Origin of the sequence: Methanoregula sp. (genome assembly GCF_050010295.1) — an archaeon.
Classification (GTDB): domain Archaea; phylum Halobacteriota; class Methanomicrobia; order Methanomicrobiales; family Methanospirillaceae; genus Methanoregula.
In genome coordinates this window covers 1-56,615 of sequence record NZ_JBEKLH010000011.1, presented here as the reverse complement: position 1 = coordinate 56,615, position 56,615 = coordinate 1, and the positions used below count along the sequence as shown (strand labels likewise).

Below are 56,615 nucleotides of genomic sequence, written 5' to 3'. Positions count from 1 at the left end.
CCGGTGATATCGAGTGCTTCCCGGACCGAAGAGTGCAGGCATTCGAGCGCCGGCGGGCTCACGGCGGGGGCCCCCTTCTTGTACCGGGGGGTATCCCGCGAGAACCTGCCAACCCCCTCGCCGAATACGAGATGGACCCCGTGGGAATACGGGACTGCTTCGGCAACGAATTCTATCCCAGCAGTAACATCCGAAGGGTAATCCCCGCCGAATTTCCTGCCGGATGCCCGCCCGCCGTGTGCGTCTGCCGGGACATCGACAACGAGGCCGCACGGGATCCGGACCGGGACTGATTTCACGTCCCCGGACCGGGAAAGGACTGCGGCCTTGGACACGCCGGCAGCGGTCGTGCCGGTCGTAAAACCCCGGACAAGGACGGTGCCGGACGAGGTCAGGACTGCGAGGCCTTGTTTCACCAGCGTGAGCCTGCCGGGTGACCGGCACTTCCTCACCCAGGCTTCCGGGTATTCAAAGCCGCTGACCGGGTCCAGCATCTCCGTTACCCTCGATGAAGATGGTGACGCACTCGTTGATCGCTGCGACGGCAACCGGCGTACCCCCCCGCGTCCCCTCGGTCGAGATGGACGGGATATCGATGGTGCGGAGGAGTTCCTTGGACTCGGCCGCGTTGACAAAACCCACCGGAACCCCGATGACCACCGCAGGCCTGACACCTTCCCGGATCATCGCGCAGAGCGTGATGAGGGCCGAAGGCGCGTTGCCGATGACGATTATCGAGCCGTCCACCTGTCTCCGGAGGGCGATGAACCCGGCCGAACTCCGGGTGATCCCCCGTTCCGACGCGATCTCCGCCCCGGAGTCCAGGGCGCAGAGTACGGGGCAGGCGTGCCCCTTCTTCTGGATGCCCGCCTGGACCATCCGGATATCGGTGATGATCGGTGCACTGCGCCGGAGTGCCCCGAGCGCAGCGGGGACCGGGTCGTGCCGGAACCGCATCAGCTCCGCCATGCCGAAATCGCCCACTGCCACGGAACACCGCTGCTTCACGCGGTCCTCGTCAGTCGTATTGCCGATAACTCCCCGGGCAAGGGTGCGTGACTTTTTTGAGATCTCGTACGCTTCCTTCGTCTCTGCGCCGGGATCAATATACGTATTTGCGGTGGTATCCCCGTGGCGTGATAATTCCTTTGACATTCTCTCCCCTCCTCCAGATCCTGCTCTCGCTTCCTCCGATGATGACGGTGCTGTGCATATCAACGGTCCCCTCACACTTCTCTGCCTCGCCGAGCGTGGTGATAATTATCTCCTCGCCGTCCCGGAGCGCGTTTTTGACGATCGCTACGGGCGTTGAGGCGGCGAGGTATTTCCGGGCATGACTGACCGCGAGTGCGAAGTTGTGCGGCCGCCCCCGGCTCTTCGGGTTATAGAGCACTACCGGGATGCCGACAGAAAAGACCGCGTCGAGCCTCTGCTCGATCACCTCCAGCGGCGTGAGGAGGTCCGAGAGGCTGATCACGGCAAAATCCCCCGAGAGCGGAGACCCGACCCGGGAGGCTGCGGCATTCGCCGCCGTCACCCCCGGGATGACCTCGACATCGACTGCAGCACCGCTGTTCTCAAGCACCTCGAGCACGATGCTCGCCATGCCATAGACCCCGGCATCGCCCCCGGAGACGATGGCAACAGCATGGGAGCGGGCGAGGTCGATGGCCTGCTGTGCCCGTTCCACCTCCTTGCCCATCGAGCTCCGGATCACGTTCTTGCCTGCCAGCAGCGGCCCGAGCGGCTCCAGGTACGAGGCATTGCCGATCACGTACTCGGCGGCGGCAATCGCCTTGAGAGCCCTCGCGGTCATGTATTCCCGCCGTCCCGGGCCAAGCCCTACGATGGTGAGGCCGCCGCGGGGTTCTTCAGCGTGCGATGGCAACCGTAACTCTCCCGTATACGTTCTTTCCCATGACGAGTTCCTTCTTCCTTGCAATGGCCAGTGCGCAGGGTTCGGCCACACCCTGCAGCCCGATCCGCGTGGCCCGGGATTTCGAGACCCCCCGCTGTGCGTTTATTGTTTCATCGTCAAGGAATATTAAATTGCCAGAGAGGGCCGAGATCCCCTCCGCAAGACCCGTCTCGCCCAGCTTCTTTTCCGTGGTGGCAAAGACGAGCACCTCGGTTTTGGAAATCCCCGAATCCAAAAGGGCTGCCCGGACCGCGTCCACCACTTCCCCGGAGGTTATTCCTTTCCTGCACCCGATACCTACCGTGTATTCGCCTTTCCTCAGAAGGACCGATACACCGGGGGCGGCGATGACAATCCCGGGCCCGCTGACGGCATGGACCGGGACATCGGCATCGAGCAGGGCCGCATTCACCGCCCGGGTCGAGTCCCGGTTGAGGACGGAGAACCCGCCCCGCTCCGCGATACCTTCGACAGAATCGCGCCCGGTCGCCTCGGTCGCCGTTGTGATCACCGGGCAGAGCCCGAGCCCGGACAATTCCCTTGCAAGGCTGTTGGCGCCGTGGTGGCCCCCCAGCAGGGGGACCGCATACCGCATATCCGGGCTGACGACAACAACGGCCGGGTCGTTCCACTTGTCCGTGAGGAGCGGGGCGATCCTGCGCACGACAATCCCCATGGACATGACCGCAACGATCCGCCGTACCTCCGGGAACAGTTCAGGAAAGATCTCCGGGGTATACTCCCGCACTTCCGCACCGAGGAATACGCCAATCCGTTCTGCTTCCTTCCGGAAGCGGGGGAGTGCGATGACCACGGTGTCAGTCATGAGTAGAGGTGAGAGCGGGCATACCCGGATTCTGTTCCCCGGACCGCCCGCCCCACGATGAGGAGTGCGGAACGGGTGATGCCGGCGTCCCGTGCTTTCTCTGCAATATCGGCAACCGTTCCGCTGATGATCGTCTGGTCAGGCCAGGATGCATGGTAGACGACGACTGCCGGCATATCGCGGGGGCAGCTCAGTTTCGCCGTGATCTCCGCGAAATGTCCGCTGCCCAGGAAGAACGCCATCGTGGCCGGGAACTGCGAGAGGGCGGCGATGGAGTCCGTTTCAAGGGTTTTTCCCGCAGGGCGCGTGATGATCAGCGTATCCGAGACGCCTTTTGGCGTGAACTCAGTACCGAGCGCCGCAGCAGCGGCAAAGACCGAGGAGACCCCCGGGACGATCCTGACCGCCAGGTCCCTGCGTTCCAGTTCCGCGATCTGCTCGACGATCGAGCCGTAGAGGGCAGGGTCGCCGGAGTGGAGGCGGACAACGGTCTTTCCCTGCATCGCCCGCTCCGCCATGAGGGAGACGATGGCATCGAGCTGCATGCCCCAGCTGTCCACCTTTTCCGCTGCCGGGCTTGCAGCGACAAGGGCCGGGTTGACAAGGGAACCCGCGTAGACAAGGAGATCGGCCCTGTCGAGCAGTGCCTTGCCCCGGACCGTGATGAGTTCGGGGTCGCCCGGGCCTGCCCCGACGAACCAGATGACATTCCAGTCGTCATTTCCGGGCATACATCACGCTCATGTAATCGCTTTCCGCCGGGAGGTCCTCGTTCCGGTAGATCTTCATGTCCGGGAAATACATCCGTTCCACGAGCACGAAATCGCGGTAGCCCTCGGCCCGGAGCCCGGCCGCCATCTCCTGCGGCCTGCGCACTTTCAATACGACCCGTGAACCGGCGTCGGTACCGTCCGAGACGGAGAACCCGGAGTTGACCGAAACCCCGGCAGCGGCAGCGAACGCTGTGATGGAACTGATGCCCGGTTCGGTCCTGAAGCCGATACCGGGGTGCTTCTCCGCGATCACGGCACAGAGGCGCGAGAAGGTGGAGAAGAAGTTCGGGTCCCCGAGAATGCCGAAGACGGCAAGACCCGATAAAGCCACGGGAGCGATCTTCTCCGCATTCTCCTCGAGGCACGTCCGTATCCGCCCCTCATCCTCCGTCATCGGGAAGGTGAGGAGGACGGCCTCGCGGTACGGGGCGACGAGGTCGGCGGCGATCCTGCCCGGTACGAAGACAACGTCCGCTTCCTTCAGGAGACGAACGGCCCGGAGGGTGAGGAGCTCGGGATTTCCCGGCCCGAGACCGAGGCCTACGAGCATGCAGCACCCCGTCCGACGATCACGTACACGGGATCCAGGGGTTTGAACATGATGCTGCCGGCAATCCCGTGCGAGCGGGCGACCTGCACCTGAACGGCTTCAACGAATATTCCCAGCTCCTGCAGTTTCGACACCGCTTCCGCGAGCGTGCTCACGAGGACGGCGTTGATGACAATCGCCCCCCTCACCTTTTTGGCAAGCAGCGGAAGGATCTTCGGAAGCCGCCGGGTACCGCCGACAAAGGCACAGTCATAGACCGTGTCCTGTCCAAGAAACGCCACGGCATCATTGCAGAAAAATTCGATATTGTTCACACCTGCCCTGTCCGCAGTATGCCGTGCCGTGGCCACCGCTTCCGGTCGCAAGTCGAGAGAGAAAACCTTTCCCGCACGCTGGGCGAGCGCAACCGAGACCTTGCCGGTCCCGCACCCGATCTCGAGGACCGTCTCTTTGCCGATCAGGCCCAGCTTGAAGAGAGCAACTGCCATGACCTCGTCTTGGGTCGGGCCGCCGGCAAGTTTCGGTTCGGACATCTTCTCAAATTTTGTTGCGTTAAGGTATTAATGCTTGTTTTACTGGCGGTGGACGGGTACCAGGGATTATGGGGATGGCCGGTTTATTCATATCTCCCGGCTAGGGAAATGGCACCATAGTGGTTCTTTAGGAAATCAATGTTTTTAACTCATTTTCAATATTCTCTAACCGATTCGTGATTTCTGTTTGTCTAACTCTTGCTAATACTTCGTCTTGAACGTCCTTAAGAAAATTTAAAGTAATTATAGCCAGTGATATAGCTAATCCCTCGAATGAAAGGACTAACCCGTAATAAGTATCTTTTTCACTACTTGTTGGCAAATTCGCAACTAATTTATTTAGATTGGATATACCCCCAAAGAAATAAATTGCAATAATCAACATAATAGCGCCCAAAAATGTTAAAAACCAATCAGACCGGCGATAATAAAAAATTAAATTCTTTATTTTTTTTGGTCTATCTTTCTTATTTTCATCCGCATCTTTAATTAACTGGCCAATACATATTGTGAGCGTTCCCCATAAAATAAAAATGAGCATTCCAAAAATATAATCGGGTAAAATTACATTTGACATAGCGGAATATCCTACTTTTAAATACCAATATTTTTCGGATAGAATTAAAAATTTCATTATTTCAATCTTGTCTTCTATAGGGACTGGAATTGATTTGTGGATTATTGGGTCGCAAATTTTTTATATAGACGTTATTAAACGGCATTTTTTATATCCGACTTAATCCGATTATGACATCTTGGACATTGAACCTTAACCGGTTTCCTTGATCGTTCCAGACTGCCGAGCCGTGATCCCATATATGTCCACTCGTACTGACAACGATGACAAGTTACCAGACAGGAGGTATAGAGGCAATCCATTGGTCAGTATTCAATAGAATGAGATTATGAGGAATAGCTGGACGTGGAGCGAAAGTGCATATACCGATGAATTAGTTTGAATGGTCAAAGGTCCGGTCGACGCGCTCCATTTTTAAATTCACAGGAACGGAGAAAGAACGCGGCAGGACGCGGGACCGCGATGGACCGTGACCTGCTCCGGGAATCCTGGCTTGAATTCATCCTCTTCTGCCCCGGCCTTACGGTCTTTGTCCGGGTCCGGCGGTGCCGTTCGCACATCATGTGCCCGGATGATTGTGCCGCGGAATGTAAACAGGATGTCCTGCACCTCCACAGGGTGCCGCTGACCGGAGTTACCGCCCGCGAACTCTGGCTGTTATCACCTTGGGGGACCTGGCAGTTTTTCCGCATTCTCGACGACCGGCTCATCGAGATCCGGGCAGACGGAACCCCGGTACTACAGGGAGTGGTGCCCGGGGTCCCGCCGTCCCGCCCCGTATCATCGTCGGAGAGTGGGAAATGAGATCTCCTTTTTTGACATAGGGGGGTCTCACCCCCCTATTTTGGTGAAAAAGGCCAATCCGGGCTCGTATAGGGCTTATTTTCCATTTTTCCGGACTTAAGCGACCGGCCTGTTTCGGCCCTTTTTTGAGGGGGTTTTTCGGGAAATGCTGATACTGCCCCGGATTACCAGACCGGGCTTTTTACGGGGGATAAAACCGGCCTGTGTAGATCTGTTTGGTTAGAGGATCGGGCAAGGAGATGGGGTTTTGGTTGTGGTGGGGGTGGCTGAAAGGAAAAGGTATCGACGGTGAACGACGGTACCGGTGAGGGTCTGACGCTCAACGGGACTTTCACCCCAGCCGCGTGGGCTTCCCCAGAATATTAAATTGTTACGCCCCTCACTCCTACCCCTTTGCCCACCACACCAGCACCGCGAGGACCACAATGAGAACTAAGAAAAAAAACGACCGGCACGTACGCCGAACCCTTGAAAACGACCAGCACAATGTCCAGCACCATTCCGAGAGTCAGCCCCCCAATGATGCCGACAATGAGGTGTTTGATCGTGCGGTCTTCGAATATGGTGAAATCCGGCATGCTTATTTCATCTCTGGTTGCAGGAGATGAAAGAATTTACCCGGCATAAAAAAGAAAATCAATCATCATCGTCATCATCCCCCTCGTACCTCTCATTGTTCGGGTTAAGCTGGTCCGAATGATTGTTCATCGCGTCATGATAGGCATCGTTGTTCGGGTTCATCGAATTGGACCGGTCATCGTTTGAACTGTGCCCATGGCCGCCTCCATGGCCTCCACCACCTCTTCCCATCGATCTCACCTCCTACCAGCAGTCTTCTGCTGAATAATTCCCAATACTCACTCCGTGATGAAAAGGTTTATTCTGGCGTTTTACCTCAATCGGCTGTGGCAGAGTATTTCGGTTCCGGGACCTGCACTCATTTTTTAGAATGAATTATCCGACCACCACGCAATCATCGTAAGAAATAAGTATACTCTACCGGTTCTTCGTGACCTCGCGGATCGCGTATGACGGCTCGCACGAGAGCCGGGTCCATGAGTTCATCGACCCGAAGTTCCTCCGGATCGATCCAGGGGTTGCCGGGCGGGCTGAAAAAGCTAGGGGAATTGTGGAGAAACTGCTGGGATCCGGTGAGGAAGTATTCATATGAGCGGACATCATGTTTTTTTGAAAATCAATAAATTCTCATTTTTCATAATTCCACTATGGCCATTTCTTATTATTGGCAATCTCCTATCCCTAATTTTGTCAGAATATATTGAAAATAGATGAAATCCTTCAGTTTCAGATATTTCATTAATTAATTCGTGAGTGGGAATTTCAACATTCGTTATTTTGTTGTCACCAATTACGATGGAGAAAAAAGATCCAGATTCTAAAAGATTATTGCATTCATGAATAACTTTTTTCATGTCAAGAATATATTTGGAGAAAATTACTGAATTTTTCTTGTTAATATCTAATAATTCTAAACGATATCTTTCAGACATAGGATAGGGTAATTTCAAATTATGATTGAAATGCGATTGTAAGATTCGATCGCTCCCAATTATATCTCGTGATAGTTTCTTCATTTCTCCATCGCAAATTTCATTTAAAAAAAATAATTGAAATTTCGATGAACGATAATAATCTTGGGCGTTTAAATAAGGGGGTGAGGTGATAATGGAATCAATTTTTTCATTTTTTAATATTTGCGATAAATTACGTGAATCTGCATGTAAAATTTTATAATTTGAAATTATTTTTCGATTTTTTAATTTTAATAAATACTCCTCCTCATATTTAATCCAAATTTGTCCCTGTGCAAAAAAAATTTTAAAGGGATCAAAATGTTTTCCTATGCGATGTTGTTGTGACCGTTTTGAGATAAATGGCTTCGGTCCCCGAATATCTGCTTTAGAACACTCCCGAATTATTGAGACAAAAAGTGCTCTCCAAAAAGTTGAATACTCTGTATTAAAACAAAAAATGTTATTATCAAGAACTGTTTTTATAGCCCCTAATTTTCTTAGTGTTGCCGGTGTAAACCAATAGTTCGCATTAAAGAAAGAATATTCATATGGATTCTTGCATGAACTAAATTCTATTAATAATTGGTGTAATTGGCTTCTCAACAGTTCCACGTTCATTGGCGTTGCCTTCGCCTGGGAAAGAAGCACGGCTAGCGGGTTTAAATCGACCCCAATGGCACTGCGCCCTTCAATTACCGATTGTATTACCACGGATCCACTTCCACAAAAAGGATCAAGAATAGTTTGTTTGGGCTTGGACGTTTTTTTAATTAAGAATTTTGCCATGTGCGGAATCATTTTGGCTGGATATTTGTCAAAACCATGAGTTAGATAATTTTTTTTAGGAATTTCGGGAAATGCATTTTTTAAATCAATTAATTCCCGTTGGAGATTTATTCCGGAGAGATCAACTGCCATGTTCTGCCAATTCCTTTAGAATAAAAAGCTTCATTATGTTGACATGGAGGTGCATACACGATTGAGAATTTACCTTTATGTTGTCTCCAAAATAGATAAAGCCCCAATGCTTGCGGTTTTGTTCCTAATGGGGATATACTACAATGGTATTTCCTGAGATCATATTTACCACGGTTTCCAAATAATCTTTCCAATTTTTCTAACATTAAATGGGGATTTAATGAGTCGATCGATTCGACTTTATCGGCTCCAATAATTTCAATTAAATTTTTATTCATCTCTTCTGTACGACCCTTCCATTCAGGATGATATGGTGGATCAGGAATAAATAAAATTGTCTCGTTAGGTTCAAAATTATTTACTAGTGCCATAGCTCGATCCCCTTCGTATCCCAAAAAAATTGCAAGGAGATTTTGTTTATTCAAAGATTGTGTAGTTACGAATCCGGTAATAGTATAGATAGGAAGGATTCCAAAAGACATCGGTAAATATAAATTTGATGTATATTCTTTTGGTTCAGAATAAAAAATTCTTGTCGAATTAAATAAATCGTTTTTATCCAAATAATTGAGCAAGAGCGTCAAATGTTTTTTTGTAAATGTAGTAATATCAATTGAAATTGTAATTTTTTTTGAATCAATTTTAATTTTGTTAAGTTTTCGAATCAAAGTTTTTATTGAGAGCAAGGGATCAGATTCTGATGCTGGGATTATCTCAAAAGAACCTTTTGACTTTAAAATTTCAGAAATTTTTTGTGTATGTTCTTCTCTTCGCAGATCCGGTTTATCATATATGAAAATAAATGCTTTCGAATAATTGTAGTTAGCACTCAGTCTTTTTATGGTACCTAAACATCTCTCTTCAAAGCTTGAACATCCAATAAATACTTCATTTTCATTTAAATTATCAATTTCTTCAACTTGTAATATTTTTTTATTCATTTAACCACCGGACGAGCTCTAAAAAGTTAGTGTTTTCTGTGACTTAATTTTTCGTGATTTCTTAGGCACGGGGGATACTTTTTGAATTAATTTTGCCTTAATTAATTCCCTAGCATCTGGATTAATTAATCCTTCAAGATCATCTATGCTGAATGAAGTCCGCCAGCGATATTTTGGAGAAAATTGAAGGACTGGCGAATAAATTCTATTTAAAATATATTCTTTTGGTTGTACATTAGAGGCATGTTTTGGTCTAATCCCACCAATCCCCACAAATGTTTGCATTACACTGTGCATTTCTGCCAAATCTAATATTTTTGTAATTTTCTCATGAGATTTTTCGGATAAACTTTGAGGATCACTAATTGAAATACGAGCAGACTCAGGTTCAGTTAGGTGATTAAGTGTTTTTGCTCTGAAAATGTCCCCTAGGTCAATAACTAGTCGATGGATATCTGACCCATATTGAACAAGATTCTTACGAATATTATAAAGATAAAAGCTGGATAAAGCGTATACAGCATCTGATTGATGTTGAATTTTGATAGGTTTACCAGATTTTACATCTACATTATCCTGGACAGCAAAATAATAAGATGTTCCACATAATTCTAGGAAATATCTGATAATTCCCGAAGATAATATCATCAAATCATCGAAACCGGAAAATTGTCGTCTTTTATGCTTTTTCGCAAGAACTCTATATAATGCTCCAATTTCAAGTCTTTTTTTAATTTCAATTTGTTCTGATTTGTCTAAAGAAGAGAAATTCACATTTTTCTGCATCTGAAGCATTTGATCAATCATCTCCTCAATCTCGGATTCGAGACCAGAAAATGGAGATCTTGTCTCAAGAATCTTTTCAATGTAGGTTTCTGTAAAGCCTTCGTTTTTCAAGGTTCTTTGACATATATCGATTAATAACCTTTTATAAAATGTACGGTGAGTCGCTTTTGATAAATCATAATCAAGGTCAATACGATTATAATCATGACCTTCCTCAATTTCTTGTCTTTCCAATGTTTGTGGATTTTTAAACCCGGTTTTTTTAGAAGAAATTTTAATAGAGAAATATCCTTGTTCTGACCATTTAACCAGGGTATTCACAACAACCTTTTGAAATGATATGAGATTTTCGTATTCATCCAGTAGGAAATAAATTGTTTTACCATTCAAATCAGAAATTGTATTGATGATTGTTCTACATACAGCTCGAAGTTTATCTTTACTAATAAATACACCAGGATATTTTCCGGTTTCGCCAAGAATTTTTCTCGATAGATAATCATTGAGAATCCCCAGTTCTTTTTGAATAGCCTCTTTCAAATCAACAAAACTATTTATCGTGGTTATTGCCTGCCCAGAATAGATTTGTTTACCAATATTTTGACTCAATTCCACTTCCAGTTTCGTGGATATGTCCAATATGTTCTTATCGGAACAGGAGGAAATTTCATCAATTAATGAATTGATTAATTGAAAATTAAATTCGGTTAAAAATAAAATACTTGCTTGATTTTCAGTGATATGGTCGAGAATATTTCCCGCCTGCGTTGCAAAAGAACCCTGAGTTAATCGACAATATATACCGTAATAAGGAAGATTTGTTTCTCTAAATGACCTTTTTCTCATTCTATAGGCACAGACTTGGGCGATCATTGATTTCAAAATCATCGTTTTCCCAGAGCCTCGGCCCCCTTCAATTCGAGTTGGCTTAATTTCGATAATTTTATCATAACGCCCCGGTTCTGGTCGTGCAAAGGAATCAGCCAATATTTGTAAGCTTTCAAAATTTTCTGTTCGGACTCTACGAAAAGGATTATCTGCACTCAACGCTCGAATTTTTGAATGGACTTGCGCAAATTCTTCTTCAGGAGTTAGTGCTTTAATTAGATCCGGTAAGCATTCCTCAAAAGATTTTGAATCAAATCTCACAAGGAATTTATCACGAAGTACTTCTTTTAATCCTGGAGGGAGGATTTTTTTCAATGATTCCCAATTCTCCCCCTCTTTTACTATAGGAATTACCTTGAAATCCTCCTCATCAATTTCTTTGACTATTGCTGTTTGAAGTTCCTTTTTAACCCAATTCGAATTAATTGAATTTTCCGATAATATTGGAAGTAAAAAATCAGAATTGCTAATTTCGTCGAAAATTTTTATTATTAGTGAGTCCCCCGGTTTCAGAATTTTTTTATCAAGTGTTACACTTAGCGATGGAGTTTCCAGTTCTTTTACAAGCCTATCGACAAATAATGAATCTTCATGTGAATACGTTATGAAGGCTTTTTTCATGGTCCAATTTCCATTGAGTGTAATTGAGGCTTAATCTTTTCTTTTCAAAAGATCCACAAAACTTATAAAATAAGTTATTTTCAACTAGATCCCTCCACCTCCTCCGGATTTCCGGAAGATCTTCCTCACCAGGGATTTGGGCTATGAATGGCCCGGAGCACGGGATCTACTCTTCCCCACCCTCCGCCACCTCCTCCACCTCCACCAGCTCCCCCAGCTCGTCCTCCGTGCACCAGACCTCGACCGAGGCATCGACCCCGGCGTACTCCTGCTGGTACTCCCCGACCGTGGAGCCGGGCGACATGACGAGGTTGGTGATCAGCTTCCCTTCCCGGAAACCGTAGAGCCTGCGGTGAGACCACGACGGGCCGAGGACTGCCGTCCGCTCGTAATAGACGTCCTGCGCCAGCTGGTGGGTGAACCAGATCCCGTTCTCCCACTCAAAGAGCGCCTCCCGCATGTAGCGGCGGATGTACCAGCGCAGTTCGGAGACGAGCGAGAGGGCGCTCCCGAGCGTTGCACAGGAGATGGAGACCCCGCAGGACTTCTTCCTCGGCCGGTAAAACCGCAGGATCATCCGGCTCGTCTCGGATGCAAAAAGGGTATGGTGGAGGTCGATGCCGTCCCGCTGGATCAAGAGGATGTCCATCCGTATCTCCCAAGAACGGGATACCTGGCCCGCGGAGTGGCGGTCAGGTATACATGCGGTTGTCGGTCACGGCCTCGTTCTTCACCTTGCGGACCGCCTCGGTGAAATCCTTCATCCCGATCAGTTCGGCTTCCCTGCGCACTGCCATCATGCCGGCCTCGCGGCAGACCGCTTCCAGCTCGGCACCGGTGGCGTTCTCGGTCATGCGTGCGATCTCTTCCATGTCGACCACTTCGAGGTGCATCTTCCGGGAATGGATCTTCAGGATCTGGAGCCGGGCATCCCGGTCCGGCAGCGGGATCTCGATCAGGCGGTCGAACCGCCCGGGCCGCAGGAGTGCCGGGTCGAGCATGTCGGCGCGGTTCGTGGCCGCCATGATCCGCACGTCCCCCCGGGTGTCGAACCCGTCCATCTCGGCGAGAAGCTGCATCAGTGTCCGCTGGACCTCGGCGCTGCCGGAAGTCCCGTCATTGGTCCGCATGCTGCCCACCGCGTCGATCTCGTCGATGAAGACGATGGCAGGGGCGCGTTCCCGCGCAAGCTGGAAGAGTTCGCGGACAAGGCCGGCACCCTCGCCGATGAACTTGTGGACGAGCTCGCTGCCCGACATCCGGATGAAGGTGGCCTTCGCCTCGTGCGCCACGGCCTTTGCGATCAGGGTCTTGCCGGTCCCCGGGGCCCCGTAGAGCAGGATGCCCTTCGGGGGTTCGACCCCGACGCGCCGGAATATCTCCGGTTTCGTCAGCGGGTATTCCACCGCTTCGCGCACTTCCTTGATCTCGTTGGCGAGCCCGCCGATCTGGGCGTAGCTGATCTCGGGCGACTCCTCGAGTTCCATCACCCGGACCCGCGAGTCGTAGATATTGCCGATCACTTTCACGATCGAGAGCGCATTATTGACCGCGACCTTGGCGCCGGGCTTTAAGAGCGGGCGGATCTCTTCGGGGGCATTGGTCAGGTATTCCTGGTTGTTCCCCTGCTGGCGGAGGTAGATCTCGCCGTTCTCCAGGATGTCCACGACAACGGCGACGAAGAGCGGCATGCGCTTGAGCTGGTTGTTCTCGCGCTTGAGCTGGCCGTTCTCTTTCTGGAGCTCGTCGACCTTCACCTTCAGGTCGAGGAGTGCTGCCTCGAGCTCGTTGACCTGGATCTGGTACTTGAGCTCGTGTGAGGGGGCGGTAGTATTGACGGCAGTCTCTTCCATATCACTCTTATATGTTCATCTTCAACCATTTATGTGGTGTTATTTTGCACATCAGCGGAAGAGGGATATCACGGGGGAGAGGCAGCGGGCCGCTCCTCGTCAGTCCGGTGCCGATCTCGTTCCTGTCGGGAGTCGACCCGGAGACGGGAGTCATTGTCGAGAAAGGACACCCGCTCCAGGGTACCGGGATCGCCGGCCGCGTCCTCGCGTTCCCGTACGGCAAGGGCTCGACGGTCGGCTCCTATGTCCTCTATGCCCTGAGCCGGAACGGGCATGCCCCGGCTGCCATCGTCAACACGGAGGCAGAAGCGATCATCGCTACCGGCGCCATCATCGGCAGGATCCCCATGATCGACCGGATCGGGGTCCCGCTCACCCGGCTGAAGAGCGGGGTACCGGTCACGGTCGACGGCGACCGTGGCGGGCTGGACTACGACGGCCCGCTGAATGACGAATGATACATGCCCCCTGGCGGGTTCCGGTAACCGGGTGAGGTATCATGAAACCTGGTACCTGCAAAGGGGGTAAGAAAGATCCGAAGAATCTCTCCGGTAATTTGCCGCAATCAGGGCACTCCAGCCTATGGCGTCCCTGTTCCTCTTCAGTATTTTTACTCTCAGGAGATGGGGATACCGGTACCGGGATCATTGTCGTTTCAGGAATGCAATCCTCACCGGTACCTTTGAGAAACGTATCATAGTTCTGATAAAAATGTCAGATAGTCTGATCAAAAATCACCTTTGTTGCCCCATCGCTAAAATGCCCGACTGCAACAAGATGGTTATCTGAACCCGTTACCGGGAACGTTTCATGGGTTCCGATGGGCAATGAGGTCTGTCCGCTCCCAGGGGGGATGCTCATCTCACCGGTCTCCGCACCGTTGATGGACAGGGTGACCGCTACAAGATATGCAGCATCCTGCCCACCCCGGTATGTCGCAGTAATTGCCGTGCCGTTATCGGTTGCTGTCATTGCTACCACATACGTCCTCGGCGATCCTCCCGTCCGCGGAGGGTTATTATTTTGCCGGGCATGTGAGTCCGGGGTCGAGAACGCAATCGATAAGGACGAGCCTCCGCTGCCGGATTGCTCCGGGGTCTGGGCAGGTGTTACGGCATTTCCGGTCGGTTGTGCCTGACTACTGCCTGGATATTGTGTGCATCCGGCGAGAGCTATCCCCAACAGAAGGACCAGCGAGATGACAATTATAGCAAGACAGGACTTTTTCATAGCTGATCTCTCCATCCAATCATAATAAAAAATGGGTTGCCGGTATTGTTTCAAAAGTCCCGCTCCGTACCGCGCCGTGATCCAATCCACGAAGTTTCTCAGATGGGCAGGAACCCCAAGCGCAAGCATCATATAACACCGGCTCACAGGTTCTGGTATGCAGGATACCATTGCGCTGCCGTTGACATTACTTCTCTGCGCAGCAATACTTTTTGCCGGATGTACTGGTTCACCGGGCCCGGCAGGCACGTCATCGCCGCCGACAGGCACCGCTTCCGGATCAGCCCCGGCCGGGGGGAGCCTTACCACCTCACCGACCGATGCGATGCCGGCGAACATCGCGGAGACGCTGACCGTACAGGAAAAAGTGTACGACGGTACTATCCCGGTTATCTTTAATGGAGGCATGGAGCAGAACCTGATAGCGGCTATTAATGTAACCCTCTATCGGGCAGATGGCCAGATCGTTACCAGAACGATTGGGACAAAAAAAGGTGACGAAGTAATCCTCCAGGGCACGAAACAGACCGACCGGGTTGTCGTGTACATGACCATGATGAACGGCGTGACCTACAAAGTCGCCGATGTCCTCAGCCCGTACACGGTCCATTAACAGATGCCGGAATCCACGAGCACTCTTTTTATTCATCTGCCAAATACACTCCTTCGTTCATCATGCAGGTCAACTGGCGGGTCATCCACGCGGCCCGGAATTCCCAAGCGGTCCTGAGCGCTGCCTGTGAACGTGACGGGATCCGGCTGAATCCTGTCAATACGCCGGCCGGGGATGTCACCTGCTACAGCCTCAACTCGATCAATGCACCCTGGTACCGGGACGAGATAGCCCGGGCCGGCTGCATCACCATCGCGGGCGGGCCGCATGCCACGGCCTGCCCCCGGGAAGTGGCGGAGTATGCCGGTTATGTCGTCACCGGCGAAGGGGAATATACGCTCCCCCGCCTTCTCAGGGACCTCGAAAACGGGGGCGACGGCCATATTCCGGGGGTCGTCACCGGGGATCATGCAGTGCAGGCCGACACCTGCGTGAACCTCAACGCGTACCCGGCATTTTCCGGCATGAAAGGCTATGTCGAGATCTCCCGGGGCTGCCCGTTCTCCTGCGGCTACTGCCAGACCCCGCAGATCTTCGGCCACTGCATGCGGCACCGCTCCATCGATGAGGTTGCCCGGTACGCGAACCGGTACGGGCAGGCCCGGTTCGTCTCTCCCAACGCGTTTGCGTACGGGTCCGACGGGGTCCATCCCCGCTGGGACAAGATTGAGCATCTCCTCAAATCCCTCCGGCACGAGATCTATTTCGGCACGTTCCCAAGCGAGGTGCGCCCGGAATTTGTCTGCTCCGAGTCGCTCTCGCTGGTAGAGCGATACTGCGCCAATACGAAGCTCCACTTCGGGGCCCAGTCCGGCAGCGACCGGGTCCTCGGCCTCCTCGGCCGGGGCCATTCGGTCGGCGATGTCGTCCACGCAGTCGAGCTCTGCCGGGATTGCGGTATCCAGCCGGTCGTGGACTTCATTGTCGGGCTCCCTTTTGAGACTGACGAAGACCAGCGAGCGACTGCCGATCTGATAGCCTGGACGGCCCGGTCCGGGAAGATCCATGTCCACCGCTTCCTCCCCCTGCCCGGGACCCCGCTTGCCGGGACAACCGCGCGTCCACTCCTGAAGGATGTGGAAAAACTCTGCGGAAAACTGGCATTATCGGGCAGGCTCACGGGTTCGTGGAACGATCCTGAGATAAGGTTTTTTAGACACCCTTCAAATGATATACCATGAAAGATGTGCTTCTGATAGCAGATCTCCATGGTCAATTCGGTAAAATTGATTCATTTCTGGAGTTGAGTCCAGAAGCGGTATTTATTGCAGGCGATATCACCAATATGGGTCCCGTTGACGCGGTCGATGACGTGCTCTCGCGCATCGACGTGCCGTGTTTTGCAGTGCCCGGCAACTGCGACCCGCGTGAGATCCTCGATACGCTCGAACACTCGGATACGGTGTGCATGCACGGCGCCCAGATCAACCTCGGGAAGATGACCCTTGTTGGCGTAGGGGGTTCAAACCCTACACCCTTCGGGACGCCGTTCGAGCTGACCGACAAGCAGATAGATGACGTTTTGCACGGCGCGATGAGGAAGATGGAGAAGACGGTCCACAACGTCCTCCTCTGCCATGCACCCCCGTTCGAGACGCTCGACAGGGTGAACGGCGACCACGTCGGCAGCCACAGCATCCGGAAGCATATAAAGTCCTTCGACCTGGTCTGCTGCGCCCACATCCACGACCAGCGGGGCGTGATGGACATCGACGGAGTCAAGATCATCAACCCCGGCCCGGCAATGGACGGCTACTGTGCCATGCTCCACTTCGGCACCGAGGCCCGGGACATCAAGGTTGAACTGCTGACGGTCTGAATGATCAGCAGTTAAGGTCAGGGAGGCGGAAAAGTCCACCGGCCAAATAATCTCTATTCGTTTTAAATTCTACACGATCTCTGACTGACTTTTCTCTTTTCATGATGACGCTCTCGGGGGTGTCGAATCTCATCAGAGATGAGACAGGAGAAGAACCCGAACGGTTCTTCGACCTATCGGACATGCTTCGAAGAACTCTTGCGAGTTCTTCTCATTCTCGTGGTTCTGATGAACCACTCGAACCCCGCCGCTGAGGCACCCCCGGTAGCGATAGTGCCGTATTACCTGTTTCCCCGGGGAGGCATCGCAATGCGCCCCGTCCCCCAAGGGGGACTGGTGGCGCAAGAGGGGGCGATCAGATCTGCCGAGAATTGAATTTTATAAAGGCTAGCACAGAAAATTTACAACTACCGAAAAATCGATATCCCCAAAATATGAGCGAATCGGATAACATTCGAGCTATCCCGTCTTCCGCTTCGCGAGGAGCAGTTCCAGGTACGAGGCGAGGATAGGCTCGCCCTCAACCCCAATCTCTTTTGCGATCTTCCCGATCATTTCCGTTGGGTTCTCGTTCTCGTCCCGGGCGATCACTTCAATCTCGGCAAAGGTCCCGAGCTCCTCGACCGTATCGAGCGAGATCGACGCAGTACCCAGGGTGTAGTTCTCGCGCCACTTGTTCACTTCGGTCGTCTTCGTAAACCCGAGCCGGGCGAGCATCGTCTCGAAGGCTTCCCCGGACTCCACGGCGAAGTTCAGTTCCTCCCGCGCTTTAAGCCCGTATTTCCTGATCTTCGGTCCCTTGTACGTGACAACCGCACGGTCGTCCGTGTACCGCACCCGGACGGCTTCATCGGTCAGGGCGAAATCGCGGTGGGGGGCGTTATAATAGATATCGTGTTCATGAACCCTGCCACGGAATTGTGCATTTTTTCTGGTGAGATCTTCACGAACCGGATCGAGCGAGGGTATCCTTACCTTGAGTTCCACTTCGAGCATGGGTGTGCCACACGTTTATCTGTCTTTATTGCGATTTAATATAGTCACGTACTATAGTCAGGTGAACCATGGCAATACGAGAAGGAGATTTTATCAGGCTGAGTTATACGGGCACCGTCAATGGCAATGTTTTTGATACCACTGACGAGGAAGAGGCAAAAAAAGCAGGCATCCACAGCCCGGATGCGGTGTACGGCCCGGTCACGATCTGTGTCGGCCAGAAGCACGTCATCACCGGTCTCGACGAAGAACTCGTTGGCAAGCAAGCCGGTACCGAAGGCGAAGTCACCGTCCAGCCCGGGAAGGCATTCGGGGAGCGCGACCCGAAGAAGATCCAGTCATTCCCCAAGAGCAAGTTTACCGAGAAACCGGTCCGCGGCATGCCGGTGAAGATCGAGGAGCAGGGCGAGGGTACGGTCGTCGACGTCATCGGTTCGCGGGTCATCGTGGACTTCAACCCGGCCCTTGCCGGGCAGGCCCTCACGTACCAGTACAAAATTGAGGAAGATGTGACCGAACCTCTCGACCAGTTGAAAGGCCTCATCCGCCTCTATGCAGGCAGGGAGATGGAGGTAACGATCGACGGCGACAAGGCGACCGTCACCCTCCCGCCCGGGATCAACTATGACCGCCGCTGGCTCCTCTGGCGCGGGCGGATACTCCACGAGGGTTTCGAACTGATCGCGGGGATCTCGGAGATCACCCTTGTCGAGACCTACAAGAGACCGGAGAAGAAAGAAGCAGCATAACTGTCCTGAGTCCTTTTTTCCCATTTTTTTCGGATCCGGTCAGGTATTCGCTATCCTTTCGGAGAATATCCCTGCAATCCAAAAAAAACAGGGTTCCGGAGATGCACGAACGTCATTGAAATACCGGTTTTTTATAGTGGCTGCTCGAAATACTCATTATGAACAACAATCATCTCATCGCAACCCTAGCGGTCCTCCTTCTCGTACTGGCCGTCTTCCTGTCGGGATGCTCCGGTTCCCAGTCTTCCTCCGGCACGGGATCCCAGGCAGGAGTTTCCGGTGCTGCGACAACCGCAGCGTCTTCTTCGCCCCTGTACAAGGCCGGCGATATTCTCAAAAACCCGAAATCGAGTTCCACGAGCGGAGTCCTCATCGTCAGCTACGATGCAGGAACTGACACGTATGCACGAGCGATTATTTTTCCCAACAGCGACGGGAGCTGGGGGTACCGCACCGATTCCAGTACGGAAACCATGGACCGATCGACACTCGAGAAAATATACACGAATTACATTAAGAACATCCCCGTCTCCCAGGTGCCGATAGGCACCCCCGTTCCGACAGCAACTCCCGTGCCGGTGACCACGGTCCCGATATATACCCCCCTCCCGACAACCGTACCAACGGCGACGACTACCACATCCGGCGCGGCCCCCACGATACAGAGCATCTCTCCGTATTACGGATATGCGGGTACCTCGGTATCGATAACTTCACTGGCAGGCTACAACTTCATTTCCGGGGCAACGGTGCAACTGAAAAACTCCGCCGGCCAGAATATCTCGGCGACCGGGGTATCCGTGGTATCCTCCAGCACCATCACCTGTACCTTTGCCATCCCGTCGAACGCAACCGTCGGGGCCTGGGACGTGTACGTCACCAACCCGAACGGGTATGTCGGTAAATACAGCAACGGGTTCATCGTTCATCAGAGCACCTCGGCCACCGCGACCACCACCACGTCATCGGGCGGACCGACGATCACAAGTATAAGTCAATCTTTTATGATCTCGCCAAGTCACACCTCGTACACGATAACCGGGACGAATTTCGTTGTCGGTGCTACCGTCAGCCTGACGAGCGGTTCCCAGACCATCCCACAGTTTGCTATCGTCTCGGCCTCTTCCACCCAGATCGTTGTATTCTTTGATATCCCGCAAAATTACAGCGGCTCCTGGAACGTGGTCGTCACCAATCCTGACGGCACAACAGCCACGCTGAGTAACGCGATTGCGATCCACAGCTGAAACATCAGGATACCATGAATTTTTTTTCAAAGGCTGAAGGGTGGCTGAAGAAAATTCTCTGTTGGAGAATGTCCTACTCGCGACCACCCCTGCGGCAATTCAACTTCCTTGCCCCGCCGTCGCATATCTTTTATGAGATTCGGCAGGAGGAAGTTTTTTCAAACTTCCTCTGCTTCACCCGTACATGATGGAGCAAGTCGAAGAATCCTTGCGGATTCTTCTCGACTTCTTGGTTCTTATGAGCCAATCAGTCCCCGGAGAGGCCCCGAGGCGGGAGGTTCTCGTAACTGAACGATTTTCGGGAATCCTGTGTGAATTTGTATGCATGTTTGTTTCTCCACAGCCCACTTTTTTGAAATTATTCTCGTTATCTGATCATCCATTTTTTTCTATTGTACCTTTTGAAAAACGATAGTGGTTAGGAAGGTACTCTATCCAAATTAATCACGCAGGCCCGGCCGCACCGACTAAGTACCCGGGCGGTAGCGGAGAAGGGCGGCAATCCCCCCGAGCGCAGCAAGCCGCTCGCCGGGTTCGAACGCGGACGAGAGCACGACGATGGTCGCCTTCATCGCCTCGGCTTTTTCTATCAGCCGCGTGATCACGGGATCCCGCAGGAGGGTGTCAGCGACCAGGACCTGCTCTGCCGCGCCGTACCCGATAGCCTCTTCCACTTCCCGGCGGCCGTAGGCGACTGCACCTTCCCGCGAGATCCTCAGGAGCACCTCATCCATCATCTTCACTTCGCGGGAGAGCTGGAGGTCGCCCATCAGCCGGTCAAGGGCTCCGTTCCCGATGACATCCTGGACCGCCCCGCGCCCGATGCGCCGTGTCTCGACCACGATTGCCCGCTCGGCTGCCGGGGAATTTTTGCTCCGTGTGAACTGAACAAAATCGTCCTTGACAAACCCGGGCCCGGCGATGATGAGCGGGCCGGAGATCTCTGCGATGAGGGGGAGGAGCTGGTCGAACAGAGCGGTCCGCGACCCGCTCTCCGCACCTTTGCTGCTGCCGGCCACCAGGGTCATGACACTCTCCGGCCCGTACTGCCGGAGACGGAAGAGTTCAGCCTCACCCTCCTCGAGGGTCAGGATATGGACGACGCCATGGACCGACGCCTTTACCGCTCGTGCGATCCGCTCGAGATCGATCGGGCGCCACTGCTTTATGACCGAGATCTCGTAACCGGTCTCGACGTTGATCGTGTGGTACGCCCCGGCATCGGCACCGTGCTCGATGAGGCCCGAGAGCCGGAGCCTGACCCCGTGCTCCGAGAACTCCTCACGCTCCACCCGCAGGCCGAGACGGACCGGGCGTTTCTCCACCTTCTCGGGGCGGAGCTTGTCGCTGGCCGCGTCCACGCTCCGGAAGCTCGTGGCGAAGACAAGGTCCCCGGGACCGATGAGGTGGCGGAGGTGCCAGAGGTCGTCGATGCTCTCCGGCAGGAGCCGGATCTCGCCATAATTGCTCCGGATCTCGCCATACTCAGCCTTCATGGTGCCCCACGATGTCGGAACCGCCCGGGGGCACGAATGCAGCCACCCGTTCGGTGTTCAGGATGCCCCTGAGAGCTTTTCCGTCTTCTTCTGTCAGTTTTCCTTTGAGTTCCCTCAGGACTTTTTTTGCCACATCATTGGGTTCAAACTGCCCGGGTGTGAGTTCCGCGTACGCCGCTGTTCTTCCCCGTATCGCGGAAGGCGGGCCACCGATGACCGCAGCCTGGGGTTCAAGCATGAGCCCGATGCCGACCGCCAGGGGAACATCCCGGTAGTAGGTCCGTTCTCCCCGGACGATGAACGACCCGCGGGAGACATACTCCCCGGACTCGGGAGTCTTGCTGACCTGAGCGGGGAGGGCGCTGTAGACATCGGCCGATCCATGGCCGCTCCTCCAGGCACCGGAATAGGAGGCCGCAAACTGCGCGACCTCGTCCATCCGCTCCGTCTTCCCCTTGACGATGACGACACTCGCACCGTGGATGTCGGCATGCACGAAGAGGTCGCCCCCGGCCAGGTATTTTTTGACCAGTTCCTCGTTCTGGGAGGCATCGCGCCCGCCAAGGACCACGACTCCGTCGCTCGTCACAAACCAGCGGAAGCGGTGGTACCACTGTTTTTTCAGGGGAATAAAATCCCGTTTCTGCACCTTCTTCTTCGGGTGGACGGTCGCCATGGCAGCGAGCGCCCCGGCTTTCTTCCTCTTGAATTTTTTTATGAGATCGTGATACCGCCCGGCGTTCTGCTCCACGCTCTCGTGGACATGGATCCTCACCCGTCTCCCGATATCGACTTCCACGGCCGCTTCGCCCGGGTAAAAAGCCGTGATCTTTTTCGCATCGTCCGATACGGTGTCCCTGAGGTGCTTCTCGATCTCCTGCCACGACAGCTGCCTGCTCGCAATATCGAGAGCGGTGATGAGCTGCCGGATGAAGGCATAGTTCTCGTAGATCGCGTTGACAATCTCCCCGTTCTTTTGAATAGTGGCGTCAAATTTCTTTACCGCTGCTTCCTGGTGCAGGCGGATACGGTCTTCCTTTGCTATCTTCGGGCGGGCTGCTGACTTTTTCTCGGTTTTCGTAAGAGGGAAGAATGCTTCGAGCGCTTCGGAGAACGTGGGAAAGGACTGCACATCGTTCCCTTCCCCAAGATCGACGGGCTCGCAGTGCTTTGCCGAGATCACGGGTGAGCGGTCGTGCAGCACCCGGGAGAAGAGGTCCTGTATCGCGGCAAAAATAGCGTCCGGGTCTGCGGAAACCGCGGGAGCGGACTTGTCGATGCCGGTCTTCCTGCAGATATATTCCGCGTACATCCCGCCGAGCATGCAGCCGGTCGCGAGGGCCCGGACAAGGTCGCGGCCGTCATTTTTGAGGGCCGCGGCAAGATTCTCACGGGATCCGGTGGGATCGGTGCCGCCGAGGACATACGGGACGTTCGGGACGACCTCCCGGTCCCTGAACCGGTGGTGCCAGAGCGGTTTTATGATAGTGTACGTATCGTCAGCAAGGATGACATTCCCCTCATCGAACAGTTCGATAATGAGGTGGTACGTGAGGCTGCCCTTCCCGATATCGAAGATGAGGATCCGTTCGAGGCCGTGCTGGCGGATGGCCAGCACTTTTCCCCCGGAGAGGTACTTGCGCAGGAGCATGGCAAACTGCGGGGGGTTCTTCGGGGGTTCCGGCAGATCCTTCACCAGGTGGGCCCGCCTGCCGGCTTCAACGATCAGCTGGTACTTTGCCTTGTTCCCGCCATTGAGCCGGACTGCGAGCGTGCGGGTGTCGAACTGGTAGACCTTGTCGACCCAGAGCGGCAGCTTCGTGGACAACTCGGACGCCATTGCCATCACGTCGATCCCGCTCATGCCCTGTTCGGATGCCATGGTGGTTTATACCAAATTACATATGGCTTGCGCACTAAAAAATAAGACTACTGGTGATGCGGGATGAGCGGAGATACCATCGAAGAAAAGCCTGTCCAGACAAAAAAAGCAAAGACGAAGGCTGACAAGCAGGCCGAACATATCGCCCGCATCAAGCGGACGCTTATCGCATCGCTGCTGGGAATCCTGACCGGGGTCATTGCCTATTATGCCGGTGGCATCCCGGGAACAACGGGGCTCCAGAACGACGGCTTTCTCGGCTTCATGCTCATGCTGGTAGGCGTTGTCCTCCAGAAACACATCTTCATGCTCTCCGGCATGAGCACCTCGAAGCTTGGCGCAAAAGACTGGTTCTACCAGGGGTTCATGACATTCGCGTTCTGGTTCATGACATGGACGATCCTGCTGACCGCCATCCCCCGGTAATTCCTCTTCTGGGGTTTCCATGAGAATTGCTATCGTCCATAAAGACCGCTGTCACGCCCGGAAATGCGGTACCGAATGCATCCTCTACTGTCCCCGTGTCCGGACCGGGGACGAGACCGTTGTGATCGGACCTGACGGGAAAGCCCTCATCTCCGAGGAACTCTGCGTCGGGTGCGGCATCTGTATCAAGAAATGCCCGTTCGATGCCATCGATATCGTGAGCCTTCCCGAAGAACTCGAGCACCCCACCCACCGCTATGGCAGAAACGGGTTTGCGCTCTACGGGCTTCCGATCCCGGTGGAAGGGAAAGTCACCGGTATCCTCGGTGCCAATGGCATCGGCAAGAGCACGGCCATCAAGATCCTGTCCGGCCAGCTCCGCCCCAACCTGGGAAATTTCGATACCGAAGTGGCATGGGATGAGATCCTCAGGCAGTATACCGGCACCGAGCTCTTCGATTATCTCCAGACCGTATCGAAAAAGACCCTGAAGATCGCAAGCAAGCCCCAGTATATCGATTATATCCCGAAAGTCTTCTCCGGGACGGTCAGGACGCTCCTGAAGACCACGGACGAACGGGACGCACTTGCCGGCATCCTGCCGGCCCTCAAGCTCGATGCACTCCTCGACCACGAGATCAGCGCCCTGAGCGGCGGGGAACTCCAGCGGGTGGCGATCGCAGCCTGCCTTGCCCGGGAAGCCGACCTCTACTTCCTCGATGAGATCACGCCATTCCTGGACATTTACCAGCGGATCTCTGCCGCGAAACTCATCCGCGACCTTGCAGCGTCCCGCCCGGTCGTCATTGTCGAGCACGACCTCGCCATCCTCGATATGCTCGCGGACACCGTCCACGTCGGCTACGGCAAACCGGCAGTATTCGGTATCATCACCCGCCCCAAGGGGGTCAGGGTGGGCATCAACCAGTACCTCGAAGGCTACCTTGCCGAAGAGAATGTCCGGTTCCGGGACACCCAGGTGGTCTTCGAGAAGCGGGCGCACGAGAAAGGTTCCGACCGCGAAGACCTCTTCATCATACCCCCGATGTCCAAACAGTACGATACGTTCCGCCTCGAGGTCACCGGGGGTACGGTCAGGACGGGCGAAGTGCTGGGCGTCGTCGGGGCAAACGGCATGGGCAAGAGCACGTTTGCCAAACTCCTGGCCGGGGACGAGACCCCGACGACCGGGACAATCGAGACCTCGTTGAGGATCTCCTACAAGCCCCAGTACATCAAGGCCGATACGTCCGACAGCGTGGAGATGTTCCTACGCCGCTGCACGACAAAATTCGATTCCTCGCTCTACCAGCACGAGATCATCGATGCGCTCTCCCTGACCCCCATCCTCCAGTCGCCTGTCGACTCCCTGAGCGGCGGGGAACTCCAGCGGGTGACGATCGCCGGCTGCCTCTCGCGGGACGCCGACCTGTACATTCTCGATGAACCCAGCGCACACCTCGACGTGGAGCAGCGGGTAAGGGTGACGAGGATGATCAAGCACCATGCCGAGGGCAGGGAAGCCGGCATCATGGTGATCGACCACGACATCTACCTTATCGATATGATCAGTGAACGTATCCTGGTGTTTGAAGGGGAACCGGGAATTGCCGGCACTGCCGCGGGGCCGTTCCGGATGCGCGAGGGCATGAACCGGTTCCTTGCGGTGCTGGACGTAACGTTCCGGCGCGACCAGAGCGGACGCCCGCGGATCAACAAGCCCGGCTCGTTCCTTGACCGGGAACAGAAGGGTCTGGGCGAATTCTATTATTATGTTCAGGACGAGAACTAAAACCGCTTATTATACCTTTTAATATTTTAACATGCCATTCTCACTATATGCGGGAGGAGAAGCTTTCGGATGCCATTGTCTACGATAAGCTGCACCTGTTGAAGAAGGACTTTTACGGCTATATTGAACGGAACTCCGCCAAGGTGGACACCAACCTCCCGGTCTTTTTCGGATATGTCATATCCGCGCTCGAGAACTCCTTCCCCCATATATCAGATGTTGCCTACGATGAGTTCATCGACAGCATTACCTTCAAGGTCCTCGATTCCAGTGCAAATGTCAGCGATTTTGAGTATGTCAGGAAGGTGATGGTCAACGCGGTGCGGTTCAAGAAGAAGAAAGATGCAGAGACCGGCGTCAAGATCGTCATCGGCCTCAAGCTGCTGAAGAGCGGTGACTACGGGCACGCCCTCGACTTCCTCAAGGAGTACGCGACCCTTGACTCGAAACTCGGTACCGCGGTAGCCTACTGCTATCATCTCCTCTCGCTGCGCGAGTTCAAGGACAGTGACGATGCTGCCAGAAAACACCGCCCCGGCGAGATGGAACTCCTTGCACGGGAACTGATGATGAGACTGGCCAGGGAACAGCCGCCGGTAAACCAGCTCCGCCAGCTGGAGATCGATGACCCGTCGTTCCTTGAGAAGATCTTCTGGCAGATGATCTTTACCGGGCTGGAATGGTTCCCGAACGAGAGATGGTTCGTTGAGATCGGTCTGAAGAATGCGGCAATTACCAAAGATCCGGTCATGCGCAAGCGCCTGCTGGATATCGGGTCCGAACGTTTTTATACTGACAGCCAATTCCTGCGCGAGATGTACTATTACAAGCTCGAGAACCGCGATGCTCCCGGCGCTGCAGGCGTCGTCAACCAGCTCCTGAAACAGTACCCGGACGATCTCGAACCTATCTACCTCGGTCTCAAACTAACGCTCCTCACCACTAAGAAGATTACCTATCACAGTTTCCGGAAACTGGCGATCACCAAAGGCATGCCGGTCCAGATCCTCACACTGTTCGATTTTGCCTTTGACCTGTTCAGCAGTGAACAGAACGATGCTGCCAAATGTATTGCAGACTTTGAGAAGGAGTTCCCGAGCATGCAGTACTATGCAACCGTCCTCCGGTATATCGCAAGTGATATCATATCCGCTGATGAGACGAGGAGTAAAAAGGCAAAAAAAACGCTCCTGGACTCGGTCGAGCAATACTGCCTGGAAGCACTGAAAAACAGGAAATGAGGATCTGTTGAAATCCTCAGGGAAACATCAATCGCTCTCGGGGAGACTGCTGTTCGAAAAATTCTTCTGAATTCTTCTCATCTTCGAGGTTCTGATGAACCTCTCAGATTCCCGAAGGGAAGACCAGGCTTGAGAAGAACCGGAATGTTCTTCGACCTGAGAGAGGGGGTAACCCTCCTAACCGCAGCAGAATATAAGCAAATGATCAGAAAAATAGGGTTTTAACATAGCCGGAAATGAGAGTTGTACCCGGCTCCCCGCCTCAATCCTGCCGTGTGTTTACCCGGTTGAGTTGCCGGGAGATCCCGGCCGGACGCTCATATTTGTAAACCGGGAACGGAAAGGACGGTTCTGATCGCCTGGATCAGGGAATCGGCGACCGGGCTTAAAATCCCTGTCGCAGGGAGCGGGAACAAAGATTCAGCCGGCTATACCGGTATCATTAAAAGCTATAGCAGAAACCGGGCGTGCCAGGAACCGGAGCACGATGCAGAGAACAAGTTCAGATATCCCGGATCGTACCATCCGCTCTCCTGACTGAGACTTTCCCCTCCTGGGCCGGCATGAATGTGACCGATCTTCCGACCTTGCCCCCGATATCCTCCGCGACCAGCTTGATATGCTCCCTGAGGAGGAATTCCCGTACCTTTTCAGCATTCCGTTCACCGATATTGAGGTTGGCACCGAAATATTCAAACATGCTCGCCCCCCCGGCCATCTTCGCAACGATGTTCCGGTTCTTGCAACCGAGAGCACCGAGCTCCTGCAGCAACAGCGGGATCGCGGTATCAGCATATTTCCCGGGGCGGTCCTTCCTCCCGGCGCTGTCCGGTAACATGATATGGACCATCGCACCTACCCTCAGCCGGTCATCGTAGAGAGTCAGGCCGATGCATGAACCCAGACCGATGGTCACCATCTGGAATGACCCGACACGATATTCTCCGATGCCTATCATCGCCATCTGTGCGTTTACGGCGGTCGGGTCAGACATGGTTTTCAGGGCAGATCATGTCGATTTCATCATGTTTTCAAGGAGCACGATGATCTTCTGCAGGGTTTTGTGTTCCGGCATCAGGATGATGTCGCTGTCGACCTTATGCTCTGAGCAGACGAGTTCGGTGGAGAAGAGCATGACTTCATCCATATCATCGGTCGACTGGGCGATAAGCGTCTGCATCGCGGCATGGGCCATGTCGATACTGAGGGCAGGTGGCGAGGGAAGCATGACAAACCCAAGGAGTTCTGCCGTTGCATCGAGAAACGCAGATACCATGATATTTCCCACTTCAAGGAGGGCACTCTGGTCCATCTCGTTCATCGGGCGGTTCATCTCCGTCAGTCCCAGCATGGTATTGGTCAGGCGGATCGCTGATTCGCGGGTGATGTAAAAGATGATGAATCCCCCGTGAGGGATATCGCCCTGGAGTTCGAACGCTACCATGGCTGCTGACTCTTCTCCCATATACTCCCCAAGATGGGCGATATCCACGATTGTTATTCCTGGCACGCTCATCTCGACACTACTTCCCAGCATCTGGGAAAGGGTGGTTGCGGCGTGGGCAGCCCCGATATTTCCCAATTCCTGAATTGCATCCTTCTGAACCGTCGATAAATTCATGAACAACTCCTACACCATCGTATTCACATCAAGGACAGGGACAACATCCCCGTCGCCAAGTATGGTAACCCCGCTGATGCCCCGCGTGTTGCCGATCAGGGAACTGAGCGGTTTGACGACAACCTCCTGTTTTCCTTCAACAATATCGACCGGGATGCAGGCCTTCCTCTTCTGGTACTGGACCACAATCAGGATTTCACACGCATCCGACATCCCGACCATGTCGTCCAGCCGGAAGATCTGGATCACTTCTTCCCGCAGGAGGATGGTCTCGCTCTTCCCGATATGGTGGGTTGCATCCCTCCGGAACGATGCAACTTCAACGATCGAGCTGATGGGAATGGCAAGTCTCCGGCTGTTGATCCTGACGATCATGACATCGACAATTGCCATCGTCGGCGGGAGCAGCAGCTCGAACCGCGATCCCTTGCCGGGGGTTGTCTCTACCCGGATGGTCCCCTTGAGTGATTCGATGGACCTTCGTACAACGTCGAGGCCGACCCCCCTTCCGCTGATATCCGTAATTTTGTCGGCAGTGGAAAAACCGGGCTGGAAAAGCAGGTCGATCGCCTGGTCGGTGGTCAGGCTTTCCGCAGCTTCCTGGGTGATGAGCCCTTTTTCCACGGCTTTTCTCCTGACCTTCTCGACATTGATCCCGGCACCATCGTCGATCAGTTCGATGATGACATTGTCACGGTCCCGGTGGGCGCTGAGCCTGACAGACCCTTTGCGGGGTTTTCCGGCTTTTTCCCTCTCGTCGGGGTTCTCAATCCCGTGGTTGACCGCATTCCTGATGAGGTGGAGGAGGGGGTCATTCAGCCCGTCCATCACGCTGCGGTCGAGTTCCGTCTCTCCCCCTTCCATGACGAAATCGACTTCTTTCCCGTCGTACTGGGCCACATCCCTGACTACCCGGGGGAGGCGGTTGAATATGTGGTTCAGAGGGATCATCCGGATATTCATCATCAGGTTCTGGAGATCCGATACCGAACGATCGACCATGCCGAGGGCTTCGTCCATCTCCTTGAGTTTCTGCCGCTCGGCAATCTGCTTGAGCCTGCCCCGGTTGATCACCAGGTCCTCGACGAGGTTCATGATGTGATCGAGCTGGGTAATGTCCACTCTCAGGTGCTTGACTTCCCTGCTCTTGTCAGAAGCTGCCGGCTGCCCTCTCTCGGCAGTCTCGGCTCCCGGTGCGGGAGAGGGTGCCGGGATGATCTCAGCAACCGCGCCGGCCTTGATCTCTACGGACTGGATCTCCGAAGCCGTCGCTGCGGTCCGGAGAGCGTCCTCGCCAGCGTCGCAGGCGATCTTCACCACGAGAATGCCATCGAACTGGCCCTCATCCACGAGCTCTTTCGATGGGATGGACAGGATGATCGTCCCGATAGCTTCGAGGTTGTTGAGAACGATGAGCGCCCGGACATCTTTCATCATGGATTCCGGGGCAACGGTGATGGTGAGGTCATAGATCGGGCGCGTATCACCTGGAATTGGAGATGCGACCGGTCCTCCGACCGGTGGCGCAGCTGCCCGGTTTGACGGGCTCGCTGCTGCTGCGGATGGCCTGGCTGCCTTCCCGCCACCCTCAGTTGCGAGCCATGATTTTAACGAGCTGACCAGTTCATCCGGGTTCTTGGATGATGTATCGCCACCGGCATCGACATCGTCGAGCATCTCCTCTATCATGTCAGAGCAGCGCAGGAGGAGGTTGGTAAGGGCGGGGGTCATGACCGCAACACCGCTCCGGATAAGCTGGAACACGTCCTCCATGGTATGGCAGAGGTGCTCCAGCTGCATGAACCCCATCGAGGCGGAAGCACCTTTGAGCGTATGGATGGACCGGAAGATCTCTCCTATCGCTTCCGCATCGGAACCTTTCTCGATGATCAGGAGATTTTTCACCAGATTCTCGTGGTTATCCCGCGATTCCGCAACAAAAAGGGTGCGGTACGCATCCATTTCAGACACAGGTATCCTCCATTTTCAGCACGGCACGTGAAATTTCCTTGGCCATCCGGTTCAGCGGGAGCACCTTGTCTACTGCATTGTGCGTGATAGCCGACCGGGCCATCCCATAGACAAGACAGTCCTTCTCATCGCAGACGAAACTTATACCACCGGCATTTTTTACTGCAAGGGCCCCTTCTCCTGCATCGTTCCCCATCCCGCTCAGGACGGCGACAACGCTGTTTTTGCCGAAGACCTGAGCCGCCGAGACCAGCGTCTTGTCCACTGCAGGCCGGACCCCGTGGACGGGAGGGGCTGAAGAGTGGACGATCTTACCGGCTGTGCATCCCTTGTCCGTGACAAACCTTGTTATGATCGTATGGACCCCGGCTTTGGAGATGATGATCCTTCCTTTTTCTATAATATCCCCGTTCTCGGATTCCTTCACCGGCATGGACGATATCCGGTTGAACCTGGCCGCGAGCGCCGCAGTGAACCCGACCGGCATGTGCTGGGTCACGACAACCCCAGCGGGAAGTTCTGCGGGAAGGTCTGCAAGCAGTTCGTCGAGCATCTGGGGGCCCCCGGCCGATGACCCGATCAGGATGACACGTTCCGCAGGTTCAGCATGGGCAGTGGGGGCAGGTTTCTTTTGCCGGACTTCTGAGGATAATGGCGGCAGGGTGAGGATATGCTTGATCTTCCGTACCAGTTCGTCGCCAATGTCCCGGACGCGGGGAAGATCCGCCGGCTTGAGCATGAAATCATCAGCCCCAAGCTCGATTGCCCGTCGGGTCATCTCTGCATCTTTTTCCGTAAGTGAACTGAGCATGAGAATCCGGGGTCTGGATGGCTGTTTTCCGATCTTTTCAAGGAGTTCGATTCCTGACATCCGGGGCATCTCGATATCCAGTGTCATGACATCGGGGGAAAGAGATTCTATCTTCTTGAGTGCGTCCAGGCCATCTGTCGCTGTCCCGACAACTTCCAGTGACGGATCCTTTGCTATCATGTCCCTGATTACCGTACGCATGAATACGGAATCATCTACAACCAGAACCTTCGTCATAACATCAGGTTGTCAGAACGTTCTTTACTTCTTCGAGCACTTTGGGAGCCTGGAATGGTTTGACGATATACCCCTTTGCACCACTCTTGATTGCCAGCTTCACCATCTGTTCCTGGCCGACTGCCGTGCACATGATGACCTTCGCAGCGGGATCGATCTGTTTGATGGCCTTGAGAGCCTCAATACCGTTCTGTTTTGGCATAACGATATCCATGGTCACGAGATCGGGCTTGAGTTCCTTGTATCGAGCGACTGCCTCCTCACCATCACCTGCTTCGCCGGCGATAGTGTGCCCGCCGGTGAAGAGGATGTTTTTAAGAAGAGTTCTCATGAAGAGCGTATCATCCACGATTAGAATCTTTCCCATTGACGATCAAAGTAAAGATAGGGGGATCAAGATATAAAACAGTATTGGGATACGATTTAAAGGTTATTCAGTTTGTTTGTGATTTTGTGGCGTCAGAAATATACCGTACGCCTTTTGTCGTAAGCTGCACCTCTCTGCGTATCGTGACGACTTCGGCAAGGCCCAGTTTCATGATCTTGTCGTAAATGGCATCGAGCTGCTTGTGCGGGAGGTTGAGCATGTTCTCGATGGCATGCGAGTCCATGCCGGAGTAGATGAGCATGGCTACCTGCTGGTCTACGCCGTCCAGCTCGGTCCCTTTCATGTCCATGCTCTTAGTGGTCTCTTTCAGGAAATTGTAGAGTACCTGAAGCGTGGAGAGGGGGCAGAGGACGAGGCTTGAGACAACTTCACCGGATTCAAGGTGGTCGATCCTTACCACGTCCGTGGGTTTACCCTGGACATCCCGTTTGGTGAGCTCGATAGCGGCAACGTCGTTGACCGGGACGCAGACCTGTTTTGCCGGGCTGACAAACCAGATACCGGAATGGACGACAACAACGCTGCCTTTCTCCCACTGGGCGTTCTGGATGAGCACCCCACCCCGGATCGCGGGCGACATAAAGTACGCCATGAGGCGGTACGCATTGCAGGAGCCGAGTATGAGTTTTTTCAGTACCTCGATAACCTTGTCTACGGAAAGGATCTTGTAGACCGCTTCAGTCTCGGTTTTTGCAGTAACGATCAGAATATTTTTTCTCTCGGCGACGTCCGAAACCGTCTTGAACAGGACTTCCCTGTTGACCGGTGCCGGGATGACGATCCTGTCCTCTCCGATACCCAGCTTGACAACGACCCACTGGTTATTATGCTCGACTTTTGCCGGGACTTCCTTCATGCGGCCTCACACGGGATCACAATTCTGAGGTAAACAGACTTGTTATTGATAGCAATGGTATTCCGGAGGTTATTTTATTTTTTGGTGGGAGATGCGGTCTTTTCCTTGGGCGGGTTCGCCGGATTCAGTTTCGTGTACATGTCGCTCAGTTCGCTCTCGATATCGCTGGCAGGCGCCCTGAAATCCTTGAGTTCCCGTAAAAGACTGAGATCATCTTTCTTTTCTACATGTTTTACATCGGATGAGATGGAACTGAGCAGGTCCTCGTCAGTACCGCTCGCTCCCCCGGCAAACGAGGCCATATCCGACTGGGTGGAGACCTGGTCTGCGGAAAGGTCTGCATTTTTCGGGGCGTCGGAAGGTATCCAGGCGGTCTTGACGGCCGTTTCTCCCGTCACCACCGGCTCCGCTGTCATTGACACCTTTCCTTCCTGGGTATCATCGGGCGTAACCGTTTTGACCGGACCTGTCCCGCCCGTGTCTCCATCCAGGTCCACATCATCGAGACTCAGGTTATCGAGTTCCCCGAATTCAGAATCGAGCGATTCTGCCGAGTCCAGACCATTGAACTCTTCCAGGCCTCCCGGAGCAGGTGCCCCGGGTTCTCCCTCGCCCCCGGTCGGCAGGTCAAGCGATGGCATCGACAGTTCAGCACCAGGTGAGGAAGAGGCAGAAGCCTCACCGGGCGCAGGACCTTCAGGGGATGCAACCGGGGCGTTGATGTCACCGAGGTCGTCAAGGAGGCCGGCATCGAATTCATCGCTGGAAAGGGAGAGGAAAGGATCTTCTTCGCCCGAGGGACCAGGGACAGCCGCGCCGGCTCCTCCACCGGGGGCCGCTCCAGCACTGCGCGGGGCGGCAGGGGCCGGGACCGGGACTTTTTCCGTGACCGCCTTGTCAAGCATCCGGTTGATGTCGTCCACTTTTTTCTCATGCCTTTTCCGCTGCCTGAGGACCGTGCCAAGAGAGCCTATGGATGACAGGAACGAACCGAACTGGGCTCCGATCCCACCCTTCTGCCCGGGTGCCTTTCCAGCCTCTTTTTTCTCTGTCTTCAGGGGACGTTTCTGGTCTGCACTTTCAGGTTTTTCGAAAAATTTCATGACGTTGAGGCGGTGGATGATCCCGGGCTTTTTTGGCTCCGTTTTTTTCATTTCCGGTTTTGTTGCGCCCCCCTTCTTCGGTTCCTTTGAACGCGATCTGCCCAAGGCAGTACGGATTTCGGTTATCGTGACCAGCCCGAGCAGGAACGGCAGGACAACAGCAATGACGACCATCATGAGAAGGAGCTGCACCAGGGTCACATCGAAGAAGATCAGGATTAACCCGAGGGTAAGGATGGTGCAAAACATGATGATCCTGCGGACATTCTCTTTCATGGGCGAACTCCTCCTATTGTCCCGGTGCTGCCATATTCTGGAGTGCCTGCGGGCTGAAGAACATCCCGACAAAGATAGGGGCGATCAGAAGCACCAGACCGGTCAATGTACAGAATATTGCTATGTAGAAATAATACATATACCGATCGCCACCACCCACAATCCGTGCCGCTATGACATTGGAGGCCGTGATTATCGAGAGGATAATGACGACAAATGTCCCCATCTGCCCTTCCGGAAAATTCGAGAACATGTTGAGCCCGCCGAGGGCCTGTCCTGCAGAGACACCCCCGCCCAGGGACGAACCCGCTGATACTGCCGATTGGTTCTGGAACTGCTTCATCATGGTTGCTACGGAACCCGTGAGCACGACCATGATACGGTAGAGGGCGACCAGGATCCCCGCCATCGCCAGGTGCATGGGAACCAGTAAGACGATAAAACTCCGGGCATGCATATCTTTCTTCTCCCGCAGGAGGGTCTGCTCGAGCATGGACGACCCGACAACGGTCCCGATAGGTTCCGGTGGCCCCCCGAGAGTAACCGTGTCCAGGTAAATATTGAGATATTTGTAGATGAGGTTGCTCCCCGATTCCCCGATGAATTTGTCCCATATCTGCTTGTGATCGAGGCCGAGGTTCATCTTGGAATAGACCGAGTTTACGAGCGGTTCAAGAGCGGTGAGGGACTTCCTGTCGATGGTGCCAAGAGCATACACGGCCGTTGTCCCCTGGCCGCCCATGACTGCCCCGAGACTCCTGATGAAGACGGAGAAGTCATTGTCGCGCAGGGTTATGTTGGAGTCGTCGATGAAACCGATAATCCCCAGCGGGGCCATCAGGATCCCGATCAGGAGAAAGATCATCCCGGCACTGACGCCCAGGAGGGACAGGACGATAAATGCCGCAATGGTCAGCGGTACGATGACCCGTTCCATGGCATGGATCGTCTGCTGCTCCTTTGAGGAGCGGTCCGCGAGGCCGTGGGTTTTCGAATCGTCCGGCACTGACTGGTACATGAGCACATTGCCAAAGACGCAGATAACGAGTACGATGCTATAGGCCATGTCCAAGGTTGATTCCATACCCGTGGGAGAATAAATCGCCACGGAAATCATGATCGTTACTGAGATCACGGTCCCGGAAAGGAGCATGGCGATGTACGCGTCCCCCCATTTTTTGAGGAGCTCGAGTCCCTGCTCGACCTGGCTCCGGTAGACCGTCCGCACGGTTGCAAGCTCATTTTTAAGGAAATCATCGTCCGGCACACCCGAGTCGATCGCATTTGCGTACCGGTTGAGCATGCTCTTGAGGATGGTATTGTTGGTCCTTTCAGCAACGATGCTGAGTGCTTCGGAATAGCTGTAACTCCATTTCTTGACAAACGTGTCGACTTTGCTGATGTACTTGGAAGAGACGTACTCCTTCCTGTTGGCAGCAAAAGAGAAAATTTCCGGGCGTGACGCATTGGCGAGGGCCAGGGATGCCATGTAGGTGTTCATGAAGAGCAGGTCGGCACCCATTCTCTTGTTTTCGGTAACCTGACCAAGTTTTTCCTTGAAGCTCTCCGCCATTGCTGCAAAGGGGAGGTGCCTGCCTTCTTTCTTCTGGTCCTGGTCGTGTCCCGGATCAGCCATATCAGGAACCGATGGTCAGGAGACCCTGTTTCTTGATCTTGGTCATCATGTGGAACAGGTCCCAGAACTTGGTGTAGCCGGCCTTATGGAGCCGTTCAAGAATTTTTGCCCGTTTCTCGACTTCAAGGTAAATTTCAGATTTCTTGCTGTCCGGCATTCCCAGCATCGTCGCAATCTTGTTCTCCAGCAGATAGGAACTGCCTTTTCCTGACCACGTGAATGTATCGGTCACCGGCTCCCAACTGAACATCTCGACAAAAGTGAACCCCTGGGTTTCCGGATTGAAACCCACCAGTTCGTTGCAGCTGATCATCCGGCGCACCAGCTGGCCGTCAGGGCGCTTCACCGCGCTCTGGATGATCACGAGGTTGAGGTTATCGACATAGGTCCTCGGGATATTGATGGGATCCCCGCACAGGCGCTGGATCAGCTTCTCGACGGAAGCCGCGTGGAAGGTGCTCATGACCGGGTGGCCTGTCTGCATCGCGCCGAATGCCACGCTCCCCTCGACACCACGGATCTCACCGACAAGGATCTGGTTGGGGCGCTGACGCAGGGCTGCCTTGAGCAGATCGAACATAGTCACTTCCCCCCCCGCCGAAGCACCTCCCGTTCCTTCACCTTTTCCCTTTGCAAGTGCCACTTCCCGGATCCAGTTCCGGTGAGGTACATTCAGCTCGGGTGTGTCTTCTATCGTGACAATCTTGTTTTCAGGAGGGATGAATGCAGTAATTGCATTCAGGAGCGTGGTTTTTCCGCTTGCTGTCTCGCCGGAAACGAAGAGCGACATGCCGTATTCGACGCAGATCCAGATGTACGCCGCGGCCAGGTAATCGATACCGTTGCTTTCCACGATATTGAGGATGCTCAGGGGGACCTCGTTCACCTTACGGATGGAAAAGTTGCTGCCATGGCGACTGATGGCAGTTCCGTAGACAATATTGATACGTGAACCATCCAGCAGTGTGGCATCAACAATGGGACTCCTGTAGGTGATTGGGCGTTTGATCCGTTCCGCCATCTTGACGACGAACTCGTCCAGTTCGCTCGATACCTTGAATTCGACGACGGATTTTAACCCTTTGAAGATCTTATGTTCGATGAAGATCGGCCCGATTCCGTCACAGGAGATATCTTCGATATAGGGGTCGGAGAGGAAGGGTTTGAGCACGCCCATATCGATCTTGTCCCGGATGAGCAGGTACTCGATAGCCTGGTACTCCTCGTTGGTCAGGATCACCTTCCCGTCGGGGGTAAGCGGGACCTGGTGCTTCTTCTTGGTATCCTTCATCTTCTGCTTGGCAGTGAAGTCCGTACTCAGGAAGGTCGTGATCTTCGACTTGAAATCCTGCTGGCCGGCCCCGCTACCCATATACTGGGAGATATCCATATTTTTCTGCTTGATCACGGCAACCGATGCCAGCATCTTCTTGATGACTTCCGCCCGTTCCTTGTCGCTGATCGGGTCCTCTTCGAGCCCGTCGATGAGGTCGATGAGCTTGGTCTCGATGACCGGGAGCATCTGGTTCACGTTGTGAAGGAACGACGGTTCGATGGGGATGTAGAAGTTCCTGACATCATCCGGGTCGGGGAGGATATGGATAAAGGTGGTCTCGTTCACCGGGTAGATGATGTTCGGGCTCTTCATGGTGCGGAGGTCTTTCTTGAGTTCGGAGAGGAAGAGCGGGATCCCGTACGTATTTACCGGGAATATATGGAGGTATTCGAGAAGGTGCGGGCTGGCCTTGACGTACTCCTTGGCATTTGCCGGGAGCATTTTATACAGGGCGCTGGACTCGATATCCGTATAAAAATCAATGTTGGAGTCCACCACCTCAGGCTTGAAGGGCAGGTTTATGGCTACGGTCGGCGTGCCCATATCAGACCCTCGCGAAACTCATCGGGATGACCTTCATGCCATATCCGGGATGGACTTCGAAACTGACAAGGTTTCCAGTGGTCTTGTGAGCACCCCGCACTTTGATGACTTCCATCACCATGACATATTTATCGCCGACCAGCGCTTTTTTCATGTTGAGGTGTGCGTCACAGATGGACCGGATCCGGACGAGCGTATCCTCCTCGAACGCATAGGTATGGAGCGTGACAAGGATCGTCTTGCCATGGTCAACTAGGGACTTGCAGTTGGTGAAGAACGTAAGGATTGTGTCGGTCTTGGCATATTCCGTAAAGAGGGTGAGTGAATCGACAATGATGACCTGCGACTTGCTCTTCTGGATGTGGGATATGACGTGGCCCAGTATCCCTTCCATCTCCTCTTTTTTCCATTCGAACCCGACGACGTGCAGGGGGAACACTTTCAGGTATCCCCAGGCAAAATATTCGGAGATATCCAGGCTCATCGACTCCATCTGCTTGATGAAACTCTTGCTGGTGCTCTCCGTGGTAAAGAGATCGACCGATAATCCCTGTTTCATGGCGCCCCAGATGATCTGCTGGGTGAGGACGCTCTTTCCCGTATCGTTCTCCCCTTCGATGAGCGTGAGCGATTCGAGCGGCAGGCCGTCGGCTATCTTCTTGTCCAGCTCGCTGTTGCCGGTGGAGATGATCTTCCGGTCCTCGCCCCCCATCAGGTCCGAAATGTTAGCCACAAGGATCTCCTGCAGATAGATTATCCATATACAATCTTGGAAGCATAAACCCCGTTATTCGTGCAAATCTCCACTTCGTAGTTAACCGGAGTTGCCCCGGGAACATACACGTTCACATACATCGATTCTCCGGGATCGAGTTCGCCGGGGTGGACGTAGTCGTTGATGATGGAACCGCCCCATGAAGGTGCTGACCCTTGGTTGGCCGGGTCATACAGGTATTCCGTGTAGCCGGCTCCCCCAAGGGTGTACACGAAGATGTCGGTGTGGGCAAAATCAGAGATGGTCTCCGTACCGGTATTATTGACGGTGAGGTTGATCGCATTTCCCGAGACCGTTACATTGGTGATTCTGAGATCGGTGTGGAGCCGTGACTCGGAAATGAGAGTCATATCTTTCTGGGCGTTCGAGACCACCTCCGCTGTGTTAAGCACATTGCCGACAAGGAGGTAAGCGACAATGATGATGAGCATTGTACCGATCGCAGTTCCGATAATCTCAGCGACGGCCATGGCCAATCAACTCGAGGTGAACTGGCTCGACCGCGAGACACCGTTCGGGAGAATGAACTGGAAGTACATCATGGTTCCTGGCCCCCACCCTTGCCCATGGTTCTGATTCGTCGCATCAATCTCGAGCGTCTCACCGGGGTCCCAGTAATTGTTGCGGTTGAGATCGGAAAGCGTGTAGGTCCATTTTCCGTCCGGCGGGGGTGGGGTACTAATGAGCAGATCCAGCCGTTTGACAGTCCCGACCGGGCCAAAGATGACATCCGAACTCCCGATCTCATTTATCGAGATTGACTGGCTGCCGACATTCTTCATGAATACCTGTGCAGAATACGTGGAACTACTGGCAAACGTGGCTACGACAACAAAATCGGTACGGAGCCGGACGTCCGAGGCATGCGTGGATGATGAGAAAGTTCCTGCCATCTGGTAAACGACCGGGAAGATCGCGTTGATGAGCACCGCTGCTGCTACGACAGCAGTTATCAGGAAAATCGCGGTGGTGAATGTGTCCGCAGACATCGGTTAGATCCTGTCCGGAAGATTCATCCACTCTTCGTCTTTCTCTTTCTCGCTGGACTTCTTATCCCGTGCAGGAATGCCGGAGAGGTCGATCTTCTCTTCGCGCCTCCCGTTCTTTGTCGCCGGGCTCTGCTGCCGCTGCTCCATCATGACCTCGATCATGTCCCGGTCGAGAGACGTGTCGTTCGGCACGAGAATGCGGTTCAGGGAATAGAGTTCGGCAACAAACTCGTCGGGCCCCACCTCGTGCTCCTCGCCAAGATTGGCCGGCATAAGCCGGGAAATCTCCCGGATCTCATCGGAGGATTCTTTCGAGATGTAGCCCATCACCCGGTACGATTCGAGGATGATCTCGAGCCGGTCGTGCCCGTACTTTTTCACCGACTCGTGGGTCCACTTGAAGAGTTTGTACACCTTCTGGAGCCGGAGTTTTTCACTTGCCGGGGTCTGGACTGCAGGGGTATTCTTGGACAGAGCCCCCATCTGGGATCTCAGGGCGGCAAACATCTGCTCATCCAGCATCTTTCTTTCCTCGTTCGCTGGCGGTGTGACCGCTGGCGCGACCTGCGGGGAGACCGGTTCTGCCTTTACCGGCGGGGTCTCGTTCCTGGACTCAGTCTCCATCTTTGCCTGTTCTGCCTCCATCTGGGATTCCCGTGCATCGAGCGCAGCTTCACGGGCCTCGAGTGCCGATTTTTTGGCTTCGCCGGCATTTGCTGATAGAGAATCCGCCCCTGCTCCCGGACTGCCCGATGCTGTAAGGGAGAGGGGATTCTCCATCTCGTTCATCCTTTCCCGTATGTCCATCAGAAGACGTTTGATGGAAGTCTTGATGAGGTCCACCTCGCGCTCGAGATTCTGGAGCTTGACCTCGGGATCATCTTCCGATGCGGCAGTAATAATATGGTCGACCTGAGACTGGTTTACCGCCATAAGGTATCTATTCGTTATATTACATTTTTAACTAATAAACATTCTTGTACTGAAATACGCGGAAATCGGGATGGAGCTAAAAAATATCGCGAATATTCAGAGGTTTCAGGTACCTGTTCCTCTGCAGTATGCATTTCCCCCCTCAACCGGATCAGGTCAGGAATATATAACTGAAACAGGTTTCGATCTGAGGTACCGGGGAGAGTTCATTACCAGATCTGACCGTGCGTGCCCGGGATTTTCCGGCGGTCCGTCATTCATGAAGGGATGTCACCAGACAAATAAAAAAAAGGTTAGTAGAGGACGTTTACCGCATTGATTGCCGCAGGTGCGGTCCGTGAAATACTGAATGCTGCGCCGACTGACGGCCTGACTTCAATGGAAAACAGATCGTTTTCGACAATATGATTGGCCGGTTCGCAGCTGATGGTGAACTGCTCGTTCGGCTGGAGCAGCGGTGAAGCGGTACTGGCATCACCGTTCGGCGGATTCTGGATCTCTGTAATCGCCCACCCGCCCTGACTGGGTTGGTTTATCGTCGTAGTGGTCATATCATGCGGCGTCAATGTTTCCAGGGTGCTCGCATTGCTGTAAACCATGACCACTTTTGAGAAGTCGATCGGTGTTCCACCGGGAGCTAATCCCATGCTGAAGTTGACATACGTAATCGTGTCACCGACAGCTCCGGTGCCGGAACCTGTACCATACACGTTCCCGACAATCTCCAGGGTCGAACTTGACTGCCCAACGCTGGTGTGCACTGTCGCCTGTGATTTCTGGGTAGTGAAGAACCCGGCACCGAGTACTACATACGAGAAACCAGCAGCAACAACAACGAATGCGATCAGCACGATCGCTGCCTCAAGACCGGTAAAACCATCTTCGCAGCTTGGAACAGAATCCACAGGTCATCCCCCTGTGTGTCAAATGTCAACGGAGTTGTATCTCAGCGATCAAGGATATAATCGCATATAAATTTATGCGAAATGACCTCCTGATTTCGTACGAACGGTAGGTACAGACCAACCGGTGCTACCGTGCTCTCATGTTATAGTACGTGTCGTTGCACATCGGTTCCAGGAAAGATCAGCTCTGTTGCATTTCTGGAGATTATCACGACCTTGTCGAGAAGCCTGCCGCTCTCCCGCCGGGAGCCGGCGCCTGGCGCTGAAGGAGACAAAAGACGGGTCCGGGTTGTACCTGGAGATGTCCCAAAGACACAATGTCGATCCCCGGACATGAGCGTGTTCGCGGGGACGATGGACCCGGGCAATCCGGATTCCACGAACAAATTAAAAAAAAAGGTTAGTAGAGGACGTTCACCGCATTGATTGCGGCAGGAGCGGTCCGTGAAATACTGAATGCTGCACCGACTGACGGCCTGATCTCAATGGAAAACACATCGTTTTCGACAATTGGATTGGTCGGTTCGCAACTGATGGTGAACTGCTCGTTTGGCTGGAGCAGCGGTGAAGCGGTAGCGGCATTACCGTTCGGCGCATTCTGGATCTCTGTAATTGCCCAATCTCCACCAGAGGGTTGCTGTATCGTCCCACTGGTCATAGTCGGCGGCGTCAATGTTTCCAGGGTGCTTGCATTGCTGTAAACCATGACCACTTTCGAGAAGTCGATCGGTGTTCCGCCGGGAGCTAATCCCATGCTGAAGTTGACATACTTAATGGTGTCGCCGACAGCTCCAGTGCCGGTACCTGTACCATATACGTTCCCGACAATCTCCAGGGTCGAACTTGACTGTTCAACGCTGGTGTGCACGGTCTGCTGTGCCTTCTGGGTCGTGAAGAACCCGGCACCCAATACTACATAGGAGAACACAGCCGCAACGACAACGAATGCGATCAGCACAATCGCTGCCTCGAGGCCGGTGAATCCCTCGTCATCTGATCTGAACGATTTCATAAATTCACCTCTATAATTCATAGACGCCAGCTCAATCTAACGTCTACATGTGATTAAAGAATCTTATTGCATAAATAGTTTGCTACAAAAAATTCGGATAATTATTTCATTCCAGAAATTTTGCTGTAAAAAAATTCCCATATTCCGTGATCTGGTATACCAGAATGACCGGAATTCCATTAATGTTCAATAACAGCACGATACCTGATTTAACGTTCTGAAAGAAGAGAAAATTCTCATAGGGTAGTAACCCCGTGGATTTCTGCCGGGGCGGTACGTGAGATCCCCGGCTGCACCCGATAGCCGGTCTGATTTCAAGGCCGGACAGGTCGTTTTGTAAACCTCACCGCTAATTCCTCCTGAACTGCCCCGGAACGGTTCGCCATTTTCAAAGAGGTAATTTGGATTTCCTGCCCGGTTCAGCACAGTAACGGTCCTCCACTCCCGGCACCTGCAGCTCCATGAACGGTGGCAACCGGGGCAGGCGTTTCCAGGTGTGTTACGGATGGTGAAGACGAGCTTTCAAGAGTCTGCTGCAATCCCCCGGAGTAGTAATCCCAACGTTGAAATTCCGGGTTTTGATGGGATTATCCGCCAGTCCGGTCCCTCGACGCTACCGGCGCCCTCCGGGGCTGAGCAGGCCTGCCCTCTGCCCGTGTGCGCGACTTCCTAACTCTTCCGGGTCGTGAAGAGACCGGCGCCGCGCACCAGGTACAAGCACCCCGCCGCGACGACAACGGGTGCGATCAGCACGATCGCGGCCCCAGGGGCGATAAATTCTTCAGTCTGGTTTCTGAATACGCTGACAATTCACCTGACGGTATCTGTGGACACCAGCAGGCACAGATTTCCATTAAATTTAAAAACATGCGTATATTCAATATTTTTTAAAATCTGAAAATAAAGAGAGGGAGGTAATGTAAGATTTCCCCTTTATACACGTCAGGAACTGAATAGTTAATTACCGTTAAACAAAACATAAGAGAATGGATAGTAAAACAAGAATTTATGTAGAGAAGACGAATAGGTTACTTTACATCTGATGGATAAAAAAGACATTACGTACGGTATAATTGCGCTTGTGATTATACTGGTCATTGCCCTTGTTGTCAAACCATTAGCCACCGGCCATCCTATCACTATGGGACTTCCTGTGCCTACCACACCGGTCCCCCAGTCCACGCAGGCAGTCCCGCTCCAGAATTACAGTCAGGTCGGGCAGGTGGTCGTCTCTTCTACAACCGTCCCGACACCATCCCCGACGCCGACATGGAATTCAACGGTTATCCAGGGAAAATTTGTCAGTCCTTCAACCTATGGAGTTATTTTTAACCGATCCATTCGCAATAGCACAAGAGTTGAAAATATACCGCAAAATTCGAGTATGACCACCTATCTCAACATATCCGGTCAGAACAGCGGCACGACCAGTATCATGTATATCCCGTTCCCTTACTGGGAACTCTGGTATACCGTTAATCCATACCCGGACAAGGTACTTCAATCAGTACAGATTACACCGACGCAGGGTGCAGGAATCTCGTATAGCGGGGTATCCGGTTCATATTCAACCCTGAATCCCCAGTTTACCATCCAGGTAATGGATGGGGATGACCCAAACCGCATCGTCAGGACAATCTCTCCTCCGGGAGGAATTAATCTGGATTTATGGCTTGGCGTGCCACATCCAACCGAGGCCGTACCGGTCGGTACCTCGGCGATTTGGACGCCGGTTGTACAAACCAATATAAAATACAAGGTTCAACCTACCCCTCCCCCGGCAGTCGACCCGCGGCCGTGGGTTGAAAAGTTTTTCGAAGGACAGAGAGATTATTATTTCATCATCACTGCACAGTCTCTGCAATCCTATTCCATTCAGATCCGTGTGCCGACAACCTATATCGGGAAATACTGATTTTACATCCTTTTTTGCGGGAACGGGTATACAAAAGATCCCGGATGTCAGGTAATCTGTCTGCATATTCACGTGATGAACCCCGGATGAGGAATAACTGGCGATTGAAAAAGGGTACTTGATCCGGTATCTGAAAAAACTTAATCAAATTTTTTCTTGCCCATGGATTCGATATACATGAACTCTTTTCCAACCTCTATCACGTTCTTCTTGTCTTCGGGAATGGCGATCTCGAAGTTGGAATAATCTTTCATATCCATGACCTGGGCCATATTCCCTGCAATTGAGAGGACCTGCCCGCTCTTGCGTTCGACCACCGGAATATACGTCTTTGCCGAGACCGGCTGGACGATGGACCGTTTGACACCGTCAAAGATCCCCACGGCGTCAATACGGGCTTTTGCTGCGCCATGCTTGCCGGGTTTCGATGTGGCAATCCCTACCACCTTGCAGGGTTCATCCTCGATAACGATATAGCGGCCTTCCTTGATCTTCCCGATCTCTGTCTGTTCTTTCATTCCGTTCTCACCTTAAATGTCATCATATGGTAAACGCGTTAGTAATTTATCTCTATTGCATTACATAAATACAGCGTTGATAAACGAACCGCGGATGTCATGACCATGGATTTTTTTTCTGCATGTGACCGGATGGCCGAACTGGTGGAAGAGAATATCCGGGACCTCGTCGGCAACCCCCGGGGCGGGGAGACGCTGAAGATCGGTGCAGACCTGACCCCGACGAAGGTGATCGACCAGGTTGCGGAAGACCAGGTCATCGGTTTCCTGCGGGAGAATCCCCTCTGTTCGCTCCTCATCAGCGAAGAAGCAGGCAAAGTGGAGTTTGACGGTGATGAAGGAACCCTGTTTCTTGATCCAGTCGATGGTACGTTCAATGCCGTGGCCGGGATCCCGTTTTATGCGCTCTCCATCGCCTATGCCCATGGAAATGTCATCAAGAAAGCGTTCGTCCGCAACCTCTCAAGCGGAGAGACGTTCACTGCGGAAAAAGGAAAATATGCGCGGTGTAACAACAAGCCTGTCCGGGTGTCGGACGTCTCCAGTCTCGATGCCTGTGCCATGAGCGTCTATGGCAGGAAATTTGACCCGACCCGGGTGATGCAGCTCGGCCAGAAGATCCGGCGCTGGCGCCTTCTCGGGGCATCGGCGCTCGAACTCTGTTACGTAGGATGCGGGAGAATCGACGGGTTCATCGATCTCCGCGGGACGCTGAGGGTCACGGATGCCGCAGCCGGCATGCTCGTCTGTACAGAAGCGGGCGGCAAGGTCACGGATCTCAACGGGAAGGCAATACGCTTCCCCAATGAAGTCACGGTCGGCCGCTGCATTGTCGCTACCAACGGGGTTCTCCACCACAAAGTAGTCGAATATCTGAGGTGATGACATGAAGGTGCTCATCGTTTCACGGATTGACAACCGGGATGCGCTTGCATTTGCCGGAAAAATACAGTCTGTCCTGAAAAAAGAAGGATGCGATGCCCTGTTTGACCAGGATACGGCAGCTGCCCTGGGGACCGGGGGAAGATCCCTTGCAAGTACGGATGCAGATGCAGTCATTGTCGTCGGAGGGGACGGCACCATCCTGCGGACGATCCAGGAGATGCACCGGCCTGCACCCGTCCTTGGGATAAACTGGGGGGAAGTCGGGTTCCTTGCAGACCTCGAACCATCTGAAGCCATCGAGTTCGTCCGGAAGCTTCCGGGAGGATTTACCGTCGAGGAGCGGATGAGAATCTCGCTGATAAAAGACGGCGACTGCCTCGGCGTTGCGTTGAATGAAGCCCTGATAGTCACGACCCGGCCTGCAAAGATGCTGCGGTTCTCGATCGATGTTGACGGGATGACGGCCGAGGAGTTCCGGGCCGATGGCCTGTTGATCAGCACGCCCACCGGTTCGACCGCCTATGCGATGAGCGCCGGGGGGCCCATTGTCGATCCCCGGATCCAGGGCTTTCTTCTCGTCCCCCTGGCACCGTACATGCTCTCGTCCCGCCCCCACCTCATAAGCAGTGACCGGAGCCTCCGGATACGGCTTGAGAGTACCAAGCCCGCAAACATGGTGATAGACGGGCAGCAGACTATTGAACTGGGAACATCGAGTACCATTGAAGTGAGGAGGTCTGACCTTCCCGCCCGGTTTGTTGATGTGCAGCGGAACTTCTTTGAGAAGGTGGACAACAAACTTCGCAAGCTGTAAATGCCAGGCTGGTCTCCCGACCGTTCCGGCAGGGGACCGCTGATGCCTGTTTTCGCAAAATCCTGACCGTCCGGCAAACGGGCAGTATATCCATTATCAAAATAGAAGGCTTATCTTGAAAGCCGATCTACTACATGACAGGTGGTTTTCGTGCAGGTCTCCATGAAACTCGAGATGAAGGATTCCCCTGGACAGCTGGTCGCTGCCCTCAAGCCTATATCTGAGGTGGGAGGAAACATAATCGCCGTCATCCACCAGCGCGAACCGGATCTGGACGGCGATATGCTCAATGTCCAGATCGTGCTCGAGCTGCCGGAAGGGAGGCTCGAAAACCTTGTTGTCCTCCTCCAGGAACAGGGTGTCCATATCCAGCGGATCGGCGAGGAACGCCTCCTCTATAAAAGGACGGTCATCATGATCGGCCACCTCATGCACACCGATCTCTCGGATACCGTCGACCAGATCGATACGACCGGGTTTGCCGAGGTGAGCGAACTCGCCATGAGCATGCCTGCAGTCAACGCACGTTCGTCATCGAGGATCACGATCAAGGCGGCAAGCAAGAACGACATGGAGGCTGCAATTGCCATTCTGAGGCGGGTCTCGGAACAGAAATCCCTGCTCCTCATTGAGCCGCTCGAGGAGATCTCATGAAGGTTGCGTTGATCGGGCTGGGTTCGGTTGGCAGGGGCGTTGCCGGAATGATAGCAAAAAAAGACCTCGGCATCACCATCACGGGTATCGCCGACTCCCGGAGCGGGCTCATCGATGGCGGTGGTGTCGATATTCCGGCTCTCCTCGCAAGGAAGAAAGAAGGCGGTTTCTGTGGCGACCAGACAATTTCCTCGGCTGACATAGTCAAAAAAGCTGACTACGATGCGCTCATAGAAGTGACCCCGACCGATGCGCTCTCCGGCGAACCCGCGACCGGCTATATCCGGTCTGCCATCTCCCGGAAAAAACATGTCGTCACATCGAATAAAGGTCCTATTTCCCTGTTCCTGAATGAACTTCGGATGGCGGCCCGCAAAAACGGTGTCGCCCTCCGGTACGAAGCCACGGTAGCCGGTGCGATCCCCATTATGCACACCCTGGAAGACGGGCTTGCAGGTAACGAGATCCTTGCCCTGTACGGTGTTCTTAACGGTACCTGCAACTTCATCCTCACCCGCATGGCTGCGGAAGGCCTCACGTATGAACAGGCCCTCATGGAAGCCCGGGAGATGGGGTATGCGGAAGCAGATCCGACCTATGATGTCCAGGGCATAGATGCGGCAATCAAACTGGTGATACTTGCAAATACGATCTGGGGCAACGGGGTGAAACTGGACGGTGTCGACCGCACCGGCATCGACCTCCTGACCGCAGATGCACTCCGCCTGGCCGAGGATGAAGGCTGCACCATACGGCTGATCGCCGAAGCCATTCCCCGGAAAAAGATCCTGCGGGTCTCTCCGCGCATCATCGGGAAAAACCATCCGCTTGTCGTAGACGGCACCCTGAACGCGCTGACCCTTGAGACCGATATGGCCAGGGAGATCACGCTCATCGGAAGGGGCGCGGGGTCTGTCGAGACGGCGAGTGCCATCATCGGCGATCTCCTCTATATCCGCGACCGTTATGTCCAGCGTGCTTGAACACCGGCGCACCTACCTGCGGCTCATGCGCCAGTACACGCTTGAAAGCGGGTTTTTTACGGTCACGGATATCCAGAAAGCAGCCGGAATACCCCGGAGCACCGCACAGGACTGGGTAAACCGCCTGGTGCAGGAAGGGTGCGTCCTACTAAAGGACGGGAAGAGGGGGAGGAACGCTGCCCGTTTTGCAGCGATCAGTGCGATGCCCTCCAGCACCTGCCGGAGGATATTTACCACGGTTGACGGGGACAGCGTGGGGATCTACCATGACTGCATGAGCGGTGCATGCGCGGCGTTCTGCGGGTATCATCATGCCCTTGCCGGAGGGGTCATTGAATGTGTCCAGCGGGACGGGACACTCCTCCGGGAGACTGCCCGGCTCGGCTCGGATGAAATTTCCGTAGGCCTGTCACCGCTCCCGGCGGTCGGTGTCTGCGGAGTGGACCGGGAAGACGGCAAAATTGTCCAGCATATCCGCTGCATTGGCGGGCCTGCATACTCCCTCTCGGATATGATGGCGCGGGCGGAAGGGGTAGTCCGGGTCGAGTCGGAGCACGGGCCGCAGATCGTCGAAGGAAAAGTCTGGACCCGGGCACTGATGCAGGTGACCATCGGCATTGATGACACCGATACCCGCGACGGGGGGGCCACGTTTGCCCTGGCCCTGGCCCTCCTCAGTTATGTCAGCAGGCAGAAGGGTGTCATTCCCATAAGCCACCATGTCGTGATGCTCAACCCGGACGTTTACACCAAAACTGCCGGGAATTCAGCCAGCTATATTGAGATTGCCGTCACACCGGACTCCTTCACCCGGCTCCCCGAGAAGATTCGCCGGTTTATTGCCGACGAGTCGCTCTCCAACGAGTGGGGGATAGCCATCAGGACCGGGCTCGGTCTTCCCGAAGGCCTGAGGGATTATGGCAGGATGGTCAGGCAGCAGGTCATCGGGCGCGCAACTGCCGAGGCAACTGCAGAGAGGTTTGGCATTGTGACGTACGGAGGCAACGGGGTGATCGGGGCACTGGGGGCTGTCGCTCTTGCAGGTCTTCCGAATGAGATCCTCCTTGACCCGAAAAAGAATAATTTCGCAGAACAGGTTACGGCCCGGTAAAATCCCCGGCAACCAGCCTGCACAACCGGTTGCTTTCAGGCAGGTACCGGGGTGTTTCACGGCGTATCCTGTTCTGCTGGTGCCGGGAGAGGCCGCGGGACCAGTCGTTTATCATACTCTCCGTCAGTTCCAGGTGGAACTGCAGCCCGAGGGCATTCTTTATCCGGAATGCCTGGTTCCTGACCACATCTCCGGAGGCAAGGAGCTTCCCTCCATACGGGATTTCAAACGTCTCGCCATGGAGCTGGAACACGGGGAATATTGCAGGGAACTGCTCAAATCCCCCGCGTGCACCATCCTCCTTTCTCAGGGAACGCCAGCCGATCTCCGGGACGAACCGGTAGACTTTTGCGCCGTACGCCGATGCGATGAGCTGGGCCCCGAGGCATATGCCCAGGACCTTCTGCTTCCTCCTGACCGATGTGCGGATCAGGTCTTTCTCCTCTTTCAGAAACGGGTACTCGTGCTCGTCGTTCACGCTCATCGGGCCCCCGAGAAAGATGAGATGGGTCGCATCACCGGGCACGACTTCGTTGGTCTCAAAGAGATCGTGATATGCAAAGGGTATGCCCCGTCCGGCAAAGACCGTCTCGAGGTATCCCAGCGGCTCATCGGGCACATGGCGGAACGCTGCTATTTTCATGGTAGTTCAGGAGAATTTTTTCTTTTCCCGGTACAAATGGTTTTGGAAAAAGATGACCGGCACGTGAACCGCACCCAAGGAGTCGATATATAAGCATGAAATAATATTTCAGAAGGGATCGGGACTTCATCCAAAAGGATATTTTTGATAATACGGCAATCAAATGCATCGGAATTCAAATCGAAATATTTATATGCTATTATTGAAAATAATCCACGCATACAGTGTCATGTCCATCGTTGGGCATTTTTCAGGTGTTTGAAACTATGGCGTTTACTAAAAAGAATGAAGAGGCAGTATCACCGGTCATTGGTGTGATCCTGATGGTCGCAATCACGGTGATCCTTGCGGCGGTCATCGCCGCGTTCGTGTTTGGAATGGCAGGGAACATCTCGAAGACCAAGGTAATTGCGGCAACAGCGCAAAGGACGAGTACGACATCCGTTACGGTTACGTACCAGGGCGGCCAGGATGCCGGCACAGTCATCAACATCAACTGGACTGTGGATGGCGGGATTCCTACTCAAATGAACACCGGTGCGAATATTTTAAGTGTCGGATGCAGTACATCTTTCACCGCGAGTAACCCCGGAAAGAACAACGTTGTTGGTGTCGCGTATTTCAATGACGGCACGCAGCAGGTCATCTACAACCAGAATATCTAATCTTTTTTCCCTATTTTAAGCCATATATGGGCACTTGAATTAGCCTTTATTCCCGGATGTTCAAAAAACCGGCAGAGCACCCAAATGCTGCAAACGTCTGGGCGGTTGTGAGTTTTTCCGGGATCGGGCCAGTAGTATTTCATCAGGGATTCTGAGGGGACAATGATTTCATCATGTATGATAAGGGGGGTAGTTCTCTCCAGAGACCGGTCCTTTAAGGATGGGAAGGAGACCCGAGGGAAGCACACTTGTACAGAATTGCTGTGGTGATTCCGAAGTAATTCCCGGACTGTGCTGCCGGGGAATAACAGTGCAGCAACGGTTCAAGAACAATATTTTCTCTTTTTTCCTCTCTATAAAAATTTTAGTATACGGGATTGTAACGTCAGCCGGCATTCGTTTCGATAACCTCAATACCCATCCAATAAAATTCTTGAGAGACAAATGACGCCCCGTTTCAGGATCCCGCTCATCCTCCAGATCTTTCTTTTTCTCGTCCCCATGAACATCTATGTCATCGGTGACGGGATAGGATCCGGCATCCAGTGGCTGTTGTTCCGCTATACCAGCACCTCCATGGGGAATGGTTTTATTTTCCTGTCACGGGAGATCGGGTTTGTCGGATCCGGTATATTGTCCGGCAGAAGTGCGCTGTCAACCGGGATATGGGCCCTTGCTGCAGCTATCATCGTCATCGCTACCATACTGGCCATCTACGCATACCTTGTAGGAGAACCGTCATACATCAGGTTTTCCGCCATCCTGAATTTCTCTACAGCAGTTCTGTTGATCCTTGCAATTGTCCTCCAGTACGGGATATCTCTCAACGGCCCGTCAGGTATCTCTGTTCCTCTTGGCATTCCTGTCATCCTCATCGTCGCTATCGTACAATATTACGGGCTGTTCAGCGAATATGATCCTGAAGAGGAAATTGACCTGAACTGAATTTTTCCCCCGTTTCACGAATCCACGGTAAACCCATTCCGTATCCTTTGTATTTTACACCGTCAAGTTCGCGATCTTCTTCATCCTGTTGTATGTCATCGTCCGGGACGTGCGCAGGCTCCAGGATCCCGGAGAACAGACGCATGCCCGGGTATAATCATGGCGGTTACAAAAAACGGTATGACAGGCCGAAAGGCAGGAAACCAAGCAGACTCCTGATGCCTGCACCGCCGGCTCAGGTGTCATTCGCTCAATGGAACGGGCTGACCGCTCCTGAACCGTAAAAACAATGCGTGGAGCAGGATTCGAACCTGCGGACCCCTGCGGGAACGGACCCTAAATCCGTCGCCTTTGACCTGGCTCGGCAATCCACGCCCTGCGTTGAGGTATCCCGGACTGGCTTCATCGACCGGCCCCGGATCCGGCGTCGATGTCCGGGCCTCTCTGCCCCCGTGTCTCCGGTATATTGGCGCAGGTGCGATAAGAGAGTATCTCCGGCTTTCATTCCGGTCAGGGCCGGGATCCCCGTCACATCTCCACCCGGATCACCACGCCATGGATCTTGTCAGAAGGCAGTTTGTAGAACTGCACAGAGGGTGAAGGCGCTTGATTGCAGCAAAGACACCCCGGCGGTGATCGTTCCGGAGGGTTCAGCCGGGAATACCCGCAGTCACGGATTTTTCTTCCCGGTAAATCCGGTAGCTGGTGATGAGAAGGACGAGGATCAACGGGCCGAGGACAAACCCTGCAATCCCCATCGTGAGTATCCCCCCCATAAAACCAGTGAACATGACCACCGGGTGGACATGGGCCCGCCTTCCCATCAGTACCGGGCGGATAAAAATTTCGGGCAGGGCAGCCACACCGATGTACCCGAGGAAGAAAAGGATGAGTACTCCCTGGAGATCTCCCAATGCCAGCGCATATGCGCCGATAAGAATGAACGCAACCGTTGAACCGAAGACCGGGATCAGTTCGCAAAATGCGGCAAAAAAAGAGTAAAAGAGGATGTTCCCATATCCCAGAAGATAAAAGACCGGCAGGGAGATGAAGAACGTCAGCACCGCAATGGAAAACTGTGCAACATAAATGACGTGGAGTGTATCGAACGTTACGGAGCTGAGCCGGGCATCATGCTTCCTGATGGACAGGAAAGGGATCCGGAGAAATACCTCCTCCTTGAGTTTTTCCCCGTACAGCAGCAGGAAGAAGACGGAGATGAAAAAAAGAAGCGACTGGATGGCTATCCGGGTCCCGTTCAGGATGATCGTGGATTCAAAATCGACAAAAAATTCCCTGGCAACAGAGAGCCAGTAGATAAACTGTGAGCGGAAAAAGGAAGCCGTTGAGGGAGAGATCTTCTGGTCGACAGCGAGCAGGGGGTTTGTCGAAGGGTCTGTAAGCCATAAGCGGATGGTATCCAGTATGGCCATGAGAGGTGCCGAATTTTTTGAAAATACGAATACCATGGTGGCGAGGATGGCCAGGAGGACAGAACAGACCCCCGCGGTGAGCACAGCAGCGGAAAGCCAGGGTTGTACAGAACGGGAAAACCGGTGATGGACCGGGAGGAGTATAACCGCTACCGATGCCCCGACAATGACCATGCTGGCAAACGGCCAGAAGAGGACCAGGCCAGCGAGCGCTAAAAGGCCCGCGATGATCCATGCAGGATAGTCTGTCCGAGGCTGTTTCATGAACCATTACCTAGTTGGATGGTCTCGGATTAATACGTGTGTCCGGAGGTCCGGAAGTACTGGAACGATACCCATTCCATTGCAGTCTTCCGGTTATCAGATAACGAGACCCGGGCACACTGCAGCGGTGCGCTCCTGTCTTCCCCGGGGGGTTGAAACGGGAAGCAGGCCGTCCATGAAGTTGTCGTCAGAACGGTCTTTCGCATACGTTCCGGTAAAAATCCGCGGGTGCCTCCCACCTCACTCCTTATCTTGGTGAACGGCAAATAGTAGAGAGAAACGATCTTCCATGGCAGAGATAAAAATCGTCGGGACCGCCCACGTCTCGCAGCAGAGTGTTGACGAAGTCCGGCTGGCTATCGAGGAGTTCAGGCCCGATGTCGTTGCTATCGAACTCGACCCTGCACGGTTCTCGGCACTGAAAAAACAGGGCCGCGACCCGACAGTGAACGATGTCCTCGCGGTCAGCAATTTCAACTCGCTCCTCGTCCAGTGGCTGCTCGCCTATCTCCAGCGGAAGATCGGGTTCGATGTCGGGGTCGAGCCCGGAGCCGAGATGAAAGCCGCAATCGAGGAAGCGGAGAAGAGGGGCATTGCCATCGGCCTTGTCGACCGCGATATCCGGGTCACGCTCCTCCGCTTCTGGAATTCCCTTGGGTTCATCGAGAAGATAAAGATGTTCTGGGCCCTCGTTATCTCGATCGCCGAGGTTGACAGGGGCCAGGAGATCGATATCGAATCGCTCAAACAGCAGAATGTTATCGACGTCGTGATGGAAGAATTCCGGAAATTTTCCCCGAACGGGGCACGGGCCCTTATCGACGAACGCGATGCGTATATCGCCCACCAGCTCGTCCTCCTGAAGGTGCAGAGGCCGGAAGGCAGGATCCTTGCTGTCGTCGGTGCCGGGCACCGGCACGGGATCACCGGGTATATCGAGAACCCCTCCACGCTCCCCCCCTTCGATTCCCTGACCCGGGAACCGAAGTCATTCCCGTGGGCAAAAGTATTCGGGTTTGCCGTCACCTTCCTCTTCGCGTTCCTGCTTGCCGCGATTGCCTTTTCCGGCGTCGGCTGGAACGTCCTTCTCTACGCATTCCTCTTCTGGGTGATCATCCACGGCACGCTCGCCGCCGTCTTCACCCTCTTTGCCGGGGGGCACCCGTACTCCGCCATCACCTGCTTCTTTGTCGCATGGATGACCTCGCTCAACCCGATGCTGCACGCCGGCTGGATCGCTGCGTACGTGGAAGCACGCGTGCGGAAACCACCCCTCTCGGACTTCCGGAAGATCTACGAGACCGAGTCGCTTGGCGAGATGGCAAAGATCCCCCTCTTCAAGGTAGTCCTCGTAGCAGCGCTTGCGAATCTCGGCAGCCTTATCGGGACGGTCCTGTATTTCATCTTCATATTCCCTGTCCTCAATATCGACCCGGGATATGTCATCTCGACCGGGGTCCACAACATGGGGACCTGGCTGACCGGTCTTCTCTGAACCCTTTCCGGAATGCGGGAACGCCCTTTTTGATCCGGGCAGAGGCCGTTGCCCGGTCTGGCGATCCGAATCCGGCGCCGGTTTTTTCCCAGAAAAAATCCATATTTTTCTCCGATGTAAATTTTGAGTTAAAGAAAATCCTAGCGGATAATCCACCAGGACTGCTTTTAGTTGCTATTAAACGAACGACCTGAAATCCAAAATTTTGGGGGTCACCTACCGATGGAATCGCCCGGAAAATCCGGCCCGGAAATCGGATCCGGATGGTGATAGATAGAGGGAATTACGGTTTTGATGCATCTACGGTTATTGCGGATTTTTCACTTCGAAAGAATTTTACAATACAAATGCAGACGCAACAGAACCCACCGGATAAACCTGAGCCCGGGTGGATCTGTTCCCGGATTTATGCAACACAGCAGATTTTTTGGAGACGGGAAACGAAAACGAGAGAAATAGTTATACCGTTGTCCCAATTAATGTCACAACAATTCGATACTCATTGGGGCTGCGAAGAACCGGATCTGCATAGGATACCTTCTGCTGGAATCCGAAGGGGTACGTAACCGGTGACGTTCCTGCAGTCCCGGTTACGATAGGTCCGCCAGTAGGTAATGTAACATAAATTCCTCCATTTGCATTAACCTGTAATGCATTTGCGAGCTTAATCGATGTTACGTATGCACTCCCGGTCCAGTCTGTCATAAAACCATTCGTATCAGTGGTATCTGCATCACTGGCTGCGACAGTCCAAGGCGCCGTACTGTTAACAACAACGTGTAATACATTATTTTCCGTAAATGTAGTGGCAGGATTAAGTGTCCATGACAATTCTGTTCCATTAATAATTATTTCAATTGATGGAGCCGGGGCTGGTATATAGGTGAATTTGTCGGCAGCAGAAGTCGCGGATGTGCCCACGGGTGCGATGACGGTGATGTCAACGGTCCCGTTACCCGCCGGGGCGATCGCGGTGATTGATGTATCGTTGTTAAACGAATACAAGGTCATTGGTATGGATCCAAACTTTACGGCAGTCACCCCGGTAAACGTGCTGCCGGAGATGGATACTGAGGTGCCGCCAAGGGTCGTGCCGTTTGCCGGTGAAATGCCGGTGACGACCGGCTGGGCCGGGGTCACGTAGGTGAATTTGCCGGCAGCAGAAGTCGCGGATGTGCCGCCGGGTGTGATGACGGTGATGTCAATGGTCCCGTTACCTGCCGGGGCGATAGTGGTGATGGAAGTATCGTTGTTAAACGTATACGATGTTGCCGGAGTGGATCCAAACTTTACGGCAGTCACCCCGGTAAACGCGGTGCCGGAGATGGATACTGAGGTGCCGCCAAGGATCGTGCCGTTTGCCGGTGAAATGCCGGTGACGATTGGAGGGGCCGTTGAGATGCCGGTGACAGGCGGGAGCACATAGGTGAATCGGTCGGAAGCAGAAGTTGCAGATGTGCCACCGGGCGTGATGACGGTGATGTCAATGGTTCCGGTACCAGCCGGGGCGATCGCGGTGATGGAAGTATCGTTGTTAAACGTATACGAGGTTGCCGGAGTGGACCCAAACTTTACGGCAGTCACCCCGGTAAACGCGGTGCCGGAGATGGATACTACGGTGCCGCCAAGGGTCGTGCCGTTTGGCGGTGAGATGCCGGTGACAGTCGGGAGCACATAGGTGAATCGGTCGGCAGCTGAAGTCGCAGATGTGCCCCCGGGTGTGACGACCGTGATGTCAACTGCACCTGTATTAGAACTGGGTGGGCTGGTTGCGGTGATGGAAGTATCGTTGTTAAACGTATACGAGGTCGCTGTTGGTTGGCCAAAGTTTACAGCAGTCACTCCGGTAAAACCGCTGCCGGAGATGGATACTATGGTGCCTCC

Annotated in this window: 58 protein-coding genes and 1 tRNA gene (1 of these 59 running past the window's edge); 20 read left to right on the top strand and 39 right to left on the bottom strand. The window is 53.8% G+C overall.

Going from position 1 to position 56,615, the window contains the following annotated elements:
- The 8 genes from ABSB80_RS12205 to ABSB80_RS12170 form a co-directional block, all read right to left on the bottom strand.
- Positions 1–494, bottom strand: partial view of a cobalt-precorrin-5B (C(1))-methyltransferase gene (locus tag ABSB80_RS12205; RefSeq protein WP_428370904.1) — the 5' portion only. 511 nt of this gene lie to the left of the window's left edge; 494 of the gene's 1,005 nt are visible here — the first part of the coding sequence; the start codon lies at positions 492–494; its stop codon lies off the left edge, out of view.
- A complete protein-coding gene (locus ABSB80_RS12200) occupies positions 469–1,155 on the bottom strand; it encodes a precorrin-8X methylmutase (RefSeq protein WP_428370903.1) in 687 nt (228 codons plus the stop codon). The genes ABSB80_RS12205 and ABSB80_RS12200 overlap by 26 nt, the downstream gene beginning before the upstream one ends.
- A complete protein-coding gene (gene cobJ / locus ABSB80_RS12195; RefSeq protein ID WP_428370902.1) occupies positions 1,103–1,888 on the bottom strand; it encodes a precorrin-3B C(17)-methyltransferase in 786 nt (261 codons plus the stop codon). Before cobJ ends, ABSB80_RS12200 begins: the two co-directional genes overlap by 53 nt.
- Positions 1,872–2,744 (bottom strand): cobalt-precorrin 5A hydrolase, encoded by an 873-nt coding sequence (cbiG, locus tag ABSB80_RS12190; protein WP_428370901.1) that lies wholly within the window; start codon positions 2,742–2,744, stop codon positions 1,872–1,874. Before cbiG ends, cobJ begins: the two co-directional genes overlap by 17 nt.
- The gene (locus ABSB80_RS12185) at positions 2,741–3,475 is read right to left on the bottom strand and encodes a cobalt-precorrin-4/precorrin-4 C(11)-methyltransferase (protein ID WP_428370900.1); all 735 of its coding nucleotides are present in this window, start codon (positions 3,473–3,475) and stop codon (positions 2,741–2,743) included. The genes cbiG and ABSB80_RS12185 overlap by 4 nt, the downstream gene beginning before the upstream one ends.
- Positions 3,462–4,067 carry a cobalt-factor II C(20)-methyltransferase gene (locus ABSB80_RS12180; RefSeq protein ID WP_428370899.1) on the bottom strand — a complete coding sequence of 202 codons (606 nt, stop codon included), beginning with the start codon at positions 4,065–4,067 and terminating at the stop codon, positions 3,462–3,464. The genes ABSB80_RS12185 and ABSB80_RS12180 overlap by 14 nt, the downstream gene beginning before the upstream one ends.
- Positions 4,058–4,600: a methyltransferase domain-containing protein gene (locus ABSB80_RS12175; protein ID WP_428370898.1), complete on the bottom strand. Its 543-nt coding sequence runs from the start codon at positions 4,598–4,600 to the stop codon at positions 4,058–4,060. The genes ABSB80_RS12180 and ABSB80_RS12175 overlap by 10 nt, the downstream gene beginning before the upstream one ends.
- Before the next feature lie 127 nt (positions 4,601–4,727).
- Complete coding sequence (locus tag ABSB80_RS12170; RefSeq protein WP_428370897.1) at positions 4,728–5,234, bottom strand: hypothetical protein; 507 nt, start codon at positions 5,232–5,234, stop codon at positions 4,728–4,730.
- Between the two features lie 405 nt (positions 5,235–5,639).
- Here ABSB80_RS12170 and ABSB80_RS12165 point away from each other — a divergent pair, with 405 nt between their 5' ends.
- The gene (locus ABSB80_RS12165) at positions 5,640–5,981 is read left to right on the top strand and encodes a hypothetical protein (protein ID WP_428370896.1); all 342 of its coding nucleotides are present in this window, start codon (positions 5,640–5,642) and stop codon (positions 5,979–5,981) included.
- Positions 5,982–6,343: 362 nt separating this feature from the next.
- Here ABSB80_RS12165 and ABSB80_RS12160 read toward each other — a convergent pair whose 3' ends face one another.
- Entirely contained in the window at positions 6,344–6,559 is a 216-nt protein-coding gene (locus ABSB80_RS12160; protein ID WP_428370895.1) for a hypothetical protein, read from the bottom strand.
- Positions 6,560–6,617: 58 nt separating this feature from the next.
- Entirely contained in the window at positions 6,618–6,791 is a 174-nt protein-coding gene (locus ABSB80_RS12155) for a hypothetical protein (RefSeq protein ID WP_428370894.1), read from the bottom strand.
- 199 nt (positions 6,792–6,990) lie between these two features.
- Between ABSB80_RS12155 and ABSB80_RS12150 the strand changes: the two genes are divergently transcribed.
- Complete coding sequence (locus tag ABSB80_RS12150) at positions 6,991–7,152, top strand: hypothetical protein (RefSeq protein WP_428370893.1); 162 nt, start codon at positions 6,991–6,993, stop codon at positions 7,150–7,152.
- Positions 7,153–7,159: 7 nt separating this feature from the next.
- On the opposite strand, the gene ABSB80_RS12145 is transcribed toward ABSB80_RS12150, so the two are convergent.
- The 5 genes from ABSB80_RS12145 to ABSB80_RS12125 form a co-directional block, all read right to left on the bottom strand.
- The gene (locus ABSB80_RS12145; protein ID WP_428370892.1) at positions 7,160–8,434 is read right to left on the bottom strand and encodes a DNA methyltransferase; all 1,275 of its coding nucleotides are present in this window, start codon (positions 8,432–8,434) and stop codon (positions 7,160–7,162) included.
- The gene (locus ABSB80_RS12140) at positions 8,410–9,375 is read right to left on the bottom strand and encodes a hypothetical protein (protein WP_428370891.1); all 966 of its coding nucleotides are present in this window, start codon (positions 9,373–9,375) and stop codon (positions 8,410–8,412) included. The genes ABSB80_RS12145 and ABSB80_RS12140 overlap by 25 nt, the downstream gene beginning before the upstream one ends.
- A gap of 18 nt (positions 9,376–9,393) precedes the next feature.
- A complete protein-coding gene (locus ABSB80_RS12135; RefSeq protein ID WP_428370890.1) occupies positions 9,394–11,670 on the bottom strand; it encodes a toll/interleukin-1 receptor domain-containing protein in 2,277 nt (758 codons plus the stop codon).
- 166 nt (positions 11,671–11,836) lie between these two features.
- Positions 11,837–12,319, bottom strand: coding sequence for a DUF5804 family protein (locus ABSB80_RS12130; RefSeq protein WP_428370889.1), 483 nt, complete (start codon positions 12,317–12,319; stop codon positions 11,837–11,839).
- Positions 12,320–12,362: 43 nt separating this feature from the next.
- Entirely contained in the window at positions 12,363–13,523 is a 1,161-nt protein-coding gene (locus tag ABSB80_RS12125; RefSeq protein WP_428370888.1) for a proteasome-activating nucleotidase, read from the bottom strand.
- A gap of 11 nt (positions 13,524–13,534) precedes the next feature.
- On the opposite strand from ABSB80_RS12125, the gene ABSB80_RS12120 reads away from it, so the two are divergent.
- Positions 13,535–13,981 (top strand): aconitase X swivel domain-containing protein, encoded by a 447-nt coding sequence (locus tag ABSB80_RS12120; protein ID WP_428370887.1) that lies wholly within the window; start codon positions 13,535–13,537, stop codon positions 13,979–13,981.
- 256 nt (positions 13,982–14,237) lie between these two features.
- Here ABSB80_RS12120 and ABSB80_RS12115 read toward each other — a convergent pair whose 3' ends face one another.
- Complete coding sequence (locus ABSB80_RS12115) at positions 14,238–14,753, bottom strand: hypothetical protein (RefSeq protein WP_428370886.1); 516 nt, start codon at positions 14,751–14,753, stop codon at positions 14,238–14,240.
- 157 nt (positions 14,754–14,910) lie between these two features.
- On the opposite strand from ABSB80_RS12115, the gene ABSB80_RS12110 reads away from it, so the two are divergent.
- The 3 genes from ABSB80_RS12110 to ABSB80_RS12100 all read left to right on the top strand — a co-directional run bounded on the left by ABSB80_RS12110 (position 14,911) and on the right by ABSB80_RS12100 (position 17,185).
- Positions 14,911–15,366 carry a hypothetical protein gene (locus ABSB80_RS12110; protein WP_428370885.1) on the top strand — a complete coding sequence of 152 codons (456 nt, stop codon included), beginning with the start codon at positions 14,911–14,913 and terminating at the stop codon, positions 15,364–15,366.
- A 62-nt stretch (positions 15,367–15,428) separates the two neighbouring features.
- Positions 15,429–16,547 (top strand): TIGR04013 family B12-binding domain/radical SAM domain-containing protein, encoded by a 1,119-nt coding sequence (locus tag ABSB80_RS12105; protein WP_428370884.1) that lies wholly within the window; start codon positions 15,429–15,431, stop codon positions 16,545–16,547.
- Positions 16,544–17,185 carry a metallophosphoesterase family protein gene (locus ABSB80_RS12100; RefSeq protein WP_428370883.1) on the top strand — a complete coding sequence of 214 codons (642 nt, stop codon included), beginning with the start codon at positions 16,544–16,546 and terminating at the stop codon, positions 17,183–17,185. Before ABSB80_RS12105 ends, ABSB80_RS12100 begins: the two co-directional genes overlap by 4 nt.
- A 459-nt stretch (positions 17,186–17,644) precedes the next feature.
- Here the strand turns inward: ABSB80_RS12100 and cyaB are convergent, their stop codons facing one another.
- Positions 17,645–18,181, bottom strand: a complete 537-nt coding sequence (gene cyaB / locus ABSB80_RS12095) for a class IV adenylate cyclase (RefSeq protein ID WP_428370882.1) — start codon at positions 18,179–18,181, stop codon at positions 17,645–17,647.
- Between the two features lie 68 nt (positions 18,182–18,249).
- Between cyaB and ABSB80_RS12090 the strand changes: the two genes are divergently transcribed.
- Positions 18,250–18,930 (top strand): FKBP-type peptidyl-prolyl cis-trans isomerase, encoded by a 681-nt coding sequence (locus ABSB80_RS12090; RefSeq protein WP_428370881.1) that lies wholly within the window; start codon positions 18,250–18,252, stop codon positions 18,928–18,930.
- A gap of 158 nt (positions 18,931–19,088) precedes the next feature.
- Positions 19,089–20,177, top strand: coding sequence for a hypothetical protein (locus ABSB80_RS12085; RefSeq protein ID WP_428370880.1), 1,089 nt, complete (start codon positions 19,089–19,091; stop codon positions 20,175–20,177).
- Between the two features lie 467 nt (positions 20,178–20,644).
- On the opposite strand, the gene ABSB80_RS12080 is transcribed toward ABSB80_RS12085, so the two are convergent.
- A complete protein-coding gene (locus ABSB80_RS12080) occupies positions 20,645–21,673 on the bottom strand; it encodes an mRNA surveillance protein pelota (RefSeq protein WP_428370879.1) in 1,029 nt (342 codons plus the stop codon).
- Positions 21,663–23,555, bottom strand: a complete 1,893-nt coding sequence (gene rqcH, locus ABSB80_RS12075; RefSeq protein ID WP_428370878.1) for a ribosome rescue protein RqcH — start codon at positions 23,553–23,555, stop codon at positions 21,663–21,665. The genes ABSB80_RS12080 and rqcH overlap by 11 nt, the downstream gene beginning before the upstream one ends.
- 63 nt (positions 23,556–23,618) lie before the next feature.
- Between rqcH and ABSB80_RS12070 the strand changes: the two genes are divergently transcribed.
- Genes ABSB80_RS12070 through ABSB80_RS12060 form a run of 3 tightly spaced genes read left to right on the top strand, consistent with a single transcriptional unit; the run spans position 23,619 to position 27,014 of the window.
- Positions 23,619–23,981, top strand: coding sequence for an EMC6-like membrane protein (locus ABSB80_RS12070; RefSeq protein ID WP_428370877.1), 363 nt, complete (start codon positions 23,619–23,621; stop codon positions 23,979–23,981).
- A gap of 19 nt (positions 23,982–24,000) precedes the next feature.
- Entirely contained in the window at positions 24,001–25,773 is a 1,773-nt protein-coding gene (locus ABSB80_RS12065) for a ribosome biogenesis/translation initiation ATPase RLI (RefSeq protein ID WP_428370876.1), read from the top strand.
- 47 nt (positions 25,774–25,820) lie between these two features.
- Complete coding sequence (locus ABSB80_RS12060) at positions 25,821–27,014, top strand: hypothetical protein (RefSeq protein WP_428370875.1); 1,194 nt, start codon at positions 25,821–25,823, stop codon at positions 27,012–27,014.
- A 502-nt stretch (positions 27,015–27,516) separates the two neighbouring features.
- Here the strand turns inward: ABSB80_RS12060 and ABSB80_RS12055 are convergent.
- The 15 genes from ABSB80_RS12055 to ABSB80_RS11985 all read right to left on the bottom strand — a co-directional run bounded on the left by ABSB80_RS12055 (position 27,517) and on the right by ABSB80_RS11985 (position 42,406).
- On the bottom strand, positions 27,517–28,008 hold the full coding sequence (locus ABSB80_RS12055; protein ID WP_428370874.1) for a chemotaxis protein CheD: 492 nt from the start codon (positions 28,006–28,008) through the stop codon (positions 27,517–27,519).
- 15 nt (positions 28,009–28,023) lie between these two features.
- Positions 28,024–28,635, bottom strand: coding sequence for a chemotaxis protein CheC (locus tag ABSB80_RS12050; RefSeq protein ID WP_428370873.1), 612 nt, complete (start codon positions 28,633–28,635; stop codon positions 28,024–28,026).
- 9 nt (positions 28,636–28,644) lie between these two features.
- Positions 28,645–30,597, bottom strand: coding sequence for a chemotaxis protein CheW (locus tag ABSB80_RS12045; protein ID WP_428370911.1), 1,953 nt, complete (start codon positions 30,595–30,597; stop codon positions 28,645–28,647).
- A 1-nt stretch (position 30,598) separates the two neighbouring features.
- Entirely contained in the window at positions 30,599–31,654 is a 1,056-nt protein-coding gene (gene cheB, locus ABSB80_RS12040) for a chemotaxis-specific protein-glutamate methyltransferase CheB (protein WP_428370872.1), read from the bottom strand.
- 4 nt (positions 31,655–31,658) lie between these two features.
- Positions 31,659–32,021, bottom strand: a complete 363-nt coding sequence (locus ABSB80_RS12035) for a response regulator (protein WP_428370871.1) — start codon at positions 32,019–32,021, stop codon at positions 31,659–31,661.
- Between the two features lie 67 nt (positions 32,022–32,088).
- Entirely contained in the window at positions 32,089–32,898 is an 810-nt protein-coding gene (locus ABSB80_RS12030; protein WP_428370870.1) for a DUF8579 domain-containing protein, read from the bottom strand.
- A gap of 74 nt (positions 32,899–32,972) precedes the next feature.
- Positions 32,973–34,277, bottom strand: coding sequence for a hypothetical protein (locus tag ABSB80_RS12025; RefSeq protein WP_428370869.1), 1,305 nt, complete (start codon positions 34,275–34,277; stop codon positions 32,973–32,975).
- Positions 34,278–34,290: 13 nt separating this feature from the next.
- Positions 34,291–35,913, bottom strand: a complete 1,623-nt coding sequence (gene arlJ, locus ABSB80_RS12020; RefSeq protein WP_428370868.1) for an archaellar assembly protein ArlJ/FlaJ — start codon at positions 35,911–35,913, stop codon at positions 34,291–34,293.
- Between the two features lies 1 nt (position 35,914).
- Positions 35,915–37,792 carry an archaellum flagellar ATPase motor FlaI gene (gene flaI / locus ABSB80_RS12015; protein WP_428370867.1) on the bottom strand — a complete coding sequence of 626 codons (1,878 nt, stop codon included), beginning with the start codon at positions 37,790–37,792 and terminating at the stop codon, positions 35,915–35,917.
- 1 nt (position 37,793) lies between these two features.
- Positions 37,794–38,525, bottom strand: a complete 732-nt coding sequence (arlH, locus tag ABSB80_RS12010) for an archaellum protein ArlH (protein WP_428370866.1) — start codon at positions 38,523–38,525, stop codon at positions 37,794–37,796.
- Positions 38,526–38,545: 20 nt separating this feature from the next.
- Positions 38,546–39,037, bottom strand: coding sequence for a hypothetical protein (locus tag ABSB80_RS12005; RefSeq protein ID WP_428370865.1), 492 nt, complete (start codon positions 39,035–39,037; stop codon positions 38,546–38,548).
- Positions 39,038–39,043: 6 nt separating this feature from the next.
- The gene (locus ABSB80_RS12000) at positions 39,044–39,556 is read right to left on the bottom strand and encodes a flagellin (RefSeq protein ID WP_428370864.1); all 513 of its coding nucleotides are present in this window, start codon (positions 39,554–39,556) and stop codon (positions 39,044–39,046) included.
- 3 nt (positions 39,557–39,559) lie between these two features.
- Complete coding sequence (locus ABSB80_RS11995) at positions 39,560–40,489, bottom strand: hypothetical protein (protein WP_428370863.1); 930 nt, start codon at positions 40,487–40,489, stop codon at positions 39,560–39,562.
- Positions 40,490–40,782: 293 nt separating this feature from the next.
- Positions 40,783–41,394, bottom strand: coding sequence for a flagellin (locus ABSB80_RS11990; RefSeq protein WP_428370862.1), 612 nt, complete (start codon positions 41,392–41,394; stop codon positions 40,783–40,785).
- A gap of 400 nt (positions 41,395–41,794) precedes the next feature.
- Positions 41,795–42,406: a flagellin gene (locus tag ABSB80_RS11985; RefSeq protein WP_428370861.1), complete on the bottom strand. Its 612-nt coding sequence runs from the start codon at positions 42,404–42,406 to the stop codon at positions 41,795–41,797.
- A 1,042-nt stretch (positions 42,407–43,448) separates the two neighbouring features.
- On the opposite strand from ABSB80_RS11985, the gene ABSB80_RS11980 reads away from it, so the two are divergent.
- Positions 43,449–44,321 (top strand): hypothetical protein, encoded by an 873-nt coding sequence (locus tag ABSB80_RS11980; RefSeq protein ID WP_428370860.1) that lies wholly within the window; start codon positions 43,449–43,451, stop codon positions 44,319–44,321.
- Between the two features lie 140 nt (positions 44,322–44,461).
- On the opposite strand, the gene ABSB80_RS11975 is transcribed toward ABSB80_RS11980, so the two are convergent.
- Complete coding sequence (locus ABSB80_RS11975) at positions 44,462–44,839, bottom strand: translation initiation factor IF-5A (RefSeq protein WP_428370859.1); 378 nt, start codon at positions 44,837–44,839, stop codon at positions 44,462–44,464.
- Between the two features lie 105 nt (positions 44,840–44,944).
- Between ABSB80_RS11975 and ABSB80_RS11970 the strand changes: the two genes are divergently transcribed.
- The 5 genes from ABSB80_RS11970 to ABSB80_RS11950 all read left to right on the top strand — a co-directional run bounded on the left by ABSB80_RS11970 (position 44,945) and on the right by ABSB80_RS11950 (position 49,286).
- Positions 44,945–45,721 (top strand): bifunctional fructose-bisphosphatase/inositol-phosphate phosphatase, encoded by a 777-nt coding sequence (locus tag ABSB80_RS11970; RefSeq protein WP_428370858.1) that lies wholly within the window; start codon positions 44,945–44,947, stop codon positions 45,719–45,721.
- Between the two features lie 4 nt (positions 45,722–45,725).
- A complete protein-coding gene (locus ABSB80_RS11965; protein WP_428370857.1) occupies positions 45,726–46,538 on the top strand; it encodes an NAD(+)/NADH kinase in 813 nt (270 codons plus the stop codon).
- 162 nt (positions 46,539–46,700) lie between these two features.
- The gene (locus ABSB80_RS11960) at positions 46,701–47,192 is read left to right on the top strand and encodes an amino acid-binding protein (protein WP_428370910.1); all 492 of its coding nucleotides are present in this window, start codon (positions 46,701–46,703) and stop codon (positions 47,190–47,192) included.
- On the top strand, positions 47,189–48,175 hold the full coding sequence (locus ABSB80_RS11955; protein ID WP_428370856.1) for a homoserine dehydrogenase: 987 nt from the start codon (positions 47,189–47,191) through the stop codon (positions 48,173–48,175). Before ABSB80_RS11960 ends, ABSB80_RS11955 begins: the two co-directional genes overlap by 4 nt.
- Positions 48,159–49,286, top strand: a complete 1,128-nt coding sequence (locus ABSB80_RS11950; protein ID WP_428370855.1) for a helix-turn-helix domain-containing protein — start codon at positions 48,159–48,161, stop codon at positions 49,284–49,286. Before ABSB80_RS11955 ends, ABSB80_RS11950 begins: the two co-directional genes overlap by 17 nt.
- Here the strand turns inward: ABSB80_RS11950 and ABSB80_RS11945 are convergent.
- The gene (locus ABSB80_RS11945; protein ID WP_428370854.1) at positions 49,273–49,929 is read right to left on the bottom strand and encodes a type 1 glutamine amidotransferase; all 657 of its coding nucleotides are present in this window, start codon (positions 49,927–49,929) and stop codon (positions 49,273–49,275) included. The genes ABSB80_RS11950 and ABSB80_RS11945 overlap by 14 nt on opposite strands.
- 266 nt (positions 49,930–50,195) lie before the next feature.
- Between ABSB80_RS11945 and ABSB80_RS11940 the strand changes: the two genes are divergently transcribed.
- Complete coding sequence (locus tag ABSB80_RS11940; RefSeq protein WP_428370853.1) at positions 50,196–50,594, top strand: type IV pilin domain-containing protein; 399 nt, start codon at positions 50,196–50,198, stop codon at positions 50,592–50,594.
- Positions 50,595–51,038: 444 nt separating this feature from the next.
- Positions 51,039–51,539, top strand: coding sequence for a hypothetical protein (locus tag ABSB80_RS11935; RefSeq protein WP_428370852.1), 501 nt, complete (start codon positions 51,039–51,041; stop codon positions 51,537–51,539).
- Between the two features lie 290 nt (positions 51,540–51,829).
- Here the strand turns inward: ABSB80_RS11935 and ABSB80_RS11930 are convergent.
- A tRNA-Leu gene (locus ABSB80_RS11930) sits at positions 51,830–51,914 on the bottom strand.
- Between the two features lie 275 nt (positions 51,915–52,189).
- On the bottom strand, positions 52,190–53,236 hold the full coding sequence (locus tag ABSB80_RS11925; protein ID WP_428370851.1) for an AI-2E family transporter: 1,047 nt from the start codon (positions 53,234–53,236) through the stop codon (positions 52,190–52,192).
- Positions 53,237–53,525: 289 nt separating this feature from the next.
- Between ABSB80_RS11925 and ABSB80_RS11920 the strand changes: the two genes are divergently transcribed.
- Positions 53,526–54,731, top strand: coding sequence for a TraB/GumN family protein (locus ABSB80_RS11920; RefSeq protein WP_428370850.1), 1,206 nt, complete (start codon positions 53,526–53,528; stop codon positions 54,729–54,731).
- 459 nt (positions 54,732–55,190) lie between these two features.
- Here the strand turns inward: ABSB80_RS11920 and ABSB80_RS11915 are convergent.
- Positions 55,191–56,615 (bottom strand): IPT/TIG domain-containing protein (locus ABSB80_RS11915; protein ID WP_428370849.1); only part of this gene is annotated, 1,425 nt, incomplete at its 5' end.

Excerpts from the sequence above, each read along its gene's own strand:
- ABSB80_RS12200 (WP_428370903.1), bottom strand. The coding sequence starts at position 1,155 with ATGTCAAAGGAATTATCACGCCACGGGGATACCACCGCAAATACGTAT.
- cbiG (WP_428370901.1), bottom strand. The coding sequence starts at position 2,744 with ATGACTGACACCGTGGTCATCGCACTCCCCCGCTTCCGGAAGGAAGCA.
- ABSB80_RS12185 (WP_428370900.1), bottom strand. The coding sequence starts at position 3,475 with ATGCCCGGAAATGACGACTGGAATGTCATCTGGTTCGTCGGGGCAGGC.
- ABSB80_RS12180 (WP_428370899.1), bottom strand. The coding sequence starts at position 4,067 with ATGCTCGTAGGCCTCGGTCTCGGGCCGGGAAATCCCGAGCTCCTCACC.
- ABSB80_RS12175 (WP_428370898.1), bottom strand. The coding sequence starts at position 4,600 with ATGTCCGAACCGAAACTTGCCGGCGGCCCGACCCAAGACGAGGTCATG.
- ABSB80_RS12170 (WP_428370897.1), bottom strand. The coding sequence starts at position 5,234 with ATGAAATTTTTAATTCTATCCGAAAAATATTGGTATTTAAAAGTAGGA.
- ABSB80_RS12165 (WP_428370896.1), top strand. The coding sequence starts at position 5,640 with ATGGACCGTGACCTGCTCCGGGAATCCTGGCTTGAATTCATCCTCTTC.
- ABSB80_RS12160 (WP_428370895.1), bottom strand. The coding sequence starts at position 6,559 with ATGCCGGATTTCACCATATTCGAAGACCGCACGATCAAACACCTCATT.
- ABSB80_RS12155 (WP_428370894.1), bottom strand. The coding sequence starts at position 6,791 with ATGGGAAGAGGTGGTGGAGGCCATGGAGGCGGCCATGGGCACAGTTCA.
- ABSB80_RS12145 (WP_428370892.1), bottom strand. The coding sequence starts at position 8,434 with ATGGCAGTTGATCTCTCCGGAATAAATCTCCAACGGGAATTAATTGAT.
- ABSB80_RS12140 (WP_428370891.1), bottom strand. The coding sequence starts at position 9,375 with ATGAATAAAAAAATATTACAAGTTGAAGAAATTGATAATTTAAATGAA.
- ABSB80_RS12135 (WP_428370890.1), bottom strand. The coding sequence starts at position 11,670 with ATGAAAAAAGCCTTCATAACGTATTCACATGAAGATTCATTATTTGTC.
- ABSB80_RS12130 (WP_428370889.1), bottom strand. The coding sequence starts at position 12,319 with ATGGACATCCTCTTGATCCAGCGGGACGGCATCGACCTCCACCATACC.
- ABSB80_RS12125 (WP_428370888.1), bottom strand. The coding sequence starts at position 13,523 with ATGGAAGAGACTGCCGTCAATACTACCGCCCCCTCACACGAGCTCAAG.
- ABSB80_RS12120 (WP_428370887.1), top strand. The coding sequence starts at position 13,535 with ATGTTCATCTTCAACCATTTATGTGGTGTTATTTTGCACATCAGCGGA.
- ABSB80_RS12115 (WP_428370886.1), bottom strand. The coding sequence starts at position 14,753 with ATGAAAAAGTCCTGTCTTGCTATAATTGTCATCTCGCTGGTCCTTCTG.
- ABSB80_RS12110 (WP_428370885.1), top strand. The coding sequence starts at position 14,911 with ATGCAGGATACCATTGCGCTGCCGTTGACATTACTTCTCTGCGCAGCA.
- ABSB80_RS12105 (WP_428370884.1), top strand. The coding sequence starts at position 15,429 with ATGCAGGTCAACTGGCGGGTCATCCACGCGGCCCGGAATTCCCAAGCG.
- ABSB80_RS12100 (WP_428370883.1), top strand. The coding sequence starts at position 16,544 with ATGAAAGATGTGCTTCTGATAGCAGATCTCCATGGTCAATTCGGTAAA.
- cyaB (WP_428370882.1), bottom strand. The coding sequence starts at position 18,181 with ATGCTCGAAGTGGAACTCAAGGTAAGGATACCCTCGCTCGATCCGGTT.
- ABSB80_RS12090 (WP_428370881.1), top strand. The coding sequence starts at position 18,250 with ATGGCAATACGAGAAGGAGATTTTATCAGGCTGAGTTATACGGGCACC.
- ABSB80_RS12085 (WP_428370880.1), top strand. The coding sequence starts at position 19,089 with ATGAACAACAATCATCTCATCGCAACCCTAGCGGTCCTCCTTCTCGTA.
- ABSB80_RS12080 (WP_428370879.1), bottom strand. The coding sequence starts at position 21,673 with ATGAAGGCTGAGTATGGCGAGATCCGGAGCAATTATGGCGAGATCCGG.
- rqcH (WP_428370878.1), bottom strand. The coding sequence starts at position 23,555 with ATGGCATCCGAACAGGGCATGAGCGGGATCGACGTGATGGCAATGGCG.
- ABSB80_RS12070 (WP_428370877.1), top strand. The coding sequence starts at position 23,619 with ATGAGCGGAGATACCATCGAAGAAAAGCCTGTCCAGACAAAAAAAGCA.
- ABSB80_RS12065 (WP_428370876.1), top strand. The coding sequence starts at position 24,001 with ATGAGAATTGCTATCGTCCATAAAGACCGCTGTCACGCCCGGAAATGC.
- ABSB80_RS12060 (WP_428370875.1), top strand. The coding sequence starts at position 25,821 with ATGCGGGAGGAGAAGCTTTCGGATGCCATTGTCTACGATAAGCTGCAC.
- ABSB80_RS12055 (WP_428370874.1), bottom strand. The coding sequence starts at position 28,008 with ATGTCTGACCCGACCGCCGTAAACGCACAGATGGCGATGATAGGCATC.
- ABSB80_RS12050 (WP_428370873.1), bottom strand. The coding sequence starts at position 28,635 with ATGAATTTATCGACGGTTCAGAAGGATGCAATTCAGGAATTGGGAAAT.
- ABSB80_RS12045 (WP_428370911.1), bottom strand. The coding sequence starts at position 30,597 with ATGGATGCGTACCGCACCCTTTTTGTTGCGGAATCGCGGGATAACCAC.
- cheB (WP_428370872.1), bottom strand. The coding sequence starts at position 31,654 with ATGACGAAGGTTCTGGTTGTAGATGATTCCGTATTCATGCGTACGGTA.
- ABSB80_RS12035 (WP_428370871.1), bottom strand. The coding sequence starts at position 32,021 with ATGGGAAAGATTCTAATCGTGGATGATACGCTCTTCATGAGAACTCTT.
- ABSB80_RS12030 (WP_428370870.1), bottom strand. The coding sequence starts at position 32,898 with ATGAAGGAAGTCCCGGCAAAAGTCGAGCATAATAACCAGTGGGTCGTT.
- ABSB80_RS12025 (WP_428370869.1), bottom strand. The coding sequence starts at position 34,277 with ATGAAAGAGAATGTCCGCAGGATCATCATGTTTTGCACCATCCTTACC.
- arlJ (WP_428370868.1), bottom strand. The coding sequence starts at position 35,913 with ATGGCTGATCCGGGACACGACCAGGACCAGAAGAAAGAAGGCAGGCAC.
- flaI (WP_428370867.1), bottom strand. The coding sequence starts at position 37,792 with ATGGGCACGCCGACCGTAGCCATAAACCTGCCCTTCAAGCCTGAGGTG.
- ABSB80_RS12005 (WP_428370865.1), bottom strand. The coding sequence starts at position 39,037 with ATGGCCGTCGCTGAGATTATCGGAACTGCGATCGGTACAATGCTCATC.
- ABSB80_RS12000 (WP_428370864.1), bottom strand. The coding sequence starts at position 39,556 with ATGTCTGCGGACACATTCACCACCGCGATTTTCCTGATAACTGCTGTC.
- ABSB80_RS11995 (WP_428370863.1), bottom strand. The coding sequence starts at position 40,489 with ATGGCGGTAAACCAGTCTCAGGTCGACCATATTATTACTGCCGCATCG.
- ABSB80_RS11985 (WP_428370861.1), bottom strand. The coding sequence starts at position 42,406 with ATGAAATCGTTCAGATCAGATGACGAGGGATTCACCGGCCTCGAGGCA.
- ABSB80_RS11980 (WP_428370860.1), top strand. The coding sequence starts at position 43,449 with ATGGATAAAAAAGACATTACGTACGGTATAATTGCGCTTGTGATTATA.
- ABSB80_RS11975 (WP_428370859.1), bottom strand. The coding sequence starts at position 44,839 with ATGAAAGAACAGACAGAGATCGGGAAGATCAAGGAAGGCCGCTATATC.
- ABSB80_RS11970 (WP_428370858.1), top strand. The coding sequence starts at position 44,945 with ATGGATTTTTTTTCTGCATGTGACCGGATGGCCGAACTGGTGGAAGAG.
- ABSB80_RS11965 (WP_428370857.1), top strand. The coding sequence starts at position 45,726 with ATGAAGGTGCTCATCGTTTCACGGATTGACAACCGGGATGCGCTTGCA.
- ABSB80_RS11960 (WP_428370910.1), top strand. The coding sequence starts at position 46,701 with ATGAAACTCGAGATGAAGGATTCCCCTGGACAGCTGGTCGCTGCCCTC.
- ABSB80_RS11955 (WP_428370856.1), top strand. The coding sequence starts at position 47,189 with ATGAAGGTTGCGTTGATCGGGCTGGGTTCGGTTGGCAGGGGCGTTGCC.
- ABSB80_RS11950 (WP_428370855.1), top strand. The coding sequence starts at position 48,159 with ATGTCCAGCGTGCTTGAACACCGGCGCACCTACCTGCGGCTCATGCGC.
- ABSB80_RS11945 (WP_428370854.1), bottom strand. The coding sequence starts at position 49,929 with ATGAAAATAGCAGCGTTCCGCCATGTGCCCGATGAGCCGCTGGGATAC.
- ABSB80_RS11940 (WP_428370853.1), top strand. The coding sequence starts at position 50,196 with ATGGCGTTTACTAAAAAGAATGAAGAGGCAGTATCACCGGTCATTGGT.
- ABSB80_RS11935 (WP_428370852.1), top strand. The coding sequence starts at position 51,039 with ATGACGCCCCGTTTCAGGATCCCGCTCATCCTCCAGATCTTTCTTTTT.
- ABSB80_RS11925 (WP_428370851.1), bottom strand. The coding sequence starts at position 53,236 with ATGAAACAGCCTCGGACAGACTATCCTGCATGGATCATCGCGGGCCTT.
- ABSB80_RS11920 (WP_428370850.1), top strand. The coding sequence starts at position 53,526 with ATGGCAGAGATAAAAATCGTCGGGACCGCCCACGTCTCGCAGCAGAGT.